General features: G+C 42.2%; 50 protein-coding genes and 2 tRNA genes (1 of these 52 running past the window's edge). 27 read left to right on the forward strand and 25 right to left on the reverse strand.

The annotated features are described in order from the left end of the window. Nucleotides 1-15: 15 nt before the first annotated feature. Together LN995_RS13485 and fabD are read left to right on the forward strand one after the other, a co-directional pair. Nucleotides 16-450, forward strand: coding sequence for a thiol-disulfide oxidoreductase DCC family protein (locus tag LN995_RS13485; protein WP_229961610.1), 435 nt, complete (start codon nucleotides 16-18; stop codon nucleotides 448-450). Nucleotides 451-577: 127 nt separating this feature from the next. Continuing rightward, a complete protein-coding gene (gene fabD / locus LN995_RS13490) occupies nucleotides 578-1456 on the forward strand; it encodes an ACP S-malonyltransferase (RefSeq protein ID WP_229961611.1) in 879 nt (292 codons plus the stop codon). A gap of 113 nt (nucleotides 1457-1569) precedes the next feature. Here the strand turns inward: fabD and folK are convergent, their stop codons facing one another. Both folK and LN995_RS13500 read right to left on the reverse strand, forming a co-directional pair. Then, nucleotides 1570-2055: a 2-amino-4-hydroxy-6-hydroxymethyldihydropteridine diphosphokinase gene (gene folK / locus LN995_RS13495; protein ID WP_229961612.1), complete on the reverse strand. Its 486-nt coding sequence runs from the start codon at nucleotides 2053-2055 to the stop codon at nucleotides 1570-1572. Continuing rightward, the gene (locus LN995_RS13500; protein ID WP_229961613.1) at nucleotides 2048-2905 is read right to left on the reverse strand and encodes an alpha/beta hydrolase family protein; all 858 of its coding nucleotides are present in this window, start codon (nucleotides 2903-2905) and stop codon (nucleotides 2048-2050) included. The genes folK and LN995_RS13500 overlap by 8 nt, the downstream gene beginning before the upstream one ends. A 100-nt stretch (nucleotides 2906-3005) precedes the next feature. On the opposite strand from LN995_RS13500, the gene LN995_RS13505 reads away from it, so the two are divergent. After that, nucleotides 3006-3983 carry a polyprenyl synthetase family protein gene (locus LN995_RS13505; protein WP_229961614.1) on the forward strand — a complete coding sequence of 326 codons (978 nt, stop codon included), beginning with the start codon at nucleotides 3006-3008 and terminating at the stop codon, nucleotides 3981-3983. An 804-nt stretch (nucleotides 3984-4787) separates the two neighbouring features. Here LN995_RS13505 and LN995_RS13510 read toward each other — a convergent pair. Further along, nucleotides 4788-5963: a peroxiredoxin family protein gene (locus LN995_RS13510; RefSeq protein WP_229961615.1), complete on the reverse strand. Its 1176-nt coding sequence runs from the start codon at nucleotides 5961-5963 to the stop codon at nucleotides 4788-4790. 255 nt (nucleotides 5964-6218) lie between these two features. Between LN995_RS13510 and LN995_RS13515 the strand changes: the two genes are divergently transcribed. Continuing rightward, the gene (locus LN995_RS13515; protein ID WP_229961616.1) at nucleotides 6219-8489 is read left to right on the forward strand and encodes an aconitate hydratase; all 2271 of its coding nucleotides are present in this window, start codon (nucleotides 6219-6221) and stop codon (nucleotides 8487-8489) included. A gap of 104 nt (nucleotides 8490-8593) precedes the next feature. Here LN995_RS13515 and LN995_RS22055 read toward each other — a convergent pair whose 3' ends face one another. Both LN995_RS22055 and LN995_RS13530 read right to left on the reverse strand, forming a co-directional pair. Then, nucleotides 8594-11956: a S8 family serine peptidase gene (locus LN995_RS22055; protein ID WP_317206955.1), complete on the reverse strand. Its 3363-nt coding sequence runs from the start codon at nucleotides 11954-11956 to the stop codon at nucleotides 8594-8596. 259 nt (nucleotides 11957-12215) lie between these two features. Continuing rightward, nucleotides 12216-12515, reverse strand: a complete 300-nt coding sequence (locus tag LN995_RS13530; protein WP_229961617.1) for a sll1863 family stress response protein — start codon at nucleotides 12513-12515, stop codon at nucleotides 12216-12218. Nucleotides 12516-13135: 620 nt separating this feature from the next. On the opposite strand from LN995_RS13530, the gene LN995_RS13535 reads away from it, so the two are divergent. Then, nucleotides 13136-13567 (forward strand): response regulator, encoded by a 432-nt coding sequence (locus LN995_RS13535; RefSeq protein ID WP_229961618.1) that lies wholly within the window; start codon nucleotides 13136-13138, stop codon nucleotides 13565-13567. Nucleotides 13568-13630: 63 nt separating this feature from the next. Here LN995_RS13535 and LN995_RS13540 read toward each other — a convergent pair whose 3' ends face one another. The 5 genes from LN995_RS13540 to LN995_RS13560 are packed head-to-tail and all read right to left on the reverse strand — an operon-like array spanning nucleotide 13631 to nucleotide 17715. Beyond that, entirely contained in the window at nucleotides 13631-14989 is a 1359-nt protein-coding gene (locus LN995_RS13540) for a sensor histidine kinase (RefSeq protein ID WP_229961619.1), read from the reverse strand. 3 nt (nucleotides 14990-14992) lie between these two features. Next, the gene (locus tag LN995_RS13545; protein WP_229961620.1) at nucleotides 14993-16039 is read right to left on the reverse strand and encodes a SpoIIE family protein phosphatase; all 1047 of its coding nucleotides are present in this window, start codon (nucleotides 16037-16039) and stop codon (nucleotides 14993-14995) included. Next, complete coding sequence (locus LN995_RS13550) at nucleotides 16029-16433, reverse strand: anti-sigma regulatory factor (protein ID WP_229961621.1); 405 nt, start codon at nucleotides 16431-16433, stop codon at nucleotides 16029-16031. Before LN995_RS13550 ends, LN995_RS13545 begins: the two co-directional genes overlap by 11 nt. Next, nucleotides 16426-16839, reverse strand: coding sequence for an STAS domain-containing protein (locus LN995_RS13555; RefSeq protein WP_229961622.1), 414 nt, complete (start codon nucleotides 16837-16839; stop codon nucleotides 16426-16428). Before LN995_RS13555 ends, LN995_RS13550 begins: the two co-directional genes overlap by 8 nt. A 3-nt stretch (nucleotides 16840-16842) precedes the next feature. After that, nucleotides 16843-17715: an STAS domain-containing protein gene (locus tag LN995_RS13560; RefSeq protein ID WP_262910489.1), complete on the reverse strand. Its 873-nt coding sequence runs from the start codon at nucleotides 17713-17715 to the stop codon at nucleotides 16843-16845. A 720-nt stretch (nucleotides 17716-18435) separates the two neighbouring features. Here LN995_RS13560 and LN995_RS13565 point away from each other — a divergent pair. The 4 genes from LN995_RS13565 to LN995_RS13580 all read left to right on the forward strand — a co-directional run bounded on the left by LN995_RS13565 (nucleotide 18436) and on the right by LN995_RS13580 (nucleotide 22165). Then, nucleotides 18436-19197: a phosphoadenylyl-sulfate reductase gene (locus LN995_RS13565; RefSeq protein ID WP_377470217.1), complete on the forward strand. Its 762-nt coding sequence runs from the start codon at nucleotides 18436-18438 to the stop codon at nucleotides 19195-19197. A 10-nt stretch (nucleotides 19198-19207) separates the two neighbouring features. Next, entirely contained in the window at nucleotides 19208-20107 is a 900-nt protein-coding gene (gene cysD / locus LN995_RS13570; RefSeq protein ID WP_229961624.1) for a sulfate adenylyltransferase subunit CysD, read from the forward strand. Between the two features lie 20 nt (nucleotides 20108-20127). Next, nucleotides 20128-21384, forward strand: a complete 1257-nt coding sequence (locus LN995_RS13575) for a sulfate adenylyltransferase subunit 1 (protein ID WP_229961625.1) — start codon at nucleotides 20128-20130, stop codon at nucleotides 21382-21384. A 232-nt stretch (nucleotides 21385-21616) separates the two neighbouring features. Continuing rightward, nucleotides 21617-22165, forward strand: coding sequence for a DUF4136 domain-containing protein (locus tag LN995_RS13580; protein WP_229961626.1), 549 nt, complete (start codon nucleotides 21617-21619; stop codon nucleotides 22163-22165). An 85-nt stretch (nucleotides 22166-22250) separates the two neighbouring features. Here the strand turns inward: LN995_RS13580 and cobA are convergent, their stop codons facing one another. Then, nucleotides 22251-22988 carry a uroporphyrinogen-III C-methyltransferase gene (cobA, locus tag LN995_RS13585; RefSeq protein WP_229961627.1) on the reverse strand — a complete coding sequence of 246 codons (738 nt, stop codon included), beginning with the start codon at nucleotides 22986-22988 and terminating at the stop codon, nucleotides 22251-22253. 908 nt (nucleotides 22989-23896) lie between these two features. Between cobA and nirB the strand changes: the two genes are divergently transcribed. The 13 genes from nirB (at nucleotide 23897) to mobA (ending at nucleotide 40186) form a co-directional block, all read left to right on the forward strand. Then, entirely contained in the window at nucleotides 23897-26401 is a 2505-nt protein-coding gene (nirB, locus tag LN995_RS13590) for a nitrite reductase large subunit NirB (RefSeq protein ID WP_229961628.1), read from the forward strand. A 65-nt stretch (nucleotides 26402-26466) separates the two neighbouring features. Next, nucleotides 26467-26823 (forward strand): nitrite reductase small subunit NirD, encoded by a 357-nt coding sequence (gene nirD, locus LN995_RS13595; RefSeq protein ID WP_229961629.1) that lies wholly within the window; start codon nucleotides 26467-26469, stop codon nucleotides 26821-26823. Nucleotides 26824-26892: 69 nt separating this feature from the next. Continuing rightward, the gene (gene moaCB, locus LN995_RS13600; protein WP_229961630.1) at nucleotides 26893-27843 is read left to right on the forward strand and encodes a bifunctional molybdenum cofactor biosynthesis protein MoaC/MoaB; all 951 of its coding nucleotides are present in this window, start codon (nucleotides 26893-26895) and stop codon (nucleotides 27841-27843) included. Between the two features lies 1 nt (nucleotide 27844). Further along, nucleotides 27845-29068, forward strand: coding sequence for a molybdopterin molybdotransferase MoeA (locus LN995_RS13605; protein WP_229961631.1), 1224 nt, complete (start codon nucleotides 27845-27847; stop codon nucleotides 29066-29068). A gap of 51 nt (nucleotides 29069-29119) precedes the next feature. After that, nucleotides 29120-30409 (forward strand): alginate export family protein, encoded by a 1290-nt coding sequence (locus LN995_RS13610; RefSeq protein WP_229961632.1) that lies wholly within the window; start codon nucleotides 29120-29122, stop codon nucleotides 30407-30409. A 115-nt stretch (nucleotides 30410-30524) separates the two neighbouring features. Then, the gene (locus LN995_RS13615) at nucleotides 30525-31907 is read left to right on the forward strand and encodes an MFS transporter (protein ID WP_229961633.1); all 1383 of its coding nucleotides are present in this window, start codon (nucleotides 30525-30527) and stop codon (nucleotides 31905-31907) included. A 75-nt stretch (nucleotides 31908-31982) separates the two neighbouring features. Then, nucleotides 31983-35507, forward strand: a complete 3525-nt coding sequence (locus LN995_RS13620) for a nitrate reductase (RefSeq protein ID WP_229961634.1) — start codon at nucleotides 31983-31985, stop codon at nucleotides 35505-35507. Between the two features lie 14 nt (nucleotides 35508-35521). Next, nucleotides 35522-37027: a rubredoxin domain-containing protein gene (locus LN995_RS13625; protein WP_229961635.1), complete on the forward strand. Its 1506-nt coding sequence runs from the start codon at nucleotides 35522-35524 to the stop codon at nucleotides 37025-37027. 534 nt (nucleotides 37028-37561) lie between these two features. Next, complete coding sequence (locus LN995_RS13630) at nucleotides 37562-38512, forward strand: GTP 3',8-cyclase MoaA (RefSeq protein ID WP_229961636.1); 951 nt, start codon at nucleotides 37562-37564, stop codon at nucleotides 38510-38512. A 26-nt stretch (nucleotides 38513-38538) separates the two neighbouring features. After that, complete coding sequence (locus tag LN995_RS13635; RefSeq protein ID WP_229961637.1) at nucleotides 38539-38772, forward strand: MoaD/ThiS family protein; 234 nt, start codon at nucleotides 38539-38541, stop codon at nucleotides 38770-38772. A gap of 64 nt (nucleotides 38773-38836) precedes the next feature. Continuing rightward, entirely contained in the window at nucleotides 38837-39310 is a 474-nt protein-coding gene (locus LN995_RS13640; protein ID WP_229961638.1) for a molybdenum cofactor biosynthesis protein MoaE, read from the forward strand. A gap of 12 nt (nucleotides 39311-39322) precedes the next feature. Then, nucleotides 39323-39613: a SelT/SelW/SelH family protein gene (locus LN995_RS13645; protein WP_229961639.1), complete on the forward strand. Its 291-nt coding sequence runs from the start codon at nucleotides 39323-39325 to the stop codon at nucleotides 39611-39613. Next, entirely contained in the window at nucleotides 39614-40186 is a 573-nt protein-coding gene (mobA, locus tag LN995_RS13650) for a molybdenum cofactor guanylyltransferase (protein WP_229961640.1), read from the forward strand. It abuts the gene before it with no gap. Nucleotides 40187-40285: 99 nt separating this feature from the next. Here mobA and LN995_RS13655 read toward each other — a convergent pair whose 3' ends face one another. The 10 genes from LN995_RS13655 to LN995_RS13700 form a co-directional block, all read right to left on the reverse strand. Next, nucleotides 40286-40708 carry a response regulator gene (locus LN995_RS13655; protein ID WP_229961641.1) on the reverse strand — a complete coding sequence of 141 codons (423 nt, stop codon included), beginning with the start codon at nucleotides 40706-40708 and terminating at the stop codon, nucleotides 40286-40288. 12 nt (nucleotides 40709-40720) lie between these two features. Then, nucleotides 40721-43288 carry a PAS domain-containing sensor histidine kinase gene (locus tag LN995_RS13660; protein ID WP_229961642.1) on the reverse strand — a complete coding sequence of 856 codons (2568 nt, stop codon included), beginning with the start codon at nucleotides 43286-43288 and terminating at the stop codon, nucleotides 40721-40723. Between the two features lie 349 nt (nucleotides 43289-43637). After that, nucleotides 43638-43711, reverse strand: a tRNA-Pro gene (locus LN995_RS13665). Between the two features lie 59 nt (nucleotides 43712-43770). After that, nucleotides 43771-43844: transfer RNA gene (locus LN995_RS13670), tRNA-Pro, on the reverse strand. 479 nt (nucleotides 43845-44323) lie between these two features. Continuing rightward, nucleotides 44324-45322 carry a beta-ketoacyl-ACP synthase III gene (locus LN995_RS13675; RefSeq protein WP_229961643.1) on the reverse strand — a complete coding sequence of 333 codons (999 nt, stop codon included), beginning with the start codon at nucleotides 45320-45322 and terminating at the stop codon, nucleotides 44324-44326. A gap of 130 nt (nucleotides 45323-45452) precedes the next feature. Then, nucleotides 45453-46394: a phosphate acyltransferase PlsX gene (plsX, locus tag LN995_RS13680; protein ID WP_229961644.1), complete on the reverse strand. Its 942-nt coding sequence runs from the start codon at nucleotides 46392-46394 to the stop codon at nucleotides 45453-45455. 51 nt (nucleotides 46395-46445) lie between these two features. After that, nucleotides 46446-46643, reverse strand: a complete 198-nt coding sequence (gene rpmF / locus LN995_RS13685) for a 50S ribosomal protein L32 (RefSeq protein WP_229961645.1) — start codon at nucleotides 46641-46643, stop codon at nucleotides 46446-46448. Between the two features lie 53 nt (nucleotides 46644-46696). Then, entirely contained in the window at nucleotides 46697-47245 is a 549-nt protein-coding gene (locus LN995_RS13690; RefSeq protein WP_229961646.1) for a YceD family protein, read from the reverse strand. A gap of 66 nt (nucleotides 47246-47311) precedes the next feature. Beyond that, complete coding sequence (gene pdxA / locus LN995_RS13695; protein ID WP_229961647.1) at nucleotides 47312-48334, reverse strand: 4-hydroxythreonine-4-phosphate dehydrogenase PdxA; 1023 nt, start codon at nucleotides 48332-48334, stop codon at nucleotides 47312-47314. Nucleotides 48335-48340: 6 nt separating this feature from the next. Then, nucleotides 48341-49774 carry a leucyl aminopeptidase family protein gene (locus tag LN995_RS13700; protein WP_229961648.1) on the reverse strand — a complete coding sequence of 478 codons (1434 nt, stop codon included), beginning with the start codon at nucleotides 49772-49774 and terminating at the stop codon, nucleotides 48341-48343. Nucleotides 49775-49933: 159 nt separating this feature from the next. On the opposite strand from LN995_RS13700, the gene rsmA reads away from it, so the two are divergent. The 5 genes from rsmA (at nucleotide 49934) to LN995_RS13725 (ending at nucleotide 54252) form a co-directional block, all read left to right on the forward strand. Continuing rightward, nucleotides 49934-50713, forward strand: a complete 780-nt coding sequence (gene rsmA / locus LN995_RS13705) for a 16S rRNA (adenine(1518)-N(6)/adenine(1519)-N(6))-dimethyltransferase RsmA (RefSeq protein ID WP_229961649.1) — start codon at nucleotides 49934-49936, stop codon at nucleotides 50711-50713. A 4-nt stretch (nucleotides 50714-50717) separates the two neighbouring features. Further along, nucleotides 50718-52070: a magnesium transporter gene (gene mgtE, locus LN995_RS13710; RefSeq protein WP_229961650.1), complete on the forward strand. Its 1353-nt coding sequence runs from the start codon at nucleotides 50718-50720 to the stop codon at nucleotides 52068-52070. Between the two features lie 61 nt (nucleotides 52071-52131). Then, nucleotides 52132-53082, forward strand: a complete 951-nt coding sequence (locus LN995_RS13715) for an NAD(P)-dependent oxidoreductase (protein WP_229961651.1) — start codon at nucleotides 52132-52134, stop codon at nucleotides 53080-53082. 300 nt (nucleotides 53083-53382) lie between these two features. After that, a complete protein-coding gene (gene greA, locus LN995_RS13720; protein ID WP_229961652.1) occupies nucleotides 53383-53856 on the forward strand; it encodes a transcription elongation factor GreA in 474 nt (157 codons plus the stop codon). A gap of 3 nt (nucleotides 53857-53859) precedes the next feature. Next, nucleotides 53860-54252: an HIT family protein gene (locus LN995_RS13725; RefSeq protein WP_229961653.1), complete on the forward strand. Its 393-nt coding sequence runs from the start codon at nucleotides 53860-53862 to the stop codon at nucleotides 54250-54252. Between the two features lie 125 nt (nucleotides 54253-54377). Here LN995_RS13725 and LN995_RS13730 read toward each other — a convergent pair whose 3' ends face one another. The 4 genes from LN995_RS13730 to ruvC form a co-directional block, all read right to left on the reverse strand. Further along, entirely contained in the window at nucleotides 54378-55364 is a 987-nt protein-coding gene (locus LN995_RS13730; protein WP_229961654.1) for an MlaD family protein, read from the reverse strand. Next, the gene (locus LN995_RS13735; protein WP_229961655.1) at nucleotides 55365-56138 is read right to left on the reverse strand and encodes an ABC transporter ATP-binding protein; all 774 of its coding nucleotides are present in this window, start codon (nucleotides 56136-56138) and stop codon (nucleotides 55365-55367) included. A 10-nt stretch (nucleotides 56139-56148) separates the two neighbouring features. Continuing rightward, entirely contained in the window at nucleotides 56149-56928 is a 780-nt protein-coding gene (locus LN995_RS13740) for an MlaE family ABC transporter permease (RefSeq protein WP_229961656.1), read from the reverse strand. A gap of 409 nt (nucleotides 56929-57337) precedes the next feature. After that, nucleotides 57338-57671, reverse strand: the 3' portion of a protein-coding gene (gene ruvC / locus LN995_RS13745) for a crossover junction endodeoxyribonuclease RuvC (RefSeq protein WP_262910490.1). 233 nt of this gene lie beyond the right edge of the window; only the last 334 of its 567 coding nucleotides appear in the window; the start codon falls outside the window, past its right edge; it ends in the stop codon at nucleotides 57338-57340.

Consider the following 57671-nt stretch of genomic DNA (forward strand, 5'->3'; position numbering starts at 1 on the left):
TAAACCAACATAAGAATGAAAAGAGAAAACTTGCAAGAGCTACAGGATATGCCAATTGTTTTTTACGATGGCACCTGTGGCTTTTGCCAGGCAAGTGTTCAACTTGTATTAAAACATAATAAGCATAAGGACCTGCATTTTGCAGCCTTACAATCCGGCCTTGCGCAAACACTTGTTCCTCAGCAGCAAGTGCCTGATCCTTTGCCTGATTCTATGCTTTTTTACGAGCATGGCAAGCTTTATTCAGAATCTGATGCTGCCTTAAGAGTTGCCAGATATCTCAACTTTCCATGGAGCTGGTTTTATTATTTCAAGTTTATTCCTTTATCTTTCCGCAATTTTGTGTATCGTATTATAGCAAAGAACCGCTATAGCATAGCTGGCCGTACAGAGGCTTGTATGCTGCCGACGCCAGAAGAAAGGATTCGGTTCATAGATGTGAACCTTTAATTGTAAGGTGCAGTCAGGCTGTAAGAAGTATGCTTCTTGTAATGAGAATATTTAGAAGGATAAATTGAGCTGTAACTGATTGTACTTCTGAAAAAGGAATAAATACTTAACCAAATACATATATTACATGAAGGCATACGTTTTCCCGGGCCAGGGTTCCCAGTTTGTGGGTATGGGCAAGGAGCTGTATGAGCAGCACGAAGAAGCACGCCAGTTATTTGATAAAGCCAATGAGATTCTGGGCTTTAACATTACTGAGATTATGTTCAGTGGCACTGATGAAGAGCTAAAACAAACAAAAGTAACACAACCAGCTATTTTTCTGCATTCTGTGGCTCAGGCTGCAGTGGCAAAAGATTTTGAACCGGAAATGGTAGCCGGCCACTCACTGGGAGAGTTCTCTGCCCTTGTAGCTAGTAAGGTTTTAAGCTTTGAGGATGGCTTGCGTCTGGTGGCTAAAAGAGCATTGGCTATGCAGGCCGCCTGCGAAGCAAATCCATCTACCATGGCGGCTATTCTTGGATTATCAGATGAGAAAGTAGAAGAGACTTGTGCTTCTGTGGAAGGAGAAGTAGTGGTCGCTGCAAATTACAACTGCCCGGGCCAATTAGTAATATCCGGCTCTAATAAAGGGATTGAAATTGCTTGTGAGAAAATGAAAGAGGCTGGTGCCAAACGCGCGCTTCCTTTGCCAGTAGGAGGTGCTTTCCACTCGCCGCTTATGAAGCCTGCCGAAGAAGAACTGGCAACAGCTATTGAGGAAACTACTTTCAGTAAAGGTATTTGCCCGATTTACCAGAACGTTGATGCTAAACCTCATACTGACCCAGAAGAAATTAAACAAAACCTTATTAAGCAATTAACCGCTCCTGTTCGCTGGACACAATCGGTGCAGCAAATGTTTGCCGATGGCGCTACACTTTTTGTAGAGTGCGGTCCCGGGAAAGTTCTGCAAGGTCTTGTGAAAAAAATTGAGCGTACTGCAGAAGTCAGTTTAGCGGAGTAATATCATTCAGTATATAAGTTGAAACAAGTACTTTCTCAAGCTATAGTTCGGGGAAGTACTTGTTTTGTTTAAGCAATGCTTAGTGCTTTATTCGTTACTTAGAGTGCCTCCTTTTATTCAATAAATTCTTTCACTTCCAGATTGTCTTCGCACTCTTCTAACAGTTGAGTAGCACTTTTGCTTAACACTGGGTGCATCAACTCAGGAGCTATTTCCACTAAAGGTTTCAGTGTAAAACGACGGTGTTGCAGTTGCGGATGGGGAATAGTCAGGCGCTGTGTGTGCAGTATCAGGCTGTCGTAGAACAAGATATCTATGTCTATGACACGGGAGCCCCAATGTTCCAGGCGTACGCGGCCTAGCTCATGCTCAATTATGTTTATCGTTTGCAGTACCTGTTCCGGAGAAAGCGCTGTCTTTACTTCGATTACCTGGTTCAGAAAGGCAGGCTGATCTGTTTTGCCCCAGGCTGCCGTTTCGTATAGTTTGGAGCTTTGTAGTATTATACCTACCTGCACTGCTATGTGCTCACGAGCCTGCTGTAAAGTGGAGAAGCGGTCTCGGAGGTTGCCTCCCAACAATAAGTATACTTTAGGCATACCTCTGAAAAAAGTTTATAGTAAAGTCGGCTGCATTACGCGCAGCTTCAGGTAAGGTGTTTTCTTCGTAAGGATGTTTACCTCCAAATGAATGATTTGCTTCTGGTAGCAGATGTAACTCTGCATCTGGTTTCCAGCTTTTCAGGTCTTTGGCCACTTGTGCCGGAACTGTTTCGTCCTGTTCTCCATGCAACACAAGCAATGGTTGGAACATCTTCTTAATTACCTCTGGAATGTTAAGACGTGATTCATTTTCATAATAATTTTCCACAATCTGGTAATATAATGGCATTTGCTGACCAGTACGGGAATTAGGAATCCACTGTACACCATCCTGCTTCCACTGTGCCATTTGTTCCTCTGTCCAACGTTGGTCAAAGTCATTGACACCTGCCCAGGTAGCCAATGCGCGTACACGGGAATCTTCGGCTGCTTTTAATATAACAGAACCTCCGCCACGGCTGTGCCCAATCAGGTACAGACGGTCAGGGTTTAGCTCCTGTGGTTGTATGGGGCTCTGCTTGTCATTTAACAGGTCGATGAGTGCTTTAAGGTCGTCCAGCTCCAGCGAAAAGTTATTGTTCCCAAACGCTTCCAGGTCATGTACATCTGAATAATTTTCTACAGTAGTTCCATTGTAGGAAAAGTTGAATTTCACAAACACAAAGCCATGTTCTGCGAAGTACTGTGCCAGCAGGTTAAAATGCCCCCAGTCTTTGAATCCTTTAAAGCCATGCGCAAAAATAACAATAGGCTTTGGTTGGCCGTCGGCTACGTAAGTGGCATCGGCAGTGAAATTCCGTCCATGCTCAGGGTAAACTACAAAGTTAGTTTTTAATGTATCAGACATATAATGATAGATAATTTGTGAATTAAGGTAATTAAACGCCGTTTTGCAACACTACGTTTGGAAACCATTGCTACACCTTGTAATATTGCGCTCTTAACACATGAGCATCAGCCTAAAGGATATACAAGCGCCCATTGCGCCCGAAATGCAGCTTTTTGAAAAGAAGTTCAGGTCTTCTATGAAGTCTAATGTACTGCTTTTGGATAGAATAATGAGCTACATTGTAAAGCGTAAAGGCAAGCAGATGCGCCCGATGTTCGTTTTTTTTACTGCTAAACTTTTTGATGAAGAGTTAGCAGATGCTACATATCGCGGGGCTGCTTTAATTGAACTACTACACACGGCCACACTGGTGCACGATGATGTAGTAGATGATGCTAACTACCGTCGGGGTTTCTTTTCTGTTAATGCTCTCTGGAAAAACAAGATCGCTGTACTGGTAGGGGATTACCTGCTCTCTAAAGGTTTGCTTTTGTCGTTGCACAACGACGATTATGATTTACTGAAGATTGTATCGAATGCGGTGCGTGAGATGAGTGAAGGAGAACTTTTGCAGATTGAAAAAGCACGCCGCCTTGATATTACCGAGGAGGTTTATTTCGATATTATCCGCCAGAAAACGGCTTCGCTTATTGCCTCTTGTTGTGCTGTTGGAGCAGCTTCTACCGGGGCTTCTAAAGAAGAAATAGAGAAAGCCCGCTTGTTTGGGGAAAAGGTAGGAATTGCTTTCCAGATAAAAGATGACCTTTTTGATTATGGCACAGCCGAGATTGGAAAGCCTGTAGGCATCGACATCAAGGAAAAGAAAATGACGCTGCCACTGATACATGCTTTGCGTGAAGCTGACTGGCTAACCAAGCGCCGCGTAATTTATAACGTTAAGAATAATAACGGTGATAACAAGCGGGTGCAGCAGGTAATTGATTTTGTGAAGCAGTCAGGAGGTATTGAGTACACGGTGCAGTTAATGAATAAGTATCATGCAGAGGCGCTGGCTATATTAAAAACTTTTCCTCCTTCCCCTTCCAGAACTTCTTTGGAAAAACTTATTGCTTATACAATTGAGCGGGAGAAGTAAGTTTAATTTAAACTTAAACCTTATCTGTTTACTGTTTCTTGGATGTTATTTTGATAATTAATTGCTTAAGTTCTTTCTTTAGCTTTCATAGTTAATTTTTATCCAGTAAGGTTTTACCTATTGTTTTATAGTGTTTGTGTTCTCCTAGGCTAAGTAAGGAGCCTGTATCAATAGAGGCCTTTCTTTTCTTGTTTAGTATTATTTTACTAAACCTGCCATTCATTTAAGAGGGTGCTAACCTAACATGTGCTGAAAGCTGTTGGCTTACAGGACAGGAAGATATAGATAGCAGGCCTTACAACTCTTAAACTAACACAAGCATAGTACTTAAATGTGCAGCAGTAATCTCAGCATCTGAAGTTTCTGTAGCGAACAGCCGAGGTCTGACTTCTTCTTTGTTTTATGATTGCTGTATAGGAAATGCAAGTACAATTAGCTTAATTAGAAAGCTTTGTAGGTACTGGGCTACCTGACCCCTGGCCAGTATGAAGAATGGTTATACTAACAAAATATGGATGCCTAAGAAAAAGCCTCCACTAAACTATTGCAATTCCAGGTAGTTGGCGAATAAGATACAGGTTTTACAAAATAATGTCTACTCCCAACACAGTACAGGCTTTATACTCGGCTGCACCTTGCTTATCTCACGAACCTGTAATTTTAAATTGAAGAAATAGCCTATGGTGTATGTACGCTTTGATAAGTTGTATAAATAACCAGGAATATAAAATTAAAGCATCAGGGGCTACTGTTTTCAGTAACCCTGATGCTTTAAGCTCATGTGATTAAGTGTAGTTACAAATCTTATTTCTCTGCCAGTAACTCGTCCATTGTCTGGTTGAACTCTGTTACCCATTCTTCATAATACTGACCGGTACCAGGTCCTGAGAAACCTGTGTGGATTTTGCGAACCTTACCTTGCCTGTCTATAAAAATAGTAGTAGGGAAAGACATGACATGATTTAAAGCAGGTAGTGCCTCTGCCGCCGCTGCCTTATCTGAAACTCCGGCAACCAAGATGTCATAATTTACATCGAGGCGATCTTTCATTTGCTTTAAACGCTTACTGGCGGCTTCAAATTGTGGGCTGCGTTCAAAGCCAAGCCCGATAATTTCCAGCCCGCGTTCTTTGTTCTTGTCGTAGTATGGAGCCAGAAATTTAGTTTCGTCCATGCAGTTAGGGCACCAGGAACCTAGCAATTGAACCAGTACTACTTTGCCCTGATATTTAGGATCTGACAAGGATACTTGTGTGCCTTCCAGGTTTGGGAAAGTGAAAGACAACTCCTCATAACCTTCTTTTAAATAGGTTAAAGTATCAGCATCAGCTAGCTTGGCATTGTTGTTGCGTTTGGCTGTCCAGGTTTCGTAACCAGTTAAACCGGAATAGAACTGGCCTTGTAGCGTACTGTCGCCGCTTGGCTTTGCTGTAAACAGAAAGGCATGGTTTCCGTCAAAAGCTGACAACCTTAGTTGCTCGCCATCTACCTGCCCGGCTAAATAACGATAGTCACCTGTTTCAGTAAGGAAAGTGCCGTTTGCCTGGTTGCCGCTCTGTTCAAAAACACCAATGGCATTATAGCTATTTCCTTCATTGTCTGAGAAAACAACTTCCCATTTGCCATCGAAGTTATAGCTTGCAGAAGCAGGATTAGCAGCAAAACGACTATCTTTACCATGTTCAGCCGTAAAAGGAATAGAGTAAGGAGTTTGTGTGTCATTTTTTACAAAGCGGCCTTCCATTCTGTCGCCGTTGGCTTTAGCGATTAAATCGGCATCAAAGATGTGCAAACCAATTTTTACTGAGTCGCCTTGCTGCTGAATGTCGTCGAGCAAAATACGTTCTTCTCCATTTATAAGATAGAGAACAGTCTGGCCATCTTTTTCTTTAGCCTGCATTAGGAAGGGAATTTCCTGGTTTTGAGCCTGTAGGCTTACACGCCAGTTACCTTCCTGTATTGTGTTATCTGTAGATTCCATGGAGGTACAGGATGTAAACATTTGCACAGTAGTTAAAGCTAAAAACAAAATATGCTTTAATGGTGTATTAAGAAGATAATATTTCATGAAACAAAATTAGAATATGTAATTGGAATAACCACATTATTTAGAATGTGTTTGCATTAGCCACTGTATTGCATTCCTTTGGCCTAAATGTTGTTCCAATTATATGATACTTTGTATATTTGTAAACTTCATAAAGAAGCATTAAAAATAACTAACAATAGCAAAACTATGGCATTTGATTTAGAAATGATCAAGGCAGTTTATGCCGGCATGGCCGAGCGTGTTACTGCTGCCCGTAAAGCAGTAGGCAGACCGCTTACCCTAACTGAGAAAATTCTGTATTCGCACCTTTACGATGGTACAGCAACGCAGGGTTTCGAACGAGGCAAGTCTTATGTAGACTTTGCTCCGGATAGGGTAGCTATGCAGGACGCTACGGCACAAATGGCCTTGCTTCAGTTCATGCAGGCTGGAAAGCCTAATGTGGCGGTTCCTTCTACCGTTCACTGTGACCACCTGATTCAGGCAAGAGTAGGCGCTGATTCAGATTTACAGGATGCCTACAATGAGAACAAAGAGGTTTATGATTTCCTTGCCTCTGTTTCAAATAAATATGGTCTTGGCTTCTGGAAGCCAGGTGCTGGTATTATTCACCAGGTAGTGCTGGAAAACTATGCTTTCCCTGGCGGTATGATGATTGGTACTGACTCTCACACACCGAACGCAGGTGGTTTGGGTATGGTAGCAATTGGTGTTGGTGGAGCTGATGCAGTGGACGTGATGGCCGGCATGCCTTGGGAACTGAAATTCCCTAAAGTAATTGGTGTGAAACTTACTGGTAAAATGAGTGGCTGGACTGCACCTAAAGACGTAATTCTTAAAGTAGCAGGTATCCTGACTGTAAAAGGTGGTACTGGTGCCATTGTAGAATACTTTGGCGAAGGCGCTGAAAGCCTGTCTTGTACAGGTAAATCTACTATCTGTAACATGGGAGCAGAAATCGGTGCAACTACTTCTTTATTTGCTTACGATGAGAAAATGCGTGCTTACCTAAATGGTACTAAGCGCGAAGAAATAGTAGAACTGGCTGACCAGGTAGCTGAGCACCTTCGTGCAGATGACGAAGTGTTTGCTGATCCTGCAGCTTACTACGATCAGTTAATTGAGATTGATCTTTCTACATTGGAGCCGCACATCAATGGTCCTTTTACTCCGGATGCAGCATGGCCGATTTCACAGTTTGCTGCTGTGGTAAAAGAGCACAACTGGCCGGCTAAACTGGAAGTAGGTCTGATTGGTTCTTGTACAAACTCATCTTACGAAGATATTACCCGTTCTGCTTCTGTAGCAGCTCAGGCGATAGAGAAGAAGCTGGTTGCGCAGTCTGAGTTTACCATTACGCCTGGTTCAGAACTGGTACGTTACACTACAGCGCGTGATGGCTTGTTGGATACTTTCACAGAGATGGGTGGTGTTGTATTGGCTAACGCTTGCGGACCTTGCATCGGTCAGTGGGCACGTCATACGGATGATCCGACTCGTAAGAACTCTATCATCACCTCATTTAACCGTAACTTCGCGAAGCGTAACGATGGTAACCCTAACACACACGCGTTTGTGGCTTCACCAGAAATTGTGACTGCTTTAGCCATTGCCGGTGACCTTACTTTTAACCCGCTTACAGATACGCTGACTAACGAAGAGGGTGTAGCCGTAAAGCTCGATGAGCCAGTAGGAATTGAGTTGCCTTCACAAGGCTTTGCCGTGGAAGATGCCGGATATATAGCACCTGCTGTAGATAGCAGTAGTGTAGAGGTAATAGTAGATCCGAAATCTGATCGTCTGCAACTACTGGAAGGTTTCAAACCTTGGGAAGGAACTGACCTGAAAGGCCTGAAACTGTTGATCAAAGCACAAGGTAAGTGTACTACCGACCACATCTCTATGGCTGGTCCGTGGTTGAAATACCGTGGTCACCTCGACAACATCTCTAACAACATGTTGATTGGTGCTATTAATGCGTTCAACAGTGAGTCTAACAGCGTGTACAACGACATGACCCGTGGTTATGACACAGTGCCTGCTACAGCGCGTACATACAAAGCTGCTGGTATTGGTACTGTAGTAGTAGGTGACGAAAACTATGGTGAGGGCTCTTCTCGTGAGCACGCTGCTATGGAGCCACGTCACTTAGGTGTTCGTGCCGTTATTGTGAAGTCTTTTGCACGTATTCACGAAACTAACCTGAAAAAGCAAGGTATGCTGGCGTTAACATTCGCTAACAAAGCAGATTACGACCTTATTGAAGAAACTGATACGTTCGACATTATAGGTCTTGAAAACTTTGCCCCAGGTGAGCAGTTGAAAGTTGTTCTTCATCATAGCGATGGTACTCAGGATTCATTCCTGGTGAACCACACTTATAACGAAGGTCAAATTGGCTGGTTTAAGGCTGGTTCAGCTCTTAACCTGATCCGTCAGCAAGAGCAAGGAGCTTAATGAGCCGATGAGCTTGTAGTGAAAGCACTGCATAAATAAAAAGAGAAAGCCTCGCTATTTATTAGCGAGGCTTTCTCTTTTTATTTATGCAGTAGCTACTCGTTTTAGTTTTGACTTATTAAAATACGCTTGATTAGAGTGGTGCTGCTATAGGTGATGCGGGCATAGTAAATTCCGGGTGTCATCCCCTCTAAATCAACTGTTACTGTAAGAGCATCTTTAAATTTGATCTTTGGATATATGGCTTTTCCTGTTGCGTCTAAAAATGTTATTTCGGGTGTTTTTCCTGCAGGGCCGTCTTCAAGTAACTCAATATTAACATAATCTAAGGCAGGATTAGGATAAAGTACTACGACTTTGCCTGTATTAACAATAGTCTCAGCAGTAATAAGTGTATCAGTAGCAGCCTTTTCCAGCACTTCAATTGTTTTAGTTATAGATGTGTCAGTGCAGCCCAACTTGTCAGATACTGTTAACGTAACCTGGTAAGAGCCTGGTTTTACAAAGGAAAAAGATGGGTTCTCTTCTGCAACAAAGTTGACTTCATCAAAAGTCCAGCGCCAGTTCTTACTGAACTTGCTCTGGTTGATAAACTGAACAAGTGAGTCAGGGTATATTTCCTCTGTGCTGGTTTTGAAGTCAACTACTGGTTTAGCCGGGAAAGAATAAACTGCCTGAGCTATCTCACTTTCAAACACTGAATCTATACTAGCTGCGTAAATGGTTGTTTCAGTCTCTAAGTTATTTATAGTGTAGCTGGCTCCAGACCCTATTAAAGTTTCTTTATTTTGATCAGCATAAAAATTGAATGTGGAGCCTTGTTCTGGTGCCCAGGTAACGTTGCTGCCAACACAAGCTGTATCGGCTATGGCTAAGGGAGTGGCACTAGTTCTAAAGCTTCTGTACTTTTGCTGTGCGGCTTCAGTATTATTTTTTAGGCTTGCAAGGTTGTCAGAGGCCAGCAATGCGAAAGCAATTACTTTGGTTTTGCCAGGAGCCAGGTTACTAAAAGCTCCTCCAACTACATGCGATACATCATTGCCTGAAGAGCCTCCTGCCTGCCTGCGGGCGATACCTCCTGATAAAACAGAAAACTTCTCTTCTGTACTGAAACCATCATCAATATCAAACTGGTAGTTATCGTTCTTTATAAAGTTGTCTATAGCATAATAAATTGGTGCATCATCTGTAAGAAGTGCAAGGCCTGCATAAGGGTGAGGTTTATCTATATGGTAGACATAGCCTAATTTATGCGTTTCATCCCAATCGGCGCTATTTAGTAGGTATTCCCTGTTCTCACCAATGTCCCAATCAGCAAAAACTCCTGAGTATAGGTTCCTGAGAGTGTCTGGTGTAATGTTCTTGATATGATACTCCAGAATTATAAAGTCTTTAGTGATATCTTCATTCCAGGCATAAGCTATGTTCTTTACTTCAACACCAACCTGATCTTCTATTGTGTAATCATCATGCATTACTGCCCTGGCTTCCTGTGTTGCCAAAGCAGTGTTGGTATAGAGGCTAGCCAGGCTTGAAGGAACGAAGTCTTCATCGTTTATGAAATTCTCGTTTCGGACATTATCAGACACACGACCAGGCTCTGAAGCAACCATTAAACCTCCTTCAAAGAGTAACGAGACAAGGGCTTTCCTGAACCTTACACCTGAACCCTCATAAAGATTTAGTCCGTTATACCCTATATTACCTTTACTGTTTATGGTCACCTCCAGGTTATTGGCATTAAGGGTAACATAATCAACGTTTATAGGTAACTCAAAATGTTGATAATCAGTATAAGTGCCCTCACTAAAGCCCAACCGGAAAGCTGCTGTACTGTTAAAGGGAGTGTCCTTAGCAATAGATATAATGAAAGGTGATTGCGAATTATTGGCAGTGCCTAATGTTGGGATACTTCCTAAGGATGCATTTCCCTGCACAATAGTTATATAGGGAGAGCTGCTTGTCAGGCTGACAGTAAGGTTTTTGGTAGGGGAGAGGTAGTTTATAAAACTGGCATCTATAGTTACGGTTTTATCTGCATGAGGAGTTGCATTACTGCTAAAACCAAACTGAGTGCAGCGGACTGCTATAAGATCAGCCTGCTTTAATGCCCGTTTCATATTAAGGCGCCCTTTCCCAAGCTTCTCAATATAAGGTTTATTCTCTTCGAGGTGGTAAATGTCATCTGCGCTTACCCTGATGCGCTCCATTACCTGGCTGGCGTTCAGCTCCGGATACTTTGAACGTACCAGTGCAGCGGCACCTGCTACGATAGGGGCTGAGTAAGATGTACCTGATCCAATTAAGTAATGGCTATCATTTGTTGAACCTATCGTAAGCGTCTCCTTGCCTGGAGCACATATGTCTATTTTAGAGTTATAAGTGAAGTCAGGATGTTTGATGTCTGCAGATGTAGTACCTCCGACAGAGAGTACGTTATCATAGGAAGCAGGGTAAAAGTTCAGGTCGCCATGGGTATTACCCGCAGAAGCAACAATAACGACATCCTTTTCCAGAACCGCATAGTTGATAACATCCTGTTCCATTTGTGAATATAATCCGCCTCCCCATGATAAGTTGATGATTTTGCAGCCTTTATCTGCAGCATATACTATAGCTTCGTATCCTGCGAACCTGCCAGAAGCCTTGCTCGGGAATATCTTTATCGGCATGAATTTAATATTATAACCAACCCCTGCCATGCCTTTTTTGTTGTTGGTAGCTGCTGTGGCTAAACCAGCTACAGATGTGCCATGACTTGGTGCTGAGAGCGCGTTCGGAGATATATCGTTATCGTTGTCGGCAAAGTCCCAGCCCCAATAGTTATCTTCAAAGCCATCATTATCATTGTCTATGCCGTCGATAGGGTCTGCATAGTTTAATTTGGCTTTACTTTTTAGCTCTTCATGAGAAAGCCTGAAGCCTGTATCCAGAATGCCGATGATTACATTGGTGTCTCCTTGTTCTACTGCCCAGCCTGTGTAGGCATCAATCAATTTCAGGTAATACTGAGCTGTAATAGTTGAGTCAGCAGCCGGGTCATCGGGTTGATGAAAAGGCTCACGCTGATAAAGAGGCTCTACATAAGCAACCATGCCCGTTGCCATTAACTCCTGTTTTGCCTGCTCAAAACTTATGTTAGTGTTGTACTCGATCTGGTATATCAGAGACAAATCAACAGTTGCACTTTTTGCCCTGCGTACATTGGTGGGTGCGGTGACATGGGGGAATTTTTGCTGCACATTTTGTGCCTGCAAATTAGCAAGAGCTTTGTCTAAGTTTGATTTAGCTCCTTGTAAGCTGCGGAGACCATTACCATCTTGTGGTTTAAGTTTATATACTAGTGTGTAAGGTATATAGGATTCTGTAGATTCCGTTTCTGGCCTGGCCTTTACTGGTCGTTGGGCCTGAGCAGAAAGTATTACAGCGAAAGCAACTAAAATGCTTAATATAAGATGGCGCCGCATAGCTATATTTGTAAAACAATAATTAAATAAAATATGATTAAACCTATTTGGGTGAAATAGTCTTATTTTGTTTCAAATATAGCTTAAATATGAGAAGTTAAAAGGAAATACTTCTAGTTGTTGTTTAATTAATTGTTTTTGCTAGATGCACCATTAAGATGTTGTATAATTCTTGTGTTGCTTTAAATATGATCTGATTTTATTATTGAAATATATAAAGATGTAAAAAGCCCCGGCTTTAATACCGGGGCTTTGTTGATTACTTGAAAATCCTGTTGATTTCATCTTTGAGTTTGTCCAAGCCATCACGCAGATCTTGCCATGTACTGTGGTTGTCATCTTTTGCATCTGCCATTTTAGAGGCTATCAGCTCGCGTTTTTTTTCAAGGCCCGCAATATGCTCATGATAGGTGTGGTTAGAGTCAGCAGTAGTGGCATGTGCTCTTCCTTTAAGGACTTTGATCTTACTGTCTAACTCATCAAGGCTTTTTTGAATCTCCTCACGGGTAAGGTGATCGGGTGCCCGCATATGTTCTGGGTTTACTGGGTAACTATCCATAAATGTTTGTTTATAGTCAGGTTAAACATGCGTTTTAAAGGGTTTAGTTTTAGTAAGTACTCAAAAAGCCCCTAAAAGGATTTTATGAGCAGTATGGAACATATGAGCTTATTTGAATTTAAAGAAAATCTAAATAAGAGACTTATCGCACTTTTGCTGTTTACTTCTGAGAACCAGAAGATAAACAACTGCTACACCTTAAGAGGAGGTAGTTGTTGTAAAGAAGTGCTATGGTTTTTGTAGGTCTTTTAAACTTGTACAAATACATACCTTAAATTATTGCAAAAGCTGAGCATTTAGGGTATTCTGACACTGGAGAAGTGGTAAAGCAAGAACTGTCTTGTCATTTACCTTTTAATACCTACAATTAGATAAACCTGAACAAGCTAAAGAAAAAGCTATTCTGTTTAAGGAACAGAAGCTTTATGATTCACATTACCAAAATGAGAACCATGAATATATATTATTGATTATTAGAGAAAAGTAATATATTGGAACGAGAAATTTGTTATTTGCGTTATGTCTCCGATATTTACAAAGTCTAAACATATAACATGGGGTTTGCCAATTCGGAAGCTTTTCTTAACTGGTTGTAGCAAACTATTAGATGGAACTACTTCATGATTCAAGAACAGATTCAGCTTGATTTGGTGATGTTGGTAGATGATGACGATACTACCAATTATCTAAACCATAGACTGCTTAACGAGATGCAGATTGCCAAAGAAATTTTGGTTGTAAAAAATGGAAGAGAAGCAATAGATTATCTTAGCCAGACATGCGGTTCCCCTGCTGCTGATAAAAAGTGTCCGGACCTAATCTTCTTGGATATTAAAATGCCTGTAATGGATGGCTTTTCTTTTTTAGATGAGTATCAGAACCGTGATTTAGATAAAGGTGATCATTTGATTATACTGATGCTTACCTCTTCTGCTAGCTTTTATGATCTGGAGCGTTTAAAGAACTACAGCAAAGTTAAAAAGCATTATTCAAAAGCACTTACCAAGCATGACATTCGTGAAATTATGGACGAGTATTTTCAGAAAAAATAAAACCTGATTTTCATAATAAAAGAGAGACCGCAAGCACTGTAGTAAATGCTTGCGGTCTCTCTTTTATGGCTGTTGTTCTGCAATAAGTTCAGCGGCAGGCCAGGTAAAGTTAAACTTACTGCCACGGCCTTCTGAATTAACCCAAACCTTGCCTCCTTTCTCCATAACTATCTTTTTTATGATTGATAAGCCAAGGCCTGAACTGTCTGGGCGGGAGATAATATCACCCATTTCGTACATATCAAAAATCTGCTGCTGTAGCTCTTTCGACACACCGGGCCCATTATCCTGCACACTAAACTCCAGCCAACTGGTTTTGAGCGTACATTTAATTTCAATAATTGCCTGCTCCGGCTGGTCGTGATACTTTATAGCGTTGCCAATAATGTTGCTGAACACCTGGTAGAGGTACACCTCCTGCGTATAAAGCGTAGGAAGTTCAGGCTGTAATTTAATGGTAAAAGACGCAGGTATCGAAAGGGATGTAATAACCTGGTGCAGGAGTACCTGTACATCCACAACATGCTTGGGAATATTATTATGATGGCCAGCCAATGAGTAAGCAAGTATGCCTGTTATCAGTCGCTCCATCTTGTAAGTTTGCTGGCGCAGCAGCGGGAAAACATTATTAGCTTCTGCAAGGTCATTTGCCTCTAAACAAGCCTCCAGCACAGTGGTTATACCATTAATGTTTTGTAAGGGTGCCCGCAGGTCATGAGACACGGTATGTGCAAAGGCATCAAGGTCTGTGTTTATTTTTTGCAGTTGGTTGTTCTTTTTCTCTCGTTCCTCCAGCAGGTCACTAATTTCATGGTTAGACTGTTGCAACTGCATATTAAGGCGCCTGATTTCCTGAAGCTGCTGATCGGCTTCCAGATTACGGAGCCGTAGCTCTTCCAGTAAATCCAGCAGTTTCATGTTTTGCTTTTTAATCTCTGCATAAGGAGATATATCAGCCTCCTGTTCAAACTCCCGTATCCATTCGTCCAGAATAGGCTTGGACAGGATAGGAGCAGTTGCCGGAATTTTCCTGCGAAGTGTCACACGGGTTCCCTTCTCATACTCACTCTCTATATTAAAGCTGTCAACAAGCTTCTTAGAATTTATGATTCCAGACCCTTTGCCTCCTGTATTATAATGTGGGCGAGACAAAATGTAATCAATGTTTCCTATTCCTCGCCCTCGGTCAGAAATGAGTGCCTCTAAGTATTTTATTCCGTTATCCTCAACAATGTTAAACTGAATGTTACCATTACCCACATGTTCTATTACATTACGGCAGATTTCAGAGACAGCCGTAGCAAATTTTGTCTGGTTACCTACGGCTATACTTAGTCGCTCAGCAAGTTGCATGGCCCTTTTGTATGCGAGCACTACATCCAGCTCATTATTAATGCTTATTTTAAGTATTGTACGCTGCATGTGTTATACCTTGGCTTTGCATACCACTACCAGGGTATCATCGGTTTGGCGGCTGTTATCTTTATAAATGACAGATGCAATAGTAGTAGGGTGGTGCCGCTGCAGGTTTGGGTATTTTGCCAGATCCCACCTTGATTTTAAACCGTCAGAGTGAAGAACAAGTAGCTTGTTCCGCCCCCAGTCCAGTTGTTGATTATTTAATGTGTTTGGTACATTGTGCCCTAAAATTCCATTGTATGAAATAATGCTCTTATAGGGAGAGTTTATGGAAGAGCCGTCTAATGAAAACATTTTGCCTGCAATATTACCTACACCACAATAGGTGATGCGTTGTGTGTGGATGCTAATGTCGGCCCGTAAGCCCACTGCGCCACGGGTACGTTTTATCTGGTTATGGATATCGCGCAGGGAGTTAGCTGGGTCAATATTTGGATGTGATATGAAAGACGTTGCAGCTTGCTGTGCCGCCTCATTGGCATGTGTGCCGTGGCCCAGGCCATCCAAAGCCAGTAAATACATATTAGGGCCTTGTTCCACTAAAGCAAAGCCATCACCGCAAATGCGTTCTGTCGGTTTAGGCACTATAACATAGCCAACCTCAACTTTAGCTGACACTGCCTCTGCAGAAACAGTTTTACGACCTTTGTTTACCCTGCTTAATAGAACAGTACCCAGGCTTGGGTGAGAATACAGGTCAAAAACATCTGACTGACGTTTGATAGCTCCCAGCCCCTCACCAGCTGTACCCGATGTAGATACGCCATCTTCCATCATGCGGATAGGGTCGCTTATGCCGGGGCCATTGTCCAGGCAAATTATTTCAAATGCCTCATTGTTATATTTGGTGCCCACAGGTTTAACCAATAGCTCGCCTCCTGTGGGGGAATGTTTAGCGAGGTTAGACAACATCTCTGAAATAATAATGTTTATTTTGCCTACCTCGGTGGGTGAAAACTGATAACCTTCTGCAAGTCGAGTGATGTCGCGTTTCACCATACTTGCAAAACTCTTTTCAGGTATTAAAAAGCGTTGGTGTTGATTAACGTCCATTTTTCCAATGAATTACTGTGACGGTAGTGCCTTCGCCGAGCGTACTCTTTATATCAAATTCATTTACAAGTCGCTTAGTGCCGGGCAAACCAAGGCCGAGGCTTTTGCCTGTCGAGAAACCATCCTGCATGGCTTGCTGCACATTGGCAATACCCGGGCCTTCGTCAATAAAAGTTAATCTTACGCCAGTTTGAGCATTTTTGCTTATAATTTCAATGAGAACTTTTCCTCCGTTTGCATATTTCAGCATATTCCGCACTAATTCGCTGGCAGCCGTAATAAGCTTTGTCTGGTTTACCAGGCTCATGCCTATTTTTGCTGCGTATTCGCGAACTCTGTTCCGGAAAGGAACGACATCCTGTTCTCTCACGATTTGCATCGTGTCTTTAGTCATTACAATCATCCGGCTCTTCTTCTTGGTCGTCTTCTTCCAAGACGTCGATAATGCCTATCTTATTATATAGTAAGTCCATGCCTTTTTCCACATCAAGGGCAGTATACACCCCCTGCAACGTAAGGCCAAGTTCTACTAAGGTAATAGCTACGGCAGGTTGCATGCCTACTACTACTGTTTCAGCATCCATAATGCGCGACATAGAGGCAATGTTGCCAAGAATGCGGCCCATAAAGGAATCTACAATAGTAACTGCCGATATATCTATTAACACTCCTTTGGCGCCTGTTTGGCTAACCATACTAATCAGGTCATTCTCTAAGGTAAGGGCCAGCCTGTCGTAAAGGTCCACTTGTATAGTTACTAGCAGGAATGGACCCATCTTCAGAATCGGTATTCTATCCATCTTTTACTTCATCAACTTAAAACCCGCGTTTCTGTTTATTTTTCTAACCTCAACATTGGTCATGCTGAAGGCAAGTTGCAAAGCACTGGCAAGTGTTGCTTTTGTTTTTATGTTTGACAGGTCTATACCCAAATGCACTATTGTCTGTGCAATTTCTGCACGTATTCCGCTTATGATACACTCTGCCCCCATCAGGCGAGTAGCACTTACGGTTTTAATTAGATGCTGAGCTACCAGAGAGTCTACGGCTGGCACACCTGAAATATCCAGAATGGCAATGCTGCTGCCTGTGTTTACTATTTCCTGTAGCAGGTTCTCCATTACAATTTGCGTACGGGCACTATCCAGCGTACCTATAATAGGCAAAGCAAGAATACCATCCCAAACACGTATAACAGGTGTTGATATCTCGTTTATTTCGTCAGTTTGTCGGAATATTACTTCTTCGCGCCCTTTAATGAACGTTTCAAAAGTTATCATAGAAAGGCTGTCCAGTACTGAGTCCGTTTTGCGGGTTTCCTGATATAAGGCGCCAGGATCATCCTTTAACTCTTCTTCCAGTACTTCGTTTACCGCCTTTTTCAAACTGATGACATACTGCCCTGTTTCGCGTGGCGAAAAGCCCTGACGAGCACGCGTAATAGAAATGTCATTCAGTATTTCTATTACCTGATCATAATCTGAGGAATATACGTCATCGAAATTGCCGGAATTAAAAGCGCGTAAAAGTGCCGTTAATAATTCATCTGACTGGCTTCGTAGCTCATCATTAGACATTAAGTCGTCACGAAGTGCCGCATCAGTCAGTTGGTTTTTCATCCAGGTTTCTATAATTCTTTGTCTGTGTTTTTGTAAATGTTGTGCTGTTGTGCTCATGATTAGCCTTGTAATGACTCTGCAAATTTGCTGTTAAAGATTATGTCTGGTAAAAAAACAATAACGAGGACTATTTGTGCGGAATAACCCTGAGTGGTAAAGTTACACATTTCTACACTTAATCAGGGTGGTTTAAATAATTTATATAGCTACTGTTATTTTAACTAAGTTACTTAGGCATCATTTTGCTATTGCGGTTTACGTTGTAACAATGCCATTATGCTATCCTGGGAATCAGCTTTATGAGTTCTGTTGTTTCCTTAAGGATGTTTTACAACAAAATAACATGACCTATAGCAGGCTTTCTGAGTAGGCTATTGTGCAGCGCCTTCTTATTGTTGCTATATCAGCCTATTCTGGAAATCCAGAATAGTAGATGAGTTGTTTAGGCTGGAATTATAAAATACTCCGAAGCTATTTTTATTTGTATAATATTGTTTGTCAGTTATTTGTATTTATACGTATTCTGGTCTTGCATTTAATGGATGCATTTTACTTATTCTTTGAATACTTTTGTAACAACATTTTATGAATGTGTATTGAATAGAATTCCAGGAGGGTGCATAGCCTGTACATAAAGAAAAGTTTAAACAGGAAACTTTAGAGACTGTTTTTTTCTTTATAAATGGGACGAGTTAGTTTGTAACCCTCTGCTTGTTCGTCGCTGAAAAATAATAGTTGTTTTTAAATAAGTGGCAGCAATTTTGAGGATTCTTAAATATGGATAACAAGACGATAATGAATCAGTCTAATATTATAGATGAACTGCGTAGCGAACTGGAAGGCCTTTCTGCTGTAGAAAGTCTGGGCCTGTTAGCGCAGAGATTTCCGGGTAAAGTAGTGTTCTCCACTGCCTTGGGGCAGGAAGACCAGGTAATCACACATATGGTTGCTAAAAATAATATTCCTGTTAATATCTTTACCCTGGATACAGGCCGGCTTTTTAGTGAAACATACGATTTGCTGGCAACCACTACTACTAAATATAAACTGAACATCAAGACATATTTCCCGGATGCAGAGCAAGTGGAAAAGTATGTTTCTGAAAAAGGTGTAAATGGCTTCTACAACTCTGTAGAAGATCGCAAACAGTGCTGCTTTGTGCGTAAAGTACAGCCCTTGAAAAGAGCTCTACAAGGTGCCCAGGTATGGGTTACAGGGCTTCGCTCAGGGCAAAGTGGCAACAGGCAGCACATGCACACGCTGGAGTGGGACGAGGGAAACCAGGTGATCAAATACCAGCCGATTTTAAACTGGTCTTTTGAAGAGATGATTAACTACCTGAAAGAAAATAAGGTGCCTTATAACTCGCTGCACGACAAAGGCTTTATTAGCATTGGTTGTGCTCCTTGTACAAGAGCCATTATGGAAGGCGAAGACTTAAGAGCCGGACGTTGGTGGTGGGAATCTTCTAAAAAAGAGTGTGGCCTGCACGAAAATCATTTTCAACAAAAAGAAACAGAACAGAAAGCAACAGCATAGTTATAGTATAATGAATAAAAATCACTTCCCACAGCAACTGGAAGACGAGGCCATCTATATCATTCGTGAGGTAGCTGCCCAATTTGAGCGTCCGGCGCTGCTATTCTCTGGTGGTAAAGACTCTATTACACTTGTGCATTTGGCACGTAAAGCATTCTTCCCGGCTAAAGTGCCTTTCCCTTTACTGCACATCGATACTGGCCATAACTTTCCTGAAACAATAGCTTTCAGAGACTGGCTGGTGAAAAAGTTTGACTTGCGACTGGAGGTGCGTTATGTACAGGACTCTATCGATCAGAAGAAGGCCGTAGAGGAGAGCGGTAAATACTCAAGCCGCAACACGTTGCAGACTATAACGCTGCTGGATGCCATTGAAGAGTTGAAATTTGATGCCTGTATTGGTGGTGCCCGCCGTGATGAAGAAAAAGCCAGAGCAAAAGAGCGTATTTTTTCCGTGCGGGATGATTTTGGTCAATGGGATGCAAAGCGTCAGCGCCCAGAGCTGTTTGACATGCTTAACGGTAAGGTTAACTTAGGCGAAAACGTAAGAGCTTTTCCAATCAGTAACTGGACGGAGCTTGATGTTTGGAACTACATCAGGAGAGAGAACTTAGAACTGCCTACTATCTATTTTGCGCATGAGCGTGAAGTATTTGAGCGTGATGGCATGATCTGGCCATACAGCCCATTTGTTTATAAGTCTGATGATGAGCAAGTGTTTAAGAAAATTGTCCGTTTCAGAACTGTGGGCGATATGACTTGTACTGCCGCAGTAGACTCTGAGGCTTCTGACCTGGAAGATGTAATTGGAGAGATTCTGGCTGCCACTATCTCTGAAAGAGGAGCCCGGATTGACGATAAAAGATCAGAGGCTGCCATGGAAAAACGTAAGCAGCAAGGCTATTTCTAGAATTTACCTTACCCAATACAATGGATATTTTGAAGATTACAACTGCCGGTAGTGTGGACGATGGAAAAAGCACCCTGATTGGCAGATTATTATACGAGACAAAATCAGTTACTGAAGATAAACTGGCAGCGATAGAAGCGGCCAGCCAACGTAAAGGGCTTGGTTTTTTAGATCTTTCGTTACTTACAGATGGCCTGATTGCCGAGCGTGAGCAGGGCATTACGATAGACGTAGCACATATTTATTTTGCTACTGCTAAACGCAAGTATATTATAGCTGATACGCCCGGCCACTTTGAGTATACCCGGAACATGGTTACTGGTGCCAGCAATGCACAGGTGTCGCTTATCTTGATTGATGCACGTAATGGTGTCGTAGACCAGACCTACCGTCACTTTTACATTGCTAGCCTGCTTCGCATAAAGCATGTTATTGTCTGCATCAACAAAATGGATTTGGTGGGCTTTAGCGAAGAAAGCTTTAATCAGGTGAAAGAGCAGTTTATGGCTTATGCAGATAAAGTGCGATTCGAAGGTCAGGAGATTGACTTTATTCCAATTTCTTCTTTAATGGGAGAAAATATTGTTACTCCTTCTGATGCGATGGCCTGGTATGATGGAGAACCGCTACTTAACCTCTTGGAGAATATCAATGTAGAAGCAGATCTGAGAGAATACCCATTCCGGATGCCGGTGCAAATGGTTATTCGGCCAATGAGTGAGCAGCTACACGACTACAGAGCTTATGCCGGTAAAGTGGCTTCTGGTAAAATAAAATCTGGGCTTGCCGTAAAAGTATTGCCTAGCGGCCTGGAAACACAGGTGCAAGCAGTAGAGCGTTTTGGTGAGTCTTTAACAGAGGCAGCACAAGGCGAATCTGTAAACGTGCTTTTAACAGATGATATTGACATTAGCCGTGGCGACATGTTAGCTGCAGCAGACGATATGCCTTCGCTAACAAAGCAGATAGCTGCTACAGTAACCTGGCTCGACCATACTTCACTTCGTCCTGGCCAGATGTTCCTGCTTCAGCATGGTGTGAACAGAGTAAAAGCAAAAGTTCTTTCAGTTACCAACAAGGTAGATGTGGCTAACCTTACCGAAACGGAGACTGTAGATGAACTGAAGCTAAATGAAATTGCGCAGGTAGAACTTAAACTGGCAAAAGAAATCTTTGCTGATACCTATGAGCAGAACAAGACCAACGGTGCTTTTATCCTGATCAGCGAACAAAGCAACAATACTGCAGGTGTCGGCTTTATTAAAGAGATTAGATAGAAGTTTTAGAGGACTTTTATATGAAAAACAGCCGGAAGGGACTAACCTTCCGGCTGTTGCTGTTTTAAAGGAAGCCACACTACCCCAGCAGGGAAGATGTAGGGAAACCTGGTGATGTGAGTTTTTCCTTTTATCCACATAGGCTTTAGTTGACGTATAGCATTTATATAGTTGTGAAGCATGTATCAACTCGTGCATAATGCTTCATTTTGCTGATTTACGTTAACTGAATATGAAACTGTACCTCCTGCTATTTTTTAATGTGCTGCTTTTTATAAATGTAAGCTGCTCTCCGCGTGTTCAGGTAAATACAGAGCCTGCCGCCGCAGATTTTCACTTGTCAAACTACCAGACCTTTGCTTTTTTTGATGTAGATGCTTCGGGAGAGGCCCTTAGTTCAGGTTATCAGCAACAGGTAGAGTACATGAAATCAGAGATTGCACAACAGTTGCAACGACGAGGCTTAACGCCAGCTACTGACCAACCTGATTTGCTTATTAATTTAGGTATTGTAGTAAACGAAGAGGTACAGACAAGGGAAACCAATATAGTAACTGACCCGCCGCAGTACATTGGACAACGTCGCTACACCTGGAGAAGCCGAGAAGTGGAAGTAGGGCGCTACAGGGAAGGAACTGTTTCTGTTCACTTGGTTGATAATGCTCAAAATGAACTGGTATGGAGAGGCACGGCAGAAGGGGTTCTTCCCCGGAAAAGTTCTGAAATACAAGAGCAAATAGCCGAAGGTGTAGAAAAGCTTTTCAGCAAAGTTCCGCAGTAGATAGCTTCAAAGCCATAAACTTTAATACTGATAAGAGAGACTAAAAGTAGTTCTAACCCATACATACAATAAGCTGTGTGTTTTTCTATTGGGGGCCGTGTTCTACTGTGATTACTTTACCGATAATAATGATGGCAGGATGAGTCAGTTTGTTTTGCTGTATTAGCTCCGGCAAGTCTTTAACTTTACCTACAACCGATTTCTTGTGTGGAAGAGAAGCATGCTGAATTACAGCAGCAGGCATGTCACCATTACCAGCCTGAATATAGGTAGCAGCAATATCAGGAGCTTTTTTCATACCCATATAAATAACAACAGTAGAATTGCTCTGCATAGCCAGGCGAAGGTCTTTAGACAAAGAACCATCTTTCTTCGTGCCAGTCAGCACCCAAATGCCCTCACTTACTGCTCTGTGTGTTAGTGGAATGTCTTCAAAACCTGTAGCTTGCATGCTGGTTATGCCAGGAATATAGTAAGTCTTAATGCCATGTTCTCTGGCAAACAAAATTTCTTCGTAGCCTCTGCCAAAAATAAAAGGGTCACCACCTTTTAGCCGAACTACCATCCCCTTACTGAAAGCCTTTTCTTTAATCAGTTCATGTATAGCTTCCTGGGGAGTGTACGCCCCATAAGGCTGCTTGCCCACGTATATTTTTTCGCATTCCTCTTTTGTAAGATCTAATAAAGCTTTGTTGGCCAGGTTGTCGTATAACACTACCTCTGCCTGCTGTAGAATTCTATAACCCTTTACAGTGATTAACTCAGGGTCGCCAGGGCCGGCCCCCATTACATATAATTCTGGTAGTATTGTTCGATCAGACATAAAGTGAAAACCACGTAGGCCTTAAAATTACCTTTTCTTTGCCAATATTAGAATTCTAAAATCTATTTTCTAAGGCATAAGCAGTAGTTTTTACGATCACCTTTACCTTAGAGCTGTGGTGTTCTGTTATCTCTACCAACTTATAGGCACCTTTAAAGCTGATAGGCTAGCAATTATTAGGGTGTTAATTGTATTTATTTGTGCTTTTGCGCCTCTTGTTATGTCTTGTTTGTTTTAGGTTGTAGTGTTTTTTATGTAAGTATGGGTGTTGTTTTTAAAGGGTAGTGTTTTAATAATCGTTATTTTGTTGGTTTTGCCCCTATAATAATGATGGGTGTTATAAAGATGTGTGTGTGTGTTTATAGTTGGTGTTGTTATTTTTTTACTTGAAACATTTTTTTTGTTTTGCCGGTCATAGTATTAATATTCTACAAAATATTCGTCTCCTGTTATAGCTGAGTTGATTTTTGCCTAAGCAAGTATTTTCTGATTTTTATCTCTGCTTCTGCTGCTTTTATGGAACAATGTCTCTTAAGAAGTGGCATTAAAAGTTGTAAAATCATTAAAAGCTGTTTCATCTTTTAAAATTTTACCTAACCGATTTATTTCTCTTACTTCTTTTGTATATTTTATTTTATTTGAAAAATTATATTTAAAAGTGTTAAGCGTAATGTTTTATTACTTGTGTTTTCGATAATAAAACAGATGTATTTTTGATAATATGATTAATAATTGATAACTTGTTGAAGTGATTATTAAAAATATTAATAGTGTAACATTAGTTTTAAACAATATTTAATACTTCTATTAAATATTGTTTATTGTTAATATTAAATTTTGGAAATGCATTTATTCTGTTTATAAATGCTTCGCGAAACACATTACTTTAACACTTTATCTTAGTTATTATGTCTCAGCTGTATCGCCCAACTGTTGTTGTAGTCGGAAATGGAATGGTAGGGTATAAGTTTTGTGAGAAACTTATAGCAAAAGCATCTTCCTTTAATGTTGTTGTGTTTGGTGAAGAGCCTCGTCGTGCGTACGATAGGGTGCATTTAAGTGAGTACTTTAATGGTAAGTCTGCAGAAGACTTATCTATGTCTCATAAAGACTGGTACCTGGACAATGGTGTCACATTACACTTAGGAGATACCATACAAGATATTAACACCAGCGAAAAAACAGTACATGCTTTAAGTGGTATTACACAGTCTTACGATTACCTGGTATTGGCAACAGGTTCGTCTCCTTTTGTGCCAAACATACCTGGTGTAGAAAAAAATGGCGTATTTGTGTACCGTACCATAGAAGACCTGGAGCTGATAAAGGCATACGCTAAAAAAGCAAGAAAGGGAGCTGTGTTGGGAGGCGGCTTGCTCGGTCTGGAGGCGGCAAAAGCACTAATAGACCTGGGCGTAGAGGAAACACATGTAGTAGAGTTTGCTCCACGCCTGATGCCAAGGCAGATAGATTCAGCCGGAAGCAGAATGCTGCAGTCTAAGTTGGAGTTGCTGGGCTTGCAAATGCACTTACAAAAAACCACAAGCAATATAATAGGTGAAGATAAAGTAGAAGCTTTGCAGTTTGCTGATGAGACTTCACTTGAGGTTGACATGCTGGTTATTTCAGCCGGAATTCGTCCGCGCGATGAATTGGCAAAACTGGCTGGCCTTGAAACAGGAACACGAGGTGGTATTGTCGTAAATGAGAAAATGCAGACCAGTGATGAGAGCATATTTGCCATTGGTGAGTGTGCCTTATACGATGGAATGATCTATGGCCTTGTTGCCCCGGGGTACGAAATGGCTGAAGTAGTAGCCACTCATATTTGCGAGGGCGAGAGATCGTTTAGAGGCTATGATATGAGCACCAAGCTTAAACTGATTGGTGTAGATGTGGCAAGTTTTGGAGATCCTTTTGTAGCCGAGCCAGATAGCCGAGCAATTGTTTTTGAAGACAAGCATAAAGGGGTTTATAAGCGTGTTAACATCAGTAACGATGGTAAATACCTGTTAGGTGGTATTCTTATCGGTGATGCCGATGCTTATAATATTCTGTTACAAACAGTAAACAACAAAATAGTGCTGCCGCCAAACCCCGAAGACCTTATATTAGGTGCCAGAGGTGGAGAGGCCAGTACAAGTGCCGGTGTGATGGCATTGCCAGACGAGGCACTGATTTGCTCTTGTGAAGCTGTTACTAAAGGCGCCATTTGTTCTGCCGTAGATGAACAGGGTGTTACTACCATAGAGGGAATGAAAAAATGCAACAAAGCCGGAACAGGTTGCGGTGGTTGTATTCCTCTTGTAAAAGACCTGATTACAGATACTCTAAAAGCAAATGGTACTTACATAAAGAACACCATTTGCGAACATTTCGATTATTCTCGCCAGGAACTATTTGACCTGCTCAAAATAAACAATGTTAAAACTTACGACGAAGCACTGGGCCTTTTTGGTAAAGGCGATGGCTGTGAGTTATGTAAACCACCTGTAGCCAGTATACTGGCCAGCCTGTGGAACGATGTAATTGTGAAGCAGCAGCCGATACAGGATAGTAATGATAAGTACTTGGCTAACATTCAGAAAGGAGGAACCTATTCCGTTGTTCCACGAATTCCTGGTGGTGAGATTACTCCTGATAAACTGATTGTGATCGGGCAGGTAGCTAAAAAGTACGGCTTGTACACTAAAATTACCGGAGGTCAGCGCATTGATATGTTCGGTGCTCACTTAAGTGACCTGCCGGATATTTGGGAGGAACTGATAGATGCAGGCTTTGAAAGTGGTCATGCTTACGGAAAATCACTTCGAACAGTAAAGAGCTGTGTAGGCAGTACCTGGTGTCGTTATGGTTTGCATGATAGTGTTTCTTTTGCCATTGAGGTGGAAGAACGTTATAAAGGCCTTCGCTCTCCTCATAAATTAAAAGGTGGTGTAAGTGGTTGTGTGCGCGAATGTGCAGAAGCACAGGCCAAAGACTTTGGCATCATAGCTACAGAAAAAGGTTGGAACCTGTTTGTGTGCGGTAATGGTGGATCCAAACCACAGCACGCCCAACTGCTGGCATCTGATATTGATAAAGAGACTTGTATAAAGTTTCTCGATAGATTCCTGATGTTCTATATCCGTACTGCCGATGCCTTAACCCGTACCGCCACCTGGTTGAATAAAATGGAAGGAGGCATGAGTTACCTGAAGAACGTGATTATCAACGATAGCTTAGGCATTAATGACCAGTTGGAGGCAGAAATGCAGGAACTGGTTGGTAAGTACAGTTGCGAGTGGAAAGAAGTGGTACAAAACCCAGACCTAAGAAAGCGATTTGCACACTTTGTGAACGCTCCAAAAGAAAAAGACCCGACAGTGCAGTTCAACACCATGAGAGAGCAGATAGTGGCGAAGGAGTGGTAACAGGTAAACGGGCAGTCAAAAGATTCAAAAGAGATTTCAATAACTTATAAATAACTCAAAAGATCATGGAACTAGAGATAGCTACAGCAGTTGAGTGGGTTTTAGTTTGTAAAACAGATGATGTGCCGCATGATGGTGGTGCATGTGTAAAGTATAACGATGAGCAGATTGCCGTCTTTAACTTTGCCCGCCGTGGAGAGTGGTATGCCACACAGAACCTGTGCCCGCACAAACAGCAGATGGTATTGTCGCGTGGCATGATTGGTAGTACAGGAGAAGCATGTGAGCCTAAGGTAGCGTGTCCGTTCCACAAAAAAACATTCTCACTTCTCTCAGGGGAGTGCCTTTCAGGAGATGAATATCAGATAAAAACTTACCCTGTTAAGGTTGTAGGCGATGATGTGTATATCGGTTTGGAGTAATGAACAAAAATGATTCTGCTATCTTTAGAGAACAGAATCGTTTTAACATTATTACAAACCATAAGATACATGCGTGATATAACCCATAAGCAAATTACCCTTCGCACAGCCAGAGCTATAGGAGTGGTTTTTTGCTCTCCGGAAACAATTGAAACTATTAAAAGTGATGAGCTTCCGAAAGGAAACTTATTTGATGTAGCCAGAGCCGCTGGCTTCTTAGGTGCTAAAGCTACACCGCAGTTGCTCCCGCACTGCCACCCGGTTGGCATCGACGGTATGCAGATAACTTTTGAGTTCTTGCAAAAAGCGCTGCACGAAGAGCTATTCAGCGAAGCCGTTTTCGAAAGGCAGGGAATCGTGATTACCGGAGAGGCAAAATCTATAGGCCGGACAGGTATAGAAATGGAAATGCTAACGGCAGTGTCTGTTGCTGCGCTTGAAATTTATGATATGCTGAAGCCAGTTGATAAACAGTTGGAGATCGGCCATATCAGGCTATTAGAGAAAAGAGGCGGTAAAAGTGACCGCAACAGATTTTTTGCTACGCCACCTACCTGTGCTGTACTGGTTTGTTCCGACTCAACGGCTGAAGGTACGCGTCAGGATAAAAGTGGTGTACTGATAAAGCAGATGCTGGAGGATGTGAATGCTAATGTGAAACACTATGCCATTCTGCCAGACAATAAAGAGCAGATTCAGCAGCAGATAAAAGCGTGGGTAACGGAAGATGTTCACTTTATTTTCACGACGGGAGGTACAGGACTTGGACCGCGCGACAATACAGTTAGCGCGGTAGAGGGAATAATAGAACGGGAGGCCGAAGGTATTGCTGAAGCAATGCGTGCCCACGGGCAGATGCGCACTCCTTTAGCGATGATGAGCCGTGGCGTAGCAGGCGCTATTGCCAATACATTAGTTATTACCTTGCCCGGAAGCTCTAATGGAGCAAAAGAATCTTTGGAAGCAATCTTGCCAGCTGTGTTTCATGCAAGAAAAATGATGAAAGGGGGAGGACATTAGAATGGCCGTACCTTTCAAAAATCCAATGATCACTTACCAGAAAGCACAAGACATCATAAGGGCATTGGCAAAGTCGTTCGGGCATGAAGAAGTTGCTTTAGATGATGCCTTGGGAAGGGTGCTGACAGAAGCTGTAGGTGCTGACCGAGATTATCCTCCTTTTAACCGTGCCGCTATGGATGGCTATGCCTTTCATAGCAGAGACTGGGAAAAAGGCTTAAGAGACTTTATTGTGCAGGAGGTAATTTATGCAGGACAATCTTTTACGGATAACCTGAAGCCGGGTGCTTGCTATAAAATAATGACGGGAGCTGCAGTACCTCCTTCGGCTAATGCTATCATCCGGAGAGAAGATGCACAGGAAGAGCAGGGGCGTGTAAGGCTTATAGCTGATGCAGTAAAACCTTACATGAACATTGCCAGGAAGGGAGAAGACATCAGAAAAAGCGAGGTAATCATTCCTGCGCAAACGCTCTGCAACGCTTCTGTTACTAGTTCGCTGGCAGCAGTAGGAAAGCATAAGCTTTTGGTTGAAAAGCTGCCTAAGCTGGCCCTGTTTACCACAGGAGATGAGGTAATGCCGATAGATGCCCCTGTTTCAGAAATACAGATAAGGAACAGTAATCAGCATCTTTTAAAAGGGTTGTTAAATAAATGGCACATAAAGCCCAGCTTATGCAAGCACATTCCAGATACAAAAAATGATCTGACAGAAACCTTGCGGCAGGCAATGAATCTTGATATGATCGTGATGTGCGGAGGAGTATCTGCCGGAGATGCGGATTATGTGCCGCAGGTACTGGAAGAGCTGGGCGTTGAAAAGCTGTTTCACAAGGTAGCCATAAAGCCAGGAAAGCCAGTTTTTTGTGGGAAGCTTCCGGGTGGAGGAATTGTTTTTGCCTTACCTGGTAATCCCTTCTCATGCTTGGTTGCCTTTACTCTATTTATTGAAACATACTTCTACTACTGTTTTGGTTTACAGAACCAACCAGTGTACCACTTTCCGATACTGAAAACTCGTGGCAAAAAACATAAACTAACAGAGTTTTTTGCAGCCCGAATAAACCAGGGAACGCCTGGGGTAACGCCTATTTCTGTAAATGGCTCCGGCGATATACGCGCTGGTTTAGCAGCTCATGGGCTAGGTGTTCATCCGCATGACCAGGAAGAGCTAGAGCAGAACACAAATATACAGTTCATTCCATTTATGAATTCATTGATATAATAGAGCTAAAACTATAGAATAAACTTTTAATCGTCTGGTTGATTTTGAACTATGAGAGGCACTTCTTTCCGTATAGTGCTGCTTTTGGCAGGTTTGGTGTTGATGGTTTCTAAAACGGCTTTCGGGCAGTTTGCACTATCGGCAGAAGTGCGCCCTCGGGCAGAACTAAGAGACGGTTTTAAATCTGTAAGACAGGAGGGAAGTTCAGCTGCATTCTTTATAGAACAACGCTCCCGCCTGAATGCAGATTATCAGAAAGACAAGCTTCGTATGCGCCTGTCGTTGCAGGATGTACGGATTTGGGGTGCTACAAATCAGGTTTATAAGACAGACCCAAGCTTGTTTAATGTGTACGAAGCCTATGGCGAGTACCTATTTACGCCTCAGCTATCAATTAGAGTGGGACGCCAGGAGCTTAACTACGACAATGCCCGTTTTCTGGGCAATCTGGACTGGGCGCAGCAAGGTCGCAGCCATGATGCCTTTCGCCTGATGTACGCCGATAGCACAGGCATCGCGGTGCACGTTGGAGCAGCCTTCAATCAAAATATAGCTTTAGAGCCAACCAAACTGGAAGGCACTTTTTATGGAGGAATAGATAATTATAAAATCATGCAGTACGTCTGGTTGCACAAAGACATAGGAACTGCTAAATTTTCAGGCTTATTCTTTAACGATGGCCGCCAGCGAGACTCAGATTCTACAGTATTTTTCCGGCAGACGTATGGCATACTGGCAGAGCAAAACCTGGGAGCAGTAAGGTTAGGTGGTGAATTTTATTTTCAGGGAGGTAAGGACCCGGCAGGCAGAACAGTTCGTGCTTATCTGGCGGCTTTAAATGCTACTTATGTAACAAAGCTTACACCCCTGACTTTAGGAGTAGATTATCTTTCAGGTTCTGATGCCTTTGACACGCATAACAAAGCCTTTACACCCTTATATGGCACCAACCACGGCTTCTACGGCTTTATGGACTACTTCTATGTAGGCAACAACCATGGGCAAGGTGGCCAAACAGCCGGGCTGGTTGATGTCTATTTCAAGACCAATTTCAAGCTTAGCGATAAGGGTTCGCTATTGGCGCACCTGCACCATTTTGAGTCTCCCTCAACTGTTTATGCTTTACAAGAAGGGAATAATAAATTACCGTCTCGCCTCGGAGAAGAGGTGGACCTGATGTACAACTTGAATGTAAGTACTGATTTCAATCTAAAAGTTGGTTACTCCCAACTATACGCTACCGAATCTATGGATGCGCTGAAAGGCAGGTCTGGTAAAACTTTTAACCAGTGGGCATGGCTCATGCTAACCTTTAAGCCAACCTTATTTAAAGCAATGTAATCATAAGCTTCGGCTTATGTACATATTCCCTTACAGAACAATGTTGTTGCCTTACGGCAAGGGCAGAGAGATAATCTTATACCTTAATTTATTACTTGTAAAACTCAGACTAATTATGAAAGCATCAGCAGGAAAAGCAACTTCTATTAACCTGTTCAGCCTGAAAACAGTTCAGATGCGCACTTTCCACCTCTCGTGGTTAGCGTTTTTCTTGTGCTTCTTTGGGTGGTTTGGCATTGCGCCCTTAATGGCAGTTGTACGTGAAGAACTGAATCTTACAAAAGACCAGATAGGGAACATTATTATTTCTTCTGTTGCGATCACTATTATTGCCAGGTTGGCTATTGGTTGGTTATGTGATAAGATTGGGCCACGCATTGCTTACACTTACCTGCTGGTACTGGGAGCACTGCCTGTCATTCTGATCGGGTTTAGTAACAGCTATGAGTCTTTCCTGATTTTCCGTTTAGCAATAGGTGTTATCGGAGCATCTTTCGTGGTCACACAATACCACACTACTATTATGTTTGCTCCTAATGTAGTAGGTACTGCCAACGCTACCACAGCCGGGTGGGGTAACCTGGGAGGAGGTGTTACACAAATGGTGATGCCACTGATTTTTGCAGGTTTTGTAGGTTTAGGCTTTGTAGAAGCGCAAGCTTGGCGTTATGCTATGGTAGTACCTGGTATTGCTATGATCATATGCGGCATTCTGTACTATAGCTGCACCAAAGACTCTCCGGCAGGTAACCTCTCTGAACTATCTGATGTTGCTATTGCTAAGAAGAAAAAAGACACAGTTCCTTTCTGGAAAGCTGCTGCTGATTACCGCGTGTGGGTGCTGTTCGTGTTGTACGGTGCCTGCTTTGGTATAGAGTTAACAATCAATAATATTGCTGCTATTTATTACCACGACTACTTTAACCTTAGCCTGAAAACTGCAGGTTTGATAGCCGGCTTATTTGGCTTGATGAACATTTTTGCCCGTACGCTTGGAGGTTTATTCGGAGATAAAGCAGGTATAAAATGGGGGCTTTCCGGAAGGGTTTGGTTTCTCGGAGGAGTTATTCTACTAGAGGGGCTAGCCTTAGTTGCTTTCTCACAGATGACTGTACTGCCAATCTCGATTATGGTAATGGTAGTATTCAGCCTGTTTACGCAAATGTCAGAAGGGGCTACATTTTCTGTGGTTCCTTTCATCAATAAGAAAGCCATGGGTGCTGTGTCGGGTATAGTAGGAGCTGGTGGTAATGCCGGTGCCGTAGCTGCCGGTTTCTTATTTAAAGTAGATAACCTGTCTTACCCGGAAGCATTATTTATTATCGGGTTAGTGGTAGCGGGTACTTCTGTGTTGGTGTCATTCATAAAGTTCTCACCTGAAATGGAAAGAGAAGCCCGAGCAGAAATGGATTCACTGTTAGCTGAAAAAGAAGTTTCTGAAAAAAGCCCACGAAAGGAGCCTGCTCCCGCCTTCAAGACAGCTCCAGCAGTAAACTAATGATGTAGTGCTAAAGATTAAGATTAGGCCCGGCGATGAGCTTAATCTCTTATTTAACCAAGATTATTAAACCAAATGTCTGTAAACAAACCAAATAATACTTTTGCCAGCACCTGTTGCTATTGTGGTGTAGGTTGTGGGGTAGTCGTTACAAAAGAGAAAAATGGTGCCGTTACAGTAGAGGGTGATAAAGATTATCCTGTAAATAAAGGCATGCTATGCAGCAAGGGCATTAACCTGCAGTACACGGTAAACGATAAAAGTGACCGCCTGTTTTACCCACAGATGCGGTATAACAAAAATATGCCGATGCAGCGGGTTGGTTGGGACGAAGCGCTGCAGCGTACAGCGGCTGTCTTTAAAACTTTTATAGAGAAATACGGGCCGGAGTCAGTAGCGTTTTACGCTTCAGGCCAGTGTCTTACTGAGGAGTATTATGTTATTAATAAGCTGATAAAAGGCTTTATTGGCAGTAATAATATCGACACAAACTCCAGGTTATGTATGAGTAGTGCGGTGGCAGGTTATAAAATGGCCTTGGGAGAAGATAGTGTTCCTATTTGTTACGATGACATTGAACTGGCAGACTGTTTTTTTGTAACCGGGGCTAATCCTGCCTGGTGCCATCCTATTCTGTGGAGGCGGGTAGAGGCGCATAAAGCGGCTCATCCGGAGGTTAAAATTGTTGTAGTAGACCCTCGTGCCACAGACTCCTGCGCCAGTGCTGACCTGCATTTGCAGATTAAACCGGGTACTGATGTGGTGCTTAATCATGCCATTGGTCGCCTGCTGATCGAGAATGGAGATATTGACCTTGATTTTATTCAGAACCACTCCGAAGGATTTGAGAAGTACAAAGAAGCTGTGCTGGAGCGTGCCTTGTCTGAGGCGGCGCAAATTTGTGGCTTAAGAGAAGAGGACATCCAACTGGCGGCGCAGTACATTGGTAATGCAAAGGGCTTTATTTCTATGTGGACGATGGGCCTGAACCAAAGTGCTGTTGGTGTCGATAAAAACCTAAGCCTGATTAATCTTAGTCTTATTACGGGCCACATTGGCAAGCCCGGTTCCGGGCCTTTCTCCCTTACAGGGCAACCGAATGCCATGGGAGGGAGAGAAGTAGGTGGCTTGTCTAACCTGTTAGCCGCACATCGAAACCTGAATAACCCTGTGCATCGGCAAGAGGTGCAGCAGTTTTGGGGTGGAACGACCATCTCTGAAAAGCCAGGGTTAACAGCTACCGAAATGTTTGAAGCCCTGGCAGACGGTCGCTTAAAAGCTATCTGGATTTTGTGCTCTAACCCGCTGACCAGTTTGCCGAATGCGCGCCTAGCAGAAGAGGGGCTGAAGAAGGCGAAGTTTGTAGTGGTGCAGGAGATCAGCAGCAAACCGGAAACTCTGAAGTATGCTGACGTAATTCTGCCAGCTGCTGCCTGGACCGAAAAGGAAGGAACAATGACCAACTCAGAACGGCGTATCAGTTACTTGAGTAAAGTATCGGAGCCACCCGGAGAGGCCTTGCCTGATGCAGAAATTATTTGCCGTTTTGCCCAAAAAATGGGCTATCAAGGGTTCGACTACACAAGGTCTGCTGACATTTACCTGGAGCATGCACGCTTAACGGCAGGCACCAACATTGATATTTCAGGGCTTAGTTATGAGGTGCTGAAAGAGAAAAGATCAGTGCAGTGGCCTTACAAAGCTAACAAAAATGTAGAGGGTCCTTCCAGATTATTTGAAGATAAGGTGTTTTACACGCCGTCTACCAAGGCTGTTATTCACCCTGTTCCTGTTGCCTTCAGAAGTGAGCGAACAGATGAAGACTTCCCGCTTATACTTACCACAGGCCGTATCCGTGACCAGTGGCACACGATGAGCAAAACAGGGAAGGTAAACAAACTTAAAAAACATATCTCACAGGCCTTCCTGGAAATAAACCCTGCCGATGCGGAGCATTTGCAAATTGCCGAAGATGATTTGGTAGTAGTAAACTCAAGGAGGGGAGAGGTTCGTGTAAAAGCAAAGCTTTCAGCCAGTATAAAACAGGGAGTCGTGTTCCTGCCGATGCATTGGGGTAAAATATTGGGCAGCGACCTGAATAGAGCCAACAATGTAACCAGCCATGTACTGGATCCTACCTCTAAAGAACCAGACTTTAAGTACTGTGCCGTAAATGTGCAGAAATATAAGAAGCCGTTCCAACGCATTGTAATTATTGGTGCAGGAGCAGGTGCTTATGGCTTTGTGAAGTCATATAGAGAACTGAACCAAGACGATGAGATAACCATCTTCAGTAAAGAAGATTTCCCTTTCTATAACCGTGTGATGCTGCCGGATTATATTAGCGGGCAGCAAGAGTGGGAGCAGTTGGTAAAGATGAAGGACTCGGAAGAGCCGGAATATAATATTCGTTTGCTGAGAGGCATAAGTGTAGAGAAGGTAGACCGGGAAAATAAGTTCGTTGTTGACTCCAGGGGCGATAAAACCGAGTACGATGTCCTGCTTATGGCTACAGGAAGCCGTGCCGCAGTACCTAAGAATGTGCCGGCTTTGCCAGGTATCTTTACCATGCGCAGCCGTACTGATGCCGACAATTTTAAAAAGCATTTACCGAAAGAATCTCATGTAGTGATAGTAGGAGGAGGTTTGCTGGGTCTTGAAATGGCTGCTTCTTTAAGAGAGATAGGTACAAAAGTTACCATCATTCAACGCATTTCCCGCTTTCTTGACCGGCAGTTGGACCCACTTGGGAGTGAACTTCTACGGGAGGAAATGGAGGATCAGGGCTGTGACCTTTATTTTAACGATGAGGTTCAGCTTTATTATGGCCGGTCTGAGTTAACAGGTGTAGGTTTGAAGAGTGGCCGTAGAATTGATTGCGATGCCATGATTATTGCCATTGGTACGGTGCCTAACCTGGAACTGGCAAGAGACTGTGGCCTGGATTGCAAACGTGGGGTACTGGTAAACGAAAGACTGCAGACAAGTGACCCCAATATTTACGCTATAGGCGAGATTGCTGAGTTTAAAGGAATGCTGTATGGTATTACGGCTGCCGCAGAGCAACAGGCAGATGTCGTAGCCAGGTACGTGAATGGCGACATTGCAAGCTACTATGAAGGCAGCACATTTATGAACATCATTAAAATACATGGGTTCGACCTTTGTAGTATTGGTTTAGCGGAAAGCCCGGATGAAGAGAATTACGAAGAGATTGTCTTCATCGACAAAGCCAAACGCTACTATAAGAAGTGTATTATTCATCAGGACAGGCTGGTTGGTACCATACTCATTGGTGATAAGAGTGAGTTCCAGGAGTTCCGCGAGCTGATCTCGAACAGGATTGAGTTGAGCGATAAGCGCATGCAGTTGCTGAGAAGCGGTAAAAAGCCGGAGCCTGTGTTGGGCAAGTTGGTTTGTAGCTGCAACAGTGTAGGCAGTGAAAACATCCGCATGAAAATAGCAGAAGGCTGTACCAATTTAAAACAAGTTTGTGCCGCTACAGGTGCTGGTACGGGCTGTGGCTCCTGCAGGCCCGAAGTAAAGCAGATTCTGGAAGATAGTCTGAAACTACTAGATGTGCTGGAGAAAGTAAGCTAAAAACAGGAGAACGAATGATTTATCATAAACCTACTATTAAAATTAACCTGGTCGGGGGAATAGTGTCTGCCGGAGATTTATACGATATTCTGAGTGCTGCTGAGAAAGCAGGTGTAGAAAACATCAGGTTCGGCAATCGGCAGCAGCTTTACTTTACGGTGGCTAAAGACAGACTAGAAGAGCTAAAGCAAGGCCTTGCCTGTGTTAATGTGTCTTATGAGCAGAATGAAGACAACCATCCTAATATCTTAAGCTCTTATGCCATTGAAGATGTGTTTTATACCTCAGAATGGCTCAGGGAAGGAGTTTATAAAGATATACTTGATTTGTTTGATTATAAGCCACGGGTAAAAATTAATCTGGTAGATAAGAACCAGACATTCTTTCCCTTCTTTACAGGTAATTTTAATTTTGTCGCCTCAGATACCAGCAACTACTGGTATCTGTATGTGCGGTTTCCTAAGACAAATATTATTTACAACTGGCCCTCTTTAGTATATTCTGAAGACATACCTGGTTTAAGTAAGCTGCTGGAGGAACTTATCTTCGCAAACAAAGATAAGTTTTATGACCAGCCTGCAATAGATGGTAATTTGTTGCATAAGCAAGCTAGTGCGGAAGGTGATTTTGTGATACAGCCAATTTCCAATGCTTTAAAGTTGCCCGAGTTTAAGCTGCCTTACTACGAAGGCTTTAATCGTTACGGAAACAAAACCTGGCTTGGGATTTACCGCCGTGATGAGCTCTTCCCGCTGGCTTTTCTAAAAGATGTGTGTAAAATCTGCCTCCAGACCCGGATAGGCCAACTGTACACTACACCCTGGAAATCTATTGTAATAAAGGGCATAGAATCCGTTGACCGTGACTTATGGGATAACGTGCTATGCAAGTACCGCATAAATGTAAGACATGCTTCAAATGAATTAAACTGGCAGGTAGAAGATCTTTGTGAGTATGGTTTGAAATTGAAGAACTACCTTGTCCGTAAGTTTAACGAAGAAGACATTAGAACTTATCGCTTGTGTTTTGCCATAAAAACACAGCCTAAAACTGGTCTATTTGGTTCTATTGTTATTCGGACGCAGCAGGACATAGCTCGGGATACCCCTCTGGCAGAAGAGCATTTTGAGCTGCTATATACCAAGGGCTTTAACCCAAACTCAAAAGATTTTGTAAGCTTCAAGAAAGGAGTACCCAAAGATGAGCTTGCTGCAGATTTGATTGAGCTTTGTAACATTTTCTATGAGCTACAGAGCAGAACAGACGTGGTATCAGTTCCTGTTTATTTGGAGGAAGATAATAGTATGAAGGCAGAGGAAAAGCAGTTGGACAAAGTGTATCAATGTAAACACTGCTTAACTGTATATGATGAGGAGTATGGTGATGAGCTAAATGGGGTGGAGGCAGGTACTTCATTTGAAACTATTACAACCTATCATTGTCCGACATGCGATGCACCCAAAGAAGATTTTGCCCTGCTTAACGGAAAGCTTCGTGCTTATATCATAGATGAAGGATAACTCTCAGGTTTACCAGACTTTCAGAAAGCTAAAAACAGTCTTATGCAGCATTGCATAAGACTGTTTTTAGCTTTCTGAAAGTCTGGTTCTAGCAGAATAGGTTAGGTTAAGCTTTACAAAGGTCTAATATCCTTCCTTTTTTGTATGTTACCATTACGCTAAATTTTAGCCTTATTTTTCTTGGTTCTGGCATGGCAGGTTATAAGGAGCTATTCTAAAGGCAAAAAAAGAACTATCTTTACTAATAGCCGTGTTGTGCAACAGAGTGCAAGACTGCTTAAATAAGGAGTGATTTTATTTTTTGTTTCTTAGTCTGCTATAGTAGTCAAAGGAAAGTTGTAGTAGCAGTTGGTCTTTGCACATCCGTTGGTAACACTGGCAGCACATATGCGTTAAGTAAATCATTCCTTTTTACGTGTGTTGCTGTGGCTAAAGGTGCAGTGATGACTGTTTAGGCTGTCTCTGCTTTGGGCAGCTGTTAATCCTCTTGCAGTTGTGCTTTTAACGACTTCTGTAAAATTTTATTTTTGAATTATGATGAATCTGGGCGATGTATACGGACGTACTTTTAAGACTTTACGGGTTAGCCTGCTAAGCACCTGTAACCTTGGGTGCGTGTATTGTACAGTGGGTGATGCTACTATAAATGTTGATAAGAAAGCCCAAACGCCTGCCGCTCATTTTCTAAAATCAATTGCCCAATTGCATGAGCAGCTTAATCTGGAAACTGTTCGCTTTACAGGTGGTGAACCTTTGCTGTACCACGACCTTATCACTGTAGTTGAGGGTGTAAGGGAAATTGGTATTCCCCACATAAAAATTACGACGAATGCTTATTTACTGGATCGGATGGCACCATTGCTGAAAGAGGCGGGGCTGCAGTCTGTAAATGTGTCGCTGGATGCAGTGGATGAGGAAGCCTTCTTTAAGATGAGTAAGCGCCGCCATGTCGATCGGGTGCTAAAAGGAATTGATACAGCTTTGAAGTGTGGCTTAGAAGTTAAACTGAATTCAGTGGTTCTGAAGGGGCTTAACCATGAGCAGATACTTCCTCTGCTGGATTACGCTTTCGACCGGAACATACCTATCCGGTTTCTGGAAGTAATGGCAATGGGGCACCTGCATAACCAGGCAGATCAGTATTTATTTACTCAGGAAGATATACTTTTAACAATAGCGTCTAAATATGACTTTATGCGGCTCCCGCGTAAGGTATCGGCTACGGCAAACTATTGGCAAACTGACGAGGGAAAAGTATTCGGTATTGTAGCCAACGAAAGCGAGCCGTTCTGCCACGATTGTAACCGTCTGCGGCTAGATGCTCAAGGGAATATTTATGGCTGCCTTAGCAGTAATTTTCCAGTTTCGATTAATAATATAGAAACTGAAGAAGAATTGGAGCAGAAGCTGAAACAGGCTATGAAGCAGAAGCAGAAAGTAAAGTTTACAGGAAGCGAACTAAGTATGCTTCATATTGGTGGCTGATTAAGAGAAGCAGAAAGATACATATTATGAAAGTACAGGTATTTGCAGCATTAAAAGATTATTTTGATAAAGAGTTTGAGCTGAAAGAAGATGTGGATAATGTCACTGAGTTAAGACAATATTTAACAGAACTTAATACGTCTGCTGGTAACATGCTTAAAACTTGTCGTTTTGCTATAGATGATGAATTCGTAGATCAGAATTATCAATTGAAAGAAAACGATACCATTAGTGTTATACCGCCTAGTAGTGGAGGGTAACATCTTAAGGTAAAATATAATTAAGTATATGGCGAAACGTTTTTAGTATGCAGCTTTTACAAGTATGAAATATATTTCAGAGACTCCTTTAGATATAGTAGGTCTTTTTGCTGATGCGCACCATCCGCAGGCAGGGGCTATTGTGTTGTTTAGTGGAGAAGTGCGGGATAACAACCTCGGAATGTCGGTAGATTACCTGGAATATGAAGCGCATGAATCTATGGCATCCAAAATGGTAGCTGCCATTCTGAATGAGGCCAGAACAAAGTGGCCGCTTGATATAGCTGTTGCCCAGCATCGAACTGGTAAGGTAGCTGTAGGGGAGTCGGCAGTGGTGGTAATTACGGCCTCTCCGCACCGTAGCGAAGCCTATGCAGCGAACCGCTATATTATTGATCGCATAAAACATGAAGTTCCTATCTGGAAATGTGAGTACTTTACAGACGGAACTAAAAAGTGGGGCGGAAACTGTAACTGCCACGATGTTACAGGTGATGTTAACAAGCATGTGTATGAGTTCGATCAACTAAAAAGCTAGAGTTTTTTTACTATGAAACCAGTAGTAACTATTGAATATTGCCCAAGATGCGGCTGGATGTTACGTGCAGCTTATATGGCACAGGAACTGTTAACTACTTTTACTGATGATGTACATGGCGTGTTAATTCAGCCTAGTGAGGTGAACGGGCGCTATAATATTAGGGTAGATGATGTGAAAATATTCGACCGTAAAGAAGAAGGGCGGTTCCCGGAAATTAAAGAACTGAAGCAATTAGTTCGGGATAAGGTAAACCCGGAGAAAAGTTTAGGACACTCTGACAAAAGTAAACCATTACACTAAATGGACAAGTTTCTTGGTGTTGTGTTAAGCGGTGGTGAAAGCAAGCGTATGGGGCGCGATAAGGGGCTGTTACCAATTCATGATACACACTGGGCTAAATTTATTGAACAAAAGCTACTGGCACTCCAGATTCCCGTGGTTGTCTCTGTGAATTCTATGCAAGTAGAAAGCTATAGCAAGCTGTTTTCTGCTGAGCAATTAGTGGTTGATACAGTTGCCGTAGAAGGTCCTTTAAAAGGGTTGTTAAGTGTACACCAAAAGTACCCGGAGTGCGACCTTTTGTTGATGGCCTGTGATATGATTGAGATGGAAACTTCTACTTTAAACCGCCTTGTTCAGGTTTACCAAGCTAACCCGTTATTTGATTTTTGCGTGTACCAGCAAGCAGAATTTGCTGAGCCTTTTGGAGGTATTTATACTTCGGATGGTTTAAAAAATGTAATGAAAAAGCTGGCTTGCGGTACACTAACTAAATTTAGCATGAGAAGTGTACTGGATACGGGGAATACTAAGCGGGTAGTTTTAGAACATACAAACAGAAACAGCTTTAAGAACTATAATAGTCTGCCATAACGGTTTCTTTCAACTTGCTAAGTTAAGCCAAAGGTTGTTCTTCTCCAGAAAGCTTACTTATATTTATATGATACTTCAGGTAATACTAAAAGCCCTAAATTACAGGGCTTCCAGTGAATTTGTTTTCCGGAACTTAATAACTTCCAGATCCTCCTGAGAAAGAGGTTTAGATATAAAATCTACCACTTCTTCATAATCATTAGCCATGTGAATATCTCCCTTATCTAAAGAAGAAGAGAGCATGTACAACTCACACTTTGATCTTTTCTCTTTAGGGAGCATACGGTAAGCATTCAGAAAGTCCCAGCCATCTAAACCAGGCATGCTTATATCCAGAAAAATAATGTCAGGGAACTCACTCTCATTTGTTTTAATAGTTTCTTCCAATAGAGAAAGTGCTTCTTCTACAGTGTTGAAAATCGCTACATCCTCTGTAAACTGACTTAGTGTTATTAATCTTTCATTGATGAAATTTGTAATAACATCATCATCTATCAGCCACACTTTTTTATAACTAAACATCTTATTTACTTCTTAACTCTCTTTAAAATACACTTTAAAGGTACTTCCTTCTCCAACTTTACTGCTTACTTCTACTTTACCGCCTAAAGCCTCTATTTGAGTTTTAACCAAAAACAGCCCCAGCCCCTTACCGTTGATATGCGCATGGAAACGTTTATATAATCCGAAAACATGGTTCTTTTGCTTTTCATATTCAAAACCTATGCCATTATCAGCCACAACAAGTACTGTATATTTGCCCTCTTGGTTTGCAGACACTTTAATAACTGCTTCTTTATCACGTGACCGGTACTTAATAGCGTTAGATACTAAGTTGAACAATATACTGTTCAGGTAGCCTTTGACAGTATAGACAGATTCGGCTTGTGTAAAATCGCTTTCTATGGTGATGTTTTCTTTCTCAACCTGATCCTCGAGCGTTTGAAGAACCTCTGTTAATGCTTTTTCGAAATCTAAATGTATTTTTATCTTGCTCAGGTTCCCTCTGATTGATAAAATGTGGTTCAGATCTTTTATAATGGTATCTAATGTCTCTGCCGATGATTGTAAGCCATTAATAATTCTTTCCTTTGTCTTTTGATCAGCACTTGGGTGTCCAAAAAGGTTAGACAAACCCAGAATATTAGCAACGGGTGCTCTTAAGTTATGAGAAACAATGTGTGTAAACAGCTGTAACGACTGATTATGAAGTTGTAATTCTTCAATGAAATTATTCCTCTCCTGTTTAGCCCGCTGTTGCGCAGTTATATCTGTAAGTAGTATAATATAACGCTGTACATTGCCAGCATCATCCAGAACAGGGGTTATTTCCTGGTTAAGCCAAAGGTCTCTGCCTGATTTACTTATGTAAGGAACCTCTCTTACAGAATAGTTTGTACGCCTGTCTTTCTGAACAATATCAATAAGTGTGTTAATGAAGATATCTAAAAAGGTGCTGTTGTTTGATCTTTTATCAGTTAACAGTTCTATAGCACTTTTATCAACTATTTCCTGCGGTGATAATTCAGTTATACGGCTAAAGCTACTATTCACCCACTCAACTCTTCCGCTGGCATCGGCAATAATAACGCCTGTATGTGTTTTACTTGCTACAACAGAAAGCATTTCGAGCTCCTGCTTAGATTTTACTTTAGCAGTGATATTGCTAAAAAATACAGACAGGCCTTCCTCTGAAGGAATCGCTTTTACATCCAGCCATAAATTGGATCTTTTAAAGCAGGCTTCAAAATGAACGACTTTGCCTGAAGCTAACGCATAATGATAATTTCTGAAGAATGTTTGATTTACTTCTTCAGGGAACACTTCCCAAATGCTTACTCCAATAAGTTCATTTCTGTTCGTGTGCAATAACCTGTCGAATTCACAGTTTATATATGTGAAATTCCAGTTCTTATCTAGTGTAAAAAAAGCATCCGTAATACTTTCAAAAACAGTATTAAGCTTTTTAGCCTGTTGCTTAATAATGTTATGTGAGAGGCTGGCTTCTGTAATGTCTTTGGCAATAGTATAAACGCCAATTATCTCACCATTTACTTCAACCGGAATTTTAGTTACTTCAAAGGTTTTTTGTCCCTTATTTTGCCAATTAAGGACTATTTCGAACTTTACAGAAGTGCCGTTTAATGCCTCTTTCAGACTCCGTGTACAAGATGGCGCAGCTTCAGGTGAAAGAAAGTCTAAAAGGAAATGGTTTATAATTTCGTGCTTTTGCAAGCCAGTGAAAGTAAGAACAGCGGAATTCACATCTAACACAACTCCTTGCTTATTCTCATAAAGAACCATGTCCGGGTTATTGTTAAACAACGACTTGAAACGCTGCTCATTCTCCTGAAGCCTTTGCCTGTTGGCTACTTGTGTTGTAACGTCGCGGGAGTTCAACACAAAAGCCCTGACAGCAGGGTTTTGTAATTGGTTACTGCCTGTTACCTCAATCCATTTCCATTCACCATTGGCACATTTACAACGAATTTCAGGAATAGTTACCTGGCCTTCTTCCAACAGCATTGTTAGTGCCTTTTGCCATTTAGCAAGGTCATCCGGGTGAACCATTTTGTAAGCATTTATGCCTATAAACTCTTCTGGCGTGTAACCAAAAATTCTAAACATAGAACCGCTACTGTAGAGTATATTGCCATTCTCATCAAGTAGAGACATTATGTCTGATCCATTTTTTATTAAGGCTTGATGCAGTTCTTCCTTTTCGCGTATTTTTTCATTTGCCAGATGCCTTTCAGTCTCATTACGGGCTACGCAGAAAACAACATTTTCTTCTGCTGACCATACTGCCGACCAGCTAATAGGCACTGTCTTGCCAGACTTATGTACATAGCAATTCTCAAAGGTTGTTGTTTTAAGACCTTTTATTATTTCCTGAAAGGTTTTAAAAGTATTAAAGGAATCCTTTGGGTGTACAAAATCTAAGAAATATCTGCCGGTTAACTCTTCATTACTATATCCTGTAATATGTTTGCACGCATCACTTACCTGTAGAAATTTACCCTTTTCATCTATGGTACAAATCATATCAAGGGAATATTTCATGACCTTATCCAGAACCAGTGTGCCGTCATCGAATTCCATTTTGTTCTATAAAAGGATGTATTCTTTATTTCTTAGCTTATATTATGTGCAAAACCTCTAACTAGTGTATATACTTCTATTATTGTAATATTCTATGGGTTAGCTATGTATACAATTATAATTATAGTATAATTCCAATCAAAGGAGTTTTTATAATTTTTTTAAAATTATATTATGTCCAAATAGCGCTTATTTCTGGGGAACTATGTTAAGGAAATCAATATAACTCGATGAAAATGAATATACTAATTCTTTTATATAGGTGGCTTTTGCTTATGGTGTGTTGCAGTAACTAATTTTACCAGTGTTAAAGTTTGGTGAGAAGGTAACGCTACAATGAAAAATAAAGTCGGAGTGGCGGGATTCGAACCCACGACCTCCAGCACCCCATGCTGGCGCGATACCAGGCTACGCTACACCCCGAGTAATACAAAATATTCTGTGAAAAGAAAAGCCTCATAGAAGAACTATAAGGCTTTTAGTCGGGGTGGCAGGATTCGAACCTACGACCTCCACATCCCAAATGTGGCGCGATACCGGGCTACGCTACACCCCGAACTATTTCTTTATAAACATAGAAGCCTATGAGTAGACTTATATACTACAAGTACACCTTAAACTACGAGTGCATTTGGTGATGCAAAAATAGGAAGTATGATGATAAAAGGAAATGTTTACTGCAAAATTTGTAAGTTTATTTTCAATAAAATTAAGGAATAAATAAGCTGTTAAGCCTCGGCAGCTAACGGATGAAAGAAATGCGACTCTAACAGTTTACAGAGATTTTTAAGCAGCTCTTATACAATTTTTTACAAGATAATTGGGAGTGATTGACAGGCATTTTATTGAAGGAGACATGAAATAGGGGGTGGTTAAATAACAAGTGTAGTTTGATATTCATACCACTTTGTCAAGCAGTAACCTTTTACTTTTGTCTAAGATAGCAACAGATATTTTCAGCTAATTAGGGGAGGAGAGTCTTAAAAAAAACAGAAAAGCGGCCATTGAGCCGCTTTTCTGTTTTTACCTTACATGTTATTTGGGGTCGTACGCCCATTTTACATAAATAGCACCCCAGGTAAATCCGCCCCCAAAAGCAGCAAGTATAATGTTATCGCCTTTCTTAAGCTGACTTTCATACTCCCACAGGCAAAGCGGAATAGTACCGCTGGTTGTGTTACCATACTTATGAATATTAAGCATTACTTTATCGCTGGTAACGCCCATACGGTTTGCTGTAGCTTCGATAATGCGTTTATTTGCCTGGTGAGGCACAAGCCATGCTACATCGTCTGAACTGAGGTTGTTTCTTTCCATAACCTCAGCAGACACATCTGCCATGTTTTTAACGGCAAACTTAAATACTGTCTGGCCTTCCTGATACGCGTAATGTTCCCTGGCTTGTATAGTGTCTATAGTGGCAGGCTTACGGCTACCGCCCGCTTTCATGTGTAAAAAAGGAGCACCGCTGCCATCAGATTTCAACACCTGATCTAGTACACCATAGCCTTCTGTATTTGGCTCCAGCATAACAGCACCACCTCCGTCACCAAATATAATGCAGGTAGTTCTATCTGTATAGTCGATAATAGACGACATTTTATCGGCACCTACTACGACTACTTTTTTGTACTGGCCAGATTCTATAAACCTAGAACCAGTTGCCACGGCATATAAGAATCCGGAGCAGGCAGCCTGTAAATCGTAGCCGAAAGCATTAACAGCACCAATTTCTGCTGTAATAAGGTTTGCCGTAGCCGGAAATACCATGTCTGGTGTAGTTGTCGCACAAATCAGCAGATCAATTTCTTCCGGTTTAGTATTCGTTTTTTTGAGCAAATCTCTAACTGCAGGTACGGCAATGTGTGAAGTCCCTTTTCCTTCCCCTTTCAGAATGCGCCTTTCTTTAATGCCGGTGCGGGAGGTAATCCATTCATCATTTGTTTCAACCATCGTTTCGAGCTCTTTATTAGTGAGCACGTATTCTGGTGCGTAGCCACTTACACCTGTAATAGCGGCAGTGATTTTACTCATATCAAAAATATTCTTTGGTTAAAAGTTAGAGTGGCAAGATACAAAAAAACTTGGCACAACCTGTCAGTCTTAATAATTGCAACTGAAGCAGTTTATGCCAAGCTATCTTGTTTTGGCCACCGGCCAATGCTTATTCGCTATAGTTCTTTTTGAACCTCTCTGAGATTCTAGAAGTAGCCATGTGTTGTGCATGAAGCACCATATTACAAATTGCCCTTGGGGTAGATACACCATGGCCTATTACAGCATTACCGTTTATGCCTAAAATGGGGCTGCCACCTACGGCCTCATAGTTAAACTTGTCAAAGAAAGGATCTTTGATGTTTTTACTTTCAAGGATGTCGTAGAGCGACTCAGACAACTTAAGAATAATATTGCCTGTATAGCCATCACAAACAATTACATCAGCCTTATCATTAAAAAGATCGCGCCCTTCAATGTTACCGATAAAGTTAATGCTTGTGTTAGCCTTAAGGCGTTGGTATGCTGCCTGTGTAACAACTGTGCCTTTTCCTTCTTCCTCACCGAGGTTCATTAGGCCAACCTTCGGGTTTTCTATCTCCAGCACATAGTGAGCATAGATAGAGCCAATCTCACCAAACTGCTCCAGTACTTCTGGTTTGCATTCGGCATTGGCGCCAACATCTAACATGATGCCTATTCCACCACTGAGTTTAGGTACCAGGCTGGCTATTGATGGCCTGAGAACACCTTCAACTGCCTTCACGCTGAACATGGCTCCTACCAGCATAGCTCCTGTATTACCTGCACTGCAAAAAGCATCAGCTTTTTGTGCTTTAAGCAGGCCGTAACCTATAGCTATACTGGAGTCTGTTTTTTGAGTCAGGGCCTTGGTAGGGTGTTCGCCCATTTCAATTACCTGGCTAGCATGCACAACCTGAATTTGGGAGCCCGTGTACCCGTTCTCCGCTAACTGCGACTTAATAACATCTTCCTGGCCAATTAGCAGAATAATGTCATCTTCGTTAAGCTTTTGAGTGGCCAGTATTGCACCCTTGATCGTAGCCTCAGGTGCAAAATCGCCGCCCATAGCGTCTAAGGCGATCCTCATGTACTGGATGTTGTTTAATTATACAGAACTAAAACTAGAGCAGGCTAATGCTTACTGGGCGTTAGTTGTATAATTTTTAATTGCCAGCTTGCCTTTGTGATACAGGTCACCTTCCACTACATATGCGTGGTGGTACAGGTGAGGAGTATCTGTAGTAGGGCAAATAGCAATGGCTTTCTCAGAAAGTTTTTGATGAGTTCTTCTCTTATCTCTTCTGGTCTTCGAAATCTTACGTTTAGGATGTGCCATTTTCTGTTAAAATTTACTTGCTGTTGTTATACTTAATACTTTTAAACTCAATGTTAGTTCAGGTTTCTGAGAGCGCTCCAGCGAGGATCAATATCGTCATCATCGTTGTCATCACTGTTATCGTCATCTCCTGCCTGCTTAGAAGAGTAAATCAGGATGTCCTGATCATCGTCTTCATTCTCGTCTGTTTCCTCTACAAAGCGCGGATGCAGTTTCTTCATCGGCAGCGATAAACCTATAAAGTCATACAGGTGCTGCGCAATATTGATGGATTGTGTGCCTTCTGTAATCTGCCACAAATCATCGTCTAGTTCTGCATTTTCAGGTCCGAACTTTATACGGAAAACCTCCTGCACGTCCACCGGATGATCAAATTCATCCAAGCTTCTGTCGCAGGTAAGGCGAACAGTACCTTTAATATCGAAGTGGAATGTAAGCAGCGTTTCTGCCTTATCCAGCTCCACTTTTGCCAGTAGTTTTCCCCCCAGGATTATATCCTTTGCAAACAGATCGAAGAATGAATCGTCTAGCTCAAACTCGTACTCATGCTTTTTATTGCTGAGTTTGGCTATGTTGATTTCAAAATCTTTTAGCTTTTTCACTACCGTTTTTTATTGCAAGACGCAAAATTAGAATAATAATCTGACAAATAAAAACGCACTGTTATATTATACAGCGTGTATTTGTTCTGCCGTGCGTTTTTTAATGATGTCGCATGCTAAGAACAAGGCCTCCCGGAAAGAGGTTTCATCTGCTATGTGCTTATTAGCAATATCATACGCAGTTCCGTGATCGGGAGACGTACGTACTACAGATAAACCTGCTGTAAAATTTACTCCTGTTTCCATGGCCAATGTTTTAAAAGGAATTAACCCTTGGTCATGATACATCGATACCACTGCATCTACTTTCTTATATAAGCCCATCCCAAAGAAGCCGTCGGCAGGGTAGGGGCCAAACACCAGGTGGCCACGTTCTTTCAGGTGCATAACAGCAGGCCGGATAATTTCAATCTCCTCACTACCTAACAAACCCTTCTCACCTGCATGAGGGTTCAGCCCCAGCACAGCTACACGGGGCTTCAAAATGCCAAAGTCAAGTTTAAGCGACTCTAACAATATAGTAAGCTTACGGATAAGTAGATCATAGGTAAGCTTGCCTGGCACTTCAGCTATTGAAATATGTCCTGTAACTGTTGCTACGCGTAAGTCTTCGCTTACGAGCAGCATCAGGCTATCGGCAGCATCAAAATAAGAAGTAAGGAACTCTGTGTGGCCCGGAAAATTAAACTCTTCTGACTGAATGTTGTCTTTGTCGATAGGAGCTGTCACGAGGCCGTCCAGAAGCCCGGCTTTTAAATCTTTGCTGGCTGCCATTAAAGACTCTAAGGAAGCTTTGCCGGATACCGGGGTCGGGTTTCCTGGTTCCAAAGCTATATCTTCCTCCCAACAGTTTACCACATTTATTTTTCGCGGTACCAATGCCTCTGCTGATGCCACCTGCTGAAAATGGAAATGCTCTGCTTGAAGTATTTTGCGGACTTTGTTAATTAATGCGGCAGAGGCATAAATAACAGGAGTACAATAGTTCAGGATGCGGTTATCGGATAACGTTTTAACGATTACCTCTGGGCCAATGCCATTGGTGTCGCCTATACTGATGCCTAATTTTGCTTTATATTTGTTTTCCATTTTATCTTATTTAGCCAAAGAGCTAAGGTAATTGTAAACAAGGCGAAGTCCTGAACCTGTGGCCAGTTTACCTCTGTAAGAATCTTCGCTATGTAAATAAGCAGTGCCGGCTATATCAAAATGCACCCAGGGGTAACTGGTGAAACACTCTAGAAACTTTCCTGCTGTAATAGCACCTGCATCGGCTGGACCTAGATTCTTAATGTCAGCTATATCAGACTCTAAATATTTTTTATATTCATCCCAAAGCGGTAACTCCACAATGCGTTCATGTACGGCGTTGCCTGCTTCTTTTAAACCTCTTAATATTTCGTCTCCGGCATTACCCATAGCCACTAAACCTTCTTTTCCTACGGCACGCATAGCTGAACCTGTTAAGGTGGCTATATCTATCACCAGTTGCGGATTGTACTTCTGAGCAAAGCTTAAGGCATCAGCTAATATTAGTCTGCCTTCAGCGTCAGTGTTCAGCACTTCAACCGTCGTGCCGTTGTGCATAGTTAGTACATCACCTGGAGTAAAGGCATCGCCGCCGGGGCGGTTGTCAGTAGCTGGCACCAGGGCAATAACATGAATAGGAAGCTTGTTTTTGGCAATGGCATATAAGATACCAGTTACAGTAGCCGCACCTGCCATGTCAGACTTCATGAAGTCCATAGAGTGAGGTGTAGGTTTCAGGCTTAAACCGCCCGTATCGTATACCACACCTTTCCCGACTAACACATAAGGCTGCTGGTTTTTGGCATTCTCTGGTTTCCATTCCATTATGGTGAATGTAGGCGGCTCCTCGCTTCCCTGGTTTACAGCAATCAATCCGCCCATCTTAAGCGCCTGAATCTGCAACTCATCCAGCACTTCTGTTTTAAAGCCTGCTTCCTTCCCAAGTTCTTCCAACTGCTCACTAAATTGTACTGCCGTCTGGTAATTAGGAACCTCATTTACAAGATCACGCACCTTATAAACAGCTTCAAGTACAGTTTGCAGTTCCTGCACAGCCTGTTCTTTTATACTGTCGTCTGTAATAGTAATGCTTTGTAAAGCACTAGGCTTTGCATCTTTGGTCTTGTACTTAAGGAACTGGTAATTGCTCAGGTATAAGCCTTCAGCTAAATATAAGCTGGCCTGGGTACCGGTTTTATCTACAATGGATATCTCCTGTACTTTGTTAGATTTTAATTGCTTTTGTAAAGTGTAGCCAGCCTGGCGAAATGTTTCTCTGGCAGCGTTTTCTGTTTTGGCATCTGAGGCCACTACAATATACAGATGGTGTGTATAACGGTTCAGGGAGATAAACTTAGCCTCCTGCTGTATCTGGCTTTGCACATAAACAGCTTCTTCCTGCTGAAGCTCCTCCAGCGAATTTACCTGTTCAGCCCGCACAATCAGGGCTACGTCTGTATTTTTACCTACCGATGTATTGTATTTGAGTTGTGTTGGCATTTGTCATTTGTATCTTTGGGTCGCAATATAGCAAGTATAATACGTAAAGCGAAAAAACAGCTTCCTACGTAGGAATAGCTATAAAGTAAAGTTTTTAGATATAACGCGTTCTGGCCAAAAAGTATACCTTTTGTGCTGAAACTATAAATTACAAATTCTGTGAGCAAAGTAAGTCCGAAGAAGCATTTAGGCCAGCATTTCCTGGTAGACCAGAACATCGCCATAAAGATAGTGGAGCAGTTATCATTGCACCGGGGTGTGCAGGATGTGCTGGAAATTGGCCCCGGTATGGGCGTGCTCACGCAGTACCTCTTGCAGCACCAGGAGTACAGCACAACGGTAGTAGACATTGACAGAGAGTCTATCGCTTACTTAAAAGAGCATTTCCCGCAGTTACAGGAGCGTATCATCTCTGCTGATTTTCTAAAAACAGATCTGAGTAAACTTTTTCCGGGGAGCTTTGCCATTATAGGCAACTTCCCTTATAATATATCGAGCCAGATTTTCTTTAAAGTTCTGGAACAGCGGGATGTGGTGCCGGAGGTAGTGTGTATGATTCAGAAAGAAGTAGCGGAAAGGCTGGCAGCCCCTCCAGGCTCTAAAACTTATGGAATATTGAGTGTGCTGTTGCAGGCTTTTTACACAATTGACTATAAGTTTACCGTCAGCGAGCATGTGTTTCATCCGAAGCCAAAAGTAAAGTCGGCTGTGATAGGCTTGTTGCGTAACGACCGAGAAAGTCTTCCTTGCGACGAGAAGTTGTTCTTTACTGTTGTTAAGCTAAGCTTCGGAACCAGGCGTAAAACACTAAGAAACTCGCTCCGAAGTTATAACTTGCCGCCTGAAGTATCAGCACAGCCTGTTTTCGATAAACGAGCTGAGCAACTCTCGGTAGAAGATTTTATAGCGTTAACCCAACTGATAGAGGAGAATAGTTGAGATCATGCAGGTAGAAATTACGCGTGAGTACATTGCACAAGTAGATGAAGCCGTAGAACGTAAGGATGCTGCTTTTATCCTGAGCACGATGGAGGATATGCACCCTGCTGATATCACTACGGTGCTTTATGAGCTGGATGCTGAGCAGTGCAAGTATGTGATGGACCTGCTGCCGCCAGAGATAGGAGCTGAAATTCTGAGTGACCTGGATTATGACATCCGCACCAACTTTCTGCATAATTTTACAAGCAAAGAGATTGCCCGCTATGTAAACCTGATGGATTCCGATGATGCCGTGGATATTCTGAATGAGCAGAATGTACAGACGCGGGAGGAGGTAATAGCACTGTTGGACAATGAAGAAAAGTCAGCTGCCATTCTGGACCTGCTGCATTACGAAGAAGATTGTGCCGGCGGTCTGATGGCCAAAGAGCTTATTAAGGTGAACCTGAACTGGCGGGTACGGCAGTGCATTGAAGAGATACGTAGGCAGGCAGAAGATGTAGAGCGCATCTTTACCGTGTATGTAGTGGATAACCGGGATAAGCTGGTTGGGCGTGTAAGTGTGAAGACGCTCCTGCTTGCCAAAGACGACAAACTGGTGCAGGATATCTACAACCCTGATGTAATTTCTATTGAGTCTTTTAAAGATGAGACAGAAGTTGTAAGTGTGATGCAGAAGTATGACCTGGAGTCTATTCCAGTTGTAAACATACAGGGGCGCCTGCTAGGGAGAATTACCATCGACGATGTAGTGGACGTAATGCAGGAGCAGGCAGAGTTAAGCCGCCAGCTAATGACTGGTATCACCGAAAGTGTTGAAGAAGATGATAGTGTGTTTCGTATTTCCCGTTCCCGGCTACCCTGGCTCATTATTGGTATGGTAGGAGGTTTGCTGGCAGCACAGTTTATGGGCTTCTTTGAAGAAGATATAGCCTTGCTTCCTGCAGTGGCTTTGTTTGTTCCCTTAATTACAGCTACTGGTGGTAATGTAGGCATCCAGTCTTCTTCCATTATTATTCAGACCCTTTCGTCTAATGCGGTGGTATTTGAGAACTTTATGCAGCGTATTTTTAAAGTGCTCCTAGTGGCACTGTTAAATGCCATTATTATTTCGGTGCTGGTTTTTACTTTTACTTACCTGTTCAGGCACGAGTTTACTTTGTCCCTAGTGGTGTCTGTGGCACTTTTCTCAGTGGTTCTGCTAGCCTCTCTTATGGGAACAATTACGCCTATGTTACTGGACAGATTTGGCGTAAACCCCGCCGTTGCCGCCGGCCCCTTTATTACCACAGCCAATGACTTATTAGGCCTGGGAATTTATTTTGCTGTAGCACACATGCTCTATAACTTATAGCACAATGTTCATACTAGTTAGCAAAATCAACTAAATCACAGTTATTATCAGATTTAAATACATGTCATTATCAATTAAAAGAGTTCTGATTATTGACGTAATGCACCCAAGTATCTTTCAAATGCTGGAGCAGATAGGAGTAGAAGCAGACTATAGGCCAACTATTAAACCAGCAGAAGTACCTGATGTGTTACCCGATTTTGATGGTTTAATTGTGCGTAGCAAAATGCGCATAACGGCAGCAACTATCGCAAAAGCAGTTAAGCTGAAGTTTGTTGCCAGGGCAGGAGCAGGTGTAGATAATATAGATGAACAGGCATTACAGAATAAAAATATAGCCCTTATCGCAGCCAACGAAGGAAACAGGCAGGCAGTAGGCGAGTTTGCAGTGGGTGCTTTGCTTTCTATGATGCGCAATATCAGTGCGGCAGACAAGCAAGTAAGGCAGAAAGTGTGGCTACGTGAAGAAAATAGGGGCGAGGAAGTTAGTGGCAGGACAATCGGTGTTATTGGCTATGGAAACATGGGGCAGAGTTTTGCCAGGGTTTTGTCTGGCTTTGGCTGTAGAATACTGGCTTATGATCGTTTTGCTCCTGAAAAAGTACAGGCTCCTGTAGTAAACGTAAGCTTAGAAGAACTACAACAGGAGGCTGATGTTGTGAGCCTGCATATCCCTTACATTGCCAGTAACCTCAACTTTGCCAACGACACCTTTTTCAACAGTTTCAAAAAGCCGATCTGGTTTATCAATACTTCCCGTGGCGATGTGACGGATCTGTCGGGACTGGTAAAGCACTTGGAAACGGGAAAAGTAAAAGGAGCCGCGCTTGATGTGCTGGAAAATGAAAAGCTGCAGACACTAACCGAGCAACAGGCAAGAGACTTTGACTACTTAGCTTCGGCGGATAATGTAGTACTAACCCCGCACATTGCCGGATGGACACATGAGTCTTATGTGAAAATCAATGAAGTAATGGTTGAAAAAATTACACGCTTAATGCAGAATTTTTAAGTATAAGTCAGGTTAGCGCTCAGTTCTTCTTCACCTTGATCACAAATAAAATTAGACTTTAGAAAAAGCTTCCATTTAAATTTTTAGTATATTTGCCTCTCTAAAATCTATTGGGAGTAGCCCGTAGTTTTATTTTAAACATTAAATACCAGACTATGGTATATATAGGCAGAGGATAAATACTCCTGTTGCCAATGATAGAAAATTAAATAACATTTACATATTTGTCAAAAAGAACGGTTATGCAAGCCATAACCGTTCTTTTTGTTTTTGTGTTTTAAACGTGGAAACTGAATTATTATGAGCAAGATTTCTTATTACACTGCAGAAGGTTTACAGAAGCTAAAAGATGAACTGGCAGAGCTCAAAACAAAAGGCCGTGCCGAGGTGGCGCGCCAGTTAGCTGAAGCGCGTGATAAAGGCGACTTGAGCGAGAATGCAGAGTATGACGCTGCCAAAGATGCACAAGGGCACCTGGAGCTGAAGATTTCTAAAATGGAAGAGATTGTTGGTAATGCCCGCCTTATAGATGAGTCTAACCTGGACAGTAGCAAAGCATTAATTCTTTCTAAGGTTAAAATTAAAAACCTGAAGAATAATATGGTAGTAAACTATACTTTGGTGGCCGAGGAAGAGGCAGATCTGGCAGCAGGAAAGATCTCTGTAAAATCACCGATTGGCAAAGGCTTGCTGGGCAAGAGCGTAGGTGATGTAGCTGAAATTACAGTGCCTGCAGGCAAACTGGAGTTCGAAATCTTAGAAATAAGCAGATAAAATATGGAACCTTCGATATTCACTAAAATAGTTAATGGCGATATTCCTGCCTATAAAATAGCAGAAGACGATCGCTACCTTGCGTTTCTGGATGTGTTCCCAACCACCAAAGGCCATACTTTAGTAATACCGAAGCAGCAGATTGACTATATTTTTGATCTGAACGATGAGTTGTACCTTGGCTTAATGGCTTTTGCCAAGAAAGTGGCTGCGGCTGTGGAAAAGGCTGTTCCTTGCCTGCGCGTTGGTGTGGCTGTGGTGGGGCTGGAGGTGCCTCATGCGCACATACACCTGATTCCGCTTAATAGTATGGGCGATATGAACTTTGCCAACAAGCAGCAGTTCAGTAAAGAGGAGTTTGAGGAAGTACAGAAAAAGATACAGGCAGAACTTTAAGAAAAGTCATTTTGGTAAGAAGCCTGTCTTTGTTTTAGCAGCAGCAAAGAAAAAAACAAAAAGGAGTTGGAACTTTGAGCTTTGCTCTGTTCCAACTCCTTTTTGTTTTAAGTAGCATAATAATGTTACTGCTGTTCCTGTTCAGTATTTTGCTGTTGCGCCTGTCTTTTAAAAAAGCCTCTTAACAAGAAATTATGCTGAAGCGCTTCCATATTCTGGTCAAACTTTTCTGTGCTTGTTTCCAGGTTTTGCATGGTGCTCTGTAGCCTTTTAGCAAAATCTGGATCACTTAATAATACGCCCACAGCATTATCGCTGTCGTTAAGTTTACCTGTTGCCTGATTTAAATTCTCAACCATTGCCGAGGCAGAAGTAGTGGCCTGTTCCAGTTGTGCTACGGAAGCCTGAAGTTTATTGAACACGGCTGTATCTGTTAGTAACTCATTCGCTAAACCGCCTGGTGTGTTTAATTTTGAGGTAAACTGTGTAAGAGCCTGTGAGGCTCTTGCCGAATTGGCCGAAGTTTGCTGCAGGTTGGTTACCATAGTGCGAAGGTTGTTGGCCAGGGTAGAGTCTGTCAGGAGTGCACCTACAGTACCTTTACCATTAGTCAGACCAGCGCTTAGCTCTTTGAAGTCCTCTGTTATGCTCACCAGGTTTTCATTGTTCCTCTGCAGGGTAGCCAGCATATCATCTGTATCTAAACCTGCTTCAACCTGAATAATATCTCCATCCTGTACAGGAGGGGCCTGAGGTGACCCACCAGTTATTTCAATTATTCGGTTTCCGATAAGGCTTTCTGAGCTCAAGAGTGCTCTGGCATCTTTGTGAATATACCGCTGAGCATCTTCTATAATGTTCATTTCTACTTCTACCTGGTCTTCACCATAAAAGCTTATCCTTTTAACGGTGCCTATCTTTACTCCAGAAAACCATACATTATTTCCGGTTCTGAGACCTTCCACATCGTCAAAAACGGCCCTTACTCTAATGCTTGATTCGAACCTGTTTTGCTGCCCTCCAAGTATAAAGACGCCGGCTACAAAAATTATTAAGGCCAGGAGCACAAATACTCCCACCATTACGGATCGTTTATTTTCTGCAGAATTCATCTAGTCTATAAAGTTGTAATTGTAAAACGCTTGAGCTCGCTCATCATCTGTAGCAAACACTTCATCAAAGGTGCCTTCGTGCTGGAACTGGCCGTCCAACAGCATAGCAATACGGTCTCCAACTGCTCTGGCGCAGGTAAGGTCATGCGTGATAATAATAGATGAAGTATTAAATCTTCTTTGAACTTCATTTATCAAATTGTTGATATCAATGCATGTAATAGGGTCCAGACCAGCTGTTGGTTCATCGTACAGCATAATCTCTGGCCTTAGAATAAGAGTTCTGGCAATACCTATCCTTTTCCTTTGCCCTCCGGATAACTCCGAAGGCATCTGGTTTATTGCCTGAGAAAGCCCTACTGCATCCAGAACAGTTTCTACTAAATTATCTATTTCTTTTCTGGTAAGATTCCTGGAATTCCTTACCAGTGGAAACTCCAGGTTCTCTCTGACTGTCATACTATCGTAAAGGGCACTGTTCTGGAAAGAGAAGCCTATTTTAAGGCGCAATTTGTCCAGTTCTTTGGGAGATATTTTATCTACCTCTTGCCCCAGCACGTTTACATAACCTTCATCGGGTTTCAACAAACCAGAAATAATTTTTATTAGTACGGACTTACCTGTGCCCGAGCGGCCTAATACCACCAGGTTTTCACCTTTATACAGGTCCAGGTCTACTCCTTTAAGTACGTCAAACTCATCAAAAGACTTCTGCAAGCCTTTGATGGAAATTGCCTTTTGGTTGTAATCTATATTTGGTGATGCTTTTTTCATAAATTGATTCTTACATGGCGCGTATGGCATTAATAATCTGAAGAGCCAGCAGCTCTTCTATAAACACCAGAAACATGGCTGTAACCACAGACGAGTTAGCAGCCTTACCCACGCCTTCCGTTCCTTTTGAAGAATGGTACCCCTTATAGCACCCTACCATACCAATAGTAAACCCAAATACGAACGATTTAGCTAAAGAAGAAAAAATATCCAAAAATGTTATGGCATCGAAAACCTGTACAAAGTAGCTTGTAAAGCTGGTTTGCTCATTTTGATGAACATTCACATAACCTCCTAGTAAGGAGACTAGTATGGTGAACATCATCAGAGAGGGTATCATAAATGTAGTCGCTAATACCCTGCTCACTACCAGGAATTTATACGGGTTAGTGGCTGAAACCTCCATGGCATCGATTTGCTCTGTTACTTTCATGGAGCCAAGTTCTGCACCAATACTGGAGCCAACACGGCCAGCCGTGATAATGGCCGTTACCAAAGGAGCAAGTGCGCGTACGATGGCTATGGAAATAAGGGCAGGTAACCAGGAGGTAGCACCAAACTCAGACAAGGAAGGGCGGGACTGGTTTGTGAACACTATCCCGATAATGAAACCTGTTAAAGCAATTAGTGGCAGAGACCGGACACCAACTTCATAACACTGATTCATTATCTCCTTAAACTCATAAGGAGGAAGAAAAACTTCCTTAAAAAAGCGGGCAACAAAGTTGTATATTCTGTATAGCTCGATAAATAATCTATCCAGCCTTCTGGTAACTACATATTTTCGCATTTGGTACAGTCAGTTGTTAATGCTTTTGTCTGTTTACTATAAAGCACAAAGACAGGATTATGTTTGAAAATCTTTCTGTCACCCTGAAAAAAATCAATAACGAGAAATAAATCTTACTTCTTATCAGGACACTGCCGATTAGCAAGTACAAATTTACTACAAGCTAAATTTTATCACTTACTTATATAGTAAAAACTATTTTCTCTGCAAACTTACTAAGTAAAGTTGGCAATTATGGCTATTTATGAATAAATAGAAGCTCACCAATGCATACGTTATGTAAGAAGCTGTGGGTTATGGCTGCTGATTTTATTTTGATTTCCCTGATTATATCTGTTGTATTGGGGTGATTAGTAGGTTAACAGTCAGTTGCTTACTTTATCGCAAAGAGAAAATAGTAAATTTACGGTTAAGCCAGTCTGTCAGGATTATCAGTCAGAAAGCTTTTCCAGGACTTACCGCCTTGCTTGGCGTTGTTGCCTTTCTGGTAATGATGGCAAAGGGCTACACCCAGTGCATCGGTGGCGTCTAATAGTTTAGGGGCTTCCTGTATTTTAAGGATTTGGACCAACATGCTGGCCACTTGTTCTTTAGAAGCATTACCATTGCCTGTTATAGACTGTTTTATCTTCTTGGGCGCATATTCTACGTAAGGAATATCACGGGAAAGAGCAGCAGCAATGGCAACTCCCTGTGCACGGCCAAGCTTTAGCATACTTTGCACGTTTGTTCCATAGAAAGGA

The organism is Pontibacter silvestris (assembly GCF_020907275.1).
GTDB lineage: Bacteria > Bacteroidota > Bacteroidia > Cytophagales > Hymenobacteraceae > Pontibacter > Pontibacter silvestris.

Coding starts and splice junctions, on each gene's coding strand:
- LN995_RS13515 (WP_229961616.1), top strand. CDS start 6,219: ATGGCATTTGATTTAGAAATGATCAAGGCAGTTTATGCCGGCATGGCC.
- LN995_RS13560 (WP_262910489.1), bottom strand. CDS start 17,715: ATGAGCACAACAGCACAACATTTACAAAAACACAGACAAAGAATTATA.
- folK (WP_229961612.1), bottom strand. CDS start 2,055: ATGCCTAAAGTATACTTATTGTTGGGAGGCAACCTCCGAGACCGCTTC.
- LN995_RS13675 (WP_229961643.1), bottom strand. CDS start 45,322: ATGAGTAAAATCACTGCCGCTATTACAGGTGTAAGTGGCTACGCACCA.
- LN995_RS22055 (WP_317206955.1), bottom strand. CDS start 11,956: ATGCGGCGCCATCTTATATTAAGCATTTTAGTTGCTTTCGCTGTAATA.
- fabD (WP_229961611.1), top strand. CDS start 578: ATGAAGGCATACGTTTTCCCGGGCCAGGGTTCCCAGTTTGTGGGTATG.
- LN995_RS13620 (WP_229961634.1), top strand. CDS start 31,983: ATGTCTGTAAACAAACCAAATAATACTTTTGCCAGCACCTGTTGCTAT.
- LN995_RS13735 (WP_229961655.1), bottom strand. CDS start 56,138: ATGAAAAAAGCATCACCAAATATAGATTACAACCAAAAGGCAATTTCC.
- cobA (WP_229961627.1), bottom strand. CDS start 22,988: ATGTCTGATCGAACAATACTACCAGAATTATATGTAATGGGGGCCGGC.
- LN995_RS13540 (WP_229961619.1), bottom strand. CDS start 14,989: ATGCAGCGTACAATACTTAAAATAAGCATTAATAATGAGCTGGATGTA.
- LN995_RS13535 (WP_229961618.1), top strand. CDS start 13,136: ATGATTCAAGAACAGATTCAGCTTGATTTGGTGATGTTGGTAGATGAT.
- LN995_RS13610 (WP_229961632.1), top strand. CDS start 29,120: ATGAGAGGCACTTCTTTCCGTATAGTGCTGCTTTTGGCAGGTTTGGTG.
- LN995_RS13625 (WP_229961635.1), top strand. CDS start 35,522: ATGATTTATCATAAACCTACTATTAAAATTAACCTGGTCGGGGGAATA.
- LN995_RS13555 (WP_229961622.1), bottom strand. CDS start 16,839: ATGGATAGAATACCGATTCTGAAGATGGGTCCATTCCTGCTAGTAACT.
- LN995_RS13565 (WP_377470217.1), top strand. CDS start 18,436: ATGGATAACAAGACGATAATGAATCAGTCTAATATTATAGATGAACTG.
- LN995_RS13630 (WP_229961636.1), top strand. CDS start 37,562: ATGATGAATCTGGGCGATGTATACGGACGTACTTTTAAGACTTTACGG.
- LN995_RS13640 (WP_229961638.1), top strand. CDS start 38,837: ATGAAATATATTTCAGAGACTCCTTTAGATATAGTAGGTCTTTTTGCT.
- LN995_RS13500 (WP_229961613.1), bottom strand. CDS start 2,905: ATGTCTGATACATTAAAAACTAACTTTGTAGTTTACCCTGAGCATGGA.
- nirB (WP_229961628.1), top strand. CDS start 23,897: ATGTCTCAGCTGTATCGCCCAACTGTTGTTGTAGTCGGAAATGGAATG.
- LN995_RS13575 (WP_229961625.1), top strand. CDS start 20,128: ATGGATATTTTGAAGATTACAACTGCCGGTAGTGTGGACGATGGAAAA.
- greA (WP_229961652.1), top strand. CDS start 53,383: ATGAGCAAGATTTCTTATTACACTGCAGAAGGTTTACAGAAGCTAAAA.
- LN995_RS13615 (WP_229961633.1), top strand. CDS start 30,525: ATGAAAGCATCAGCAGGAAAAGCAACTTCTATTAACCTGTTCAGCCTG.
- nirD (WP_229961629.1), top strand. CDS start 26,467: ATGGAACTAGAGATAGCTACAGCAGTTGAGTGGGTTTTAGTTTGTAAA.
- LN995_RS13730 (WP_229961654.1), bottom strand. CDS start 55,364: ATGAATTCTGCAGAAAATAAACGATCCGTAATGGTGGGAGTATTTGTG.
- moaCB (WP_229961630.1), top strand. CDS start 26,893: ATGCGTGATATAACCCATAAGCAAATTACCCTTCGCACAGCCAGAGCT.
- LN995_RS13485 (WP_229961610.1), top strand. CDS start 16: ATGAAAAGAGAAAACTTGCAAGAGCTACAGGATATGCCAATTGTTTTT.
- rpmF (WP_229961645.1), bottom strand. CDS start 46,643: ATGGCACATCCTAAACGTAAGATTTCGAAGACCAGAAGAGATAAGAGA.
- mgtE (WP_229961650.1), top strand. CDS start 50,718: ATGCAGGTAGAAATTACGCGTGAGTACATTGCACAAGTAGATGAAGCC.
- LN995_RS13530 (WP_229961617.1), bottom strand. CDS start 12,515: ATGGATAGTTACCCAGTAAACCCAGAACATATGCGGGCACCCGATCAC.
- LN995_RS13740 (WP_229961656.1), bottom strand. CDS start 56,928: ATGCGAAAATATGTAGTTACCAGAAGGCTGGATAGATTATTTATCGAG.
- LN995_RS13580 (WP_229961626.1), top strand. CDS start 21,617: ATGAAACTGTACCTCCTGCTATTTTTTAATGTGCTGCTTTTTATAAAT.
- LN995_RS13725 (WP_229961653.1), top strand. CDS start 53,860: ATGGAACCTTCGATATTCACTAAAATAGTTAATGGCGATATTCCTGCC.
- LN995_RS13645 (WP_229961639.1), top strand. CDS start 39,323: ATGAAACCAGTAGTAACTATTGAATATTGCCCAAGATGCGGCTGGATG.
- LN995_RS13700 (WP_229961648.1), bottom strand. CDS start 49,774: ATGCCAACACAACTCAAATACAATACATCGGTAGGTAAAAATACAGAC.
- pdxA (WP_229961647.1), bottom strand. CDS start 48,334: ATGGAAAACAAATATAAAGCAAAATTAGGCATCAGTATAGGCGACACC.
- LN995_RS13660 (WP_229961642.1), bottom strand. CDS start 43,288: ATGGAATTCGATGACGGCACACTGGTTCTGGATAAGGTCATGAAATAT.
- LN995_RS13655 (WP_229961641.1), bottom strand. CDS start 40,708: ATGTTTAGTTATAAAAAAGTGTGGCTGATAGATGATGATGTTATTACA.
- plsX (WP_229961644.1), bottom strand. CDS start 46,394: ATGAGGATCGCCTTAGACGCTATGGGCGGCGATTTTGCACCTGAGGCT.
- LN995_RS13635 (WP_229961637.1), top strand. CDS start 38,539: ATGAAAGTACAGGTATTTGCAGCATTAAAAGATTATTTTGATAAAGAG.
- LN995_RS13550 (WP_229961621.1), bottom strand. CDS start 16,433: ATGACTAAAGACACGATGCAAATCGTGAGAGAACAGGATGTCGTTCCT.
- LN995_RS13545 (WP_229961620.1), bottom strand. CDS start 16,039: ATGGACGTTAATCAACACCAACGCTTTTTAATACCTGAAAAGAGTTTT.
- cysD (WP_229961624.1), top strand. CDS start 19,208: ATGAATAAAAATCACTTCCCACAGCAACTGGAAGACGAGGCCATCTAT.
- LN995_RS13510 (WP_229961615.1), bottom strand. CDS start 5,963: ATGGAATCTACAGATAACACAATACAGGAAGGTAACTGGCGTGTAAGC.
- LN995_RS13605 (WP_229961631.1), top strand. CDS start 27,845: ATGGCCGTACCTTTCAAAAATCCAATGATCACTTACCAGAAAGCACAA.
- mobA (WP_229961640.1), top strand. CDS start 39,614: ATGGACAAGTTTCTTGGTGTTGTGTTAAGCGGTGGTGAAAGCAAGCGT.
- LN995_RS13715 (WP_229961651.1), top strand. CDS start 52,132: ATGTCATTATCAATTAAAAGAGTTCTGATTATTGACGTAATGCACCCA.
- LN995_RS13505 (WP_229961614.1), top strand. CDS start 3,006: ATGAGCATCAGCCTAAAGGATATACAAGCGCCCATTGCGCCCGAAATG.